Source organism: Paraburkholderia terricola, from assembly GCF_900142195.1.
Classification (GTDB): Bacteria; Pseudomonadota; Gammaproteobacteria; order Burkholderiales; family Burkholderiaceae; genus Paraburkholderia; species Paraburkholderia terricola.
This window is the reverse complement of the sequence record NZ_FRAB01000021.1, coordinates 1-57,671: the sequence shown is the minus strand read 5'-3', so window position 1 is coordinate 57,671 and position 57,671 is coordinate 1. Positions and strand designations below refer to the sequence as shown.

Annotated in this window: 51 protein-coding genes and 3 pseudogenes (1 of these 54 running past the window's edge); 23 read left to right on the top strand and 31 right to left on the bottom strand. The window is 59.6% G+C overall.

The annotated features are described in order from the left end of the window. From BUE39_RS18975 to yiaK, 3 genes are all read right to left on the bottom strand, one after another. Positions 1-100, bottom strand: the 5' portion of a protein-coding gene (locus tag BUE39_RS18975; RefSeq protein WP_073430308.1) for a BON domain-containing protein. Its footprint begins 245 nt before the window's first position; 100 of the gene's 345 nt are visible here — the first part of the coding sequence; the start codon lies at positions 98-100; its stop codon lies off the left edge, out of view. Between the two features lie 462 nt (positions 101-562). Continuing rightward, positions 563-1,852, bottom strand: coding sequence for an MFS transporter (locus BUE39_RS18970; RefSeq protein WP_084561439.1), 1,290 nt, complete (start codon positions 1,850-1,852; stop codon positions 563-565). Positions 1,853-1,999: 147 nt separating this feature from the next. Next, positions 2,000-3,040, bottom strand: a complete 1,041-nt coding sequence (gene yiaK, locus BUE39_RS18965) for a 3-dehydro-L-gulonate 2-dehydrogenase (protein ID WP_073430265.1) — start codon at positions 3,038-3,040, stop codon at positions 2,000-2,002. A 467-nt stretch (positions 3,041-3,507) separates the two neighbouring features. Between yiaK and BUE39_RS34295 the strand changes: the two are divergent. Next, positions 3,508-3,654 (top strand): annotated as a pseudogene (locus BUE39_RS34295) (NAD(P)(+) transhydrogenase (Re/Si-specific) subunit beta); the annotation flags it as partial. A 137-nt stretch (positions 3,655-3,791) separates the two neighbouring features. On the opposite strand, the gene BUE39_RS18955 reads toward BUE39_RS34295, so the two are convergent. The 8 genes from BUE39_RS18955 to BUE39_RS18920 all read right to left on the bottom strand — a co-directional run bounded on the left by BUE39_RS18955 (position 3,792) and on the right by BUE39_RS18920 (position 9,757). Further along, the gene (locus tag BUE39_RS18955; protein WP_073430264.1) at positions 3,792-4,700 is read right to left on the bottom strand and encodes a LysR family transcriptional regulator; all 909 of its coding nucleotides are present in this window, start codon (positions 4,698-4,700) and stop codon (positions 3,792-3,794) included. Positions 4,701-4,799: 99 nt separating this feature from the next. Then, the gene (gene iolG, locus BUE39_RS18950) at positions 4,800-5,792 is read right to left on the bottom strand and encodes an inositol 2-dehydrogenase (protein ID WP_073430263.1); all 993 of its coding nucleotides are present in this window, start codon (positions 5,790-5,792) and stop codon (positions 4,800-4,802) included. A gap of 65 nt (positions 5,793-5,857) precedes the next feature. Further along, positions 5,858-6,154: a hypothetical protein gene (locus BUE39_RS18945; protein ID WP_073430262.1), complete on the bottom strand. Its 297-nt coding sequence runs from the start codon at positions 6,152-6,154 to the stop codon at positions 5,858-5,860. A gap of 53 nt (positions 6,155-6,207) precedes the next feature. Then, positions 6,208-7,011, bottom strand: a complete 804-nt coding sequence (locus BUE39_RS18940) for an SDR family NAD(P)-dependent oxidoreductase (protein ID WP_073430261.1) — start codon at positions 7,009-7,011, stop codon at positions 6,208-6,210. A gap of 142 nt (positions 7,012-7,153) precedes the next feature. After that, on the bottom strand, positions 7,154-7,438 hold the full coding sequence (locus tag BUE39_RS18935) for a YciI family protein (protein WP_073430260.1): 285 nt from the start codon (positions 7,436-7,438) through the stop codon (positions 7,154-7,156). A gap of 27 nt (positions 7,439-7,465) precedes the next feature. Beyond that, on the bottom strand, positions 7,466-8,542 hold the full coding sequence (locus tag BUE39_RS18930; protein WP_073430259.1) for a maleylacetate reductase: 1,077 nt from the start codon (positions 8,540-8,542) through the stop codon (positions 7,466-7,468). Beyond that, positions 8,529-8,879, bottom strand: coding sequence for a Dabb family protein (locus tag BUE39_RS18925; protein WP_073430258.1), 351 nt, complete (start codon positions 8,877-8,879; stop codon positions 8,529-8,531). Before BUE39_RS18925 ends, BUE39_RS18930 begins: the two co-directional genes overlap by 14 nt. After that, positions 8,876-9,757, bottom strand: a complete 882-nt coding sequence (locus BUE39_RS18920; protein ID WP_073430257.1) for an intradiol ring-cleavage dioxygenase — start codon at positions 9,755-9,757, stop codon at positions 8,876-8,878. Before BUE39_RS18920 ends, BUE39_RS18925 begins: the two co-directional genes overlap by 4 nt. A 301-nt stretch (positions 9,758-10,058) precedes the next feature. Between BUE39_RS18920 and BUE39_RS18915 the strand changes: the two genes are divergently transcribed. Then, a complete protein-coding gene (locus BUE39_RS18915) occupies positions 10,059-10,982 on the top strand; it encodes a LysR family transcriptional regulator (protein ID WP_073430256.1) in 924 nt (307 codons plus the stop codon). A gap of 162 nt (positions 10,983-11,144) precedes the next feature. Here BUE39_RS18915 and BUE39_RS18910 read toward each other — a convergent pair whose 3' ends face one another. The 4 genes from BUE39_RS18910 to BUE39_RS18895 form a co-directional block, all read right to left on the bottom strand. After that, positions 11,145-12,125, bottom strand: a complete 981-nt coding sequence (locus BUE39_RS18910; RefSeq protein ID WP_073430255.1) for an ABC transporter permease — start codon at positions 12,123-12,125, stop codon at positions 11,145-11,147. Positions 12,126-12,139: 14 nt separating this feature from the next. Further along, complete coding sequence (locus tag BUE39_RS18905; RefSeq protein ID WP_073430254.1) at positions 12,140-13,150, bottom strand: ABC transporter permease; 1,011 nt, start codon at positions 13,148-13,150, stop codon at positions 12,140-12,142. Continuing rightward, positions 13,143-14,726 (bottom strand): sugar ABC transporter ATP-binding protein, encoded by a 1,584-nt coding sequence (locus BUE39_RS18900; RefSeq protein ID WP_073430253.1) that lies wholly within the window; start codon positions 14,724-14,726, stop codon positions 13,143-13,145. The genes BUE39_RS18905 and BUE39_RS18900 overlap by 8 nt, the downstream gene beginning before the upstream one ends. 563 nt (positions 14,727-15,289) lie before the next feature. Next, the gene (locus BUE39_RS18895) at positions 15,290-16,252 is read right to left on the bottom strand and encodes a sugar ABC transporter substrate-binding protein (protein WP_073430252.1); all 963 of its coding nucleotides are present in this window, start codon (positions 16,250-16,252) and stop codon (positions 15,290-15,292) included. A gap of 467 nt (positions 16,253-16,719) precedes the next feature. Here BUE39_RS18895 and BUE39_RS18890 point away from each other — a divergent pair, with 467 nt between their 5' ends. Further along, positions 16,720-17,481 carry a sugar phosphate isomerase/epimerase family protein gene (locus BUE39_RS18890; RefSeq protein WP_227470896.1) on the top strand — a complete coding sequence of 254 codons (762 nt, stop codon included), beginning with the start codon at positions 16,720-16,722 and terminating at the stop codon, positions 17,479-17,481. 653 nt (positions 17,482-18,134) lie between these two features. Then, complete coding sequence (locus BUE39_RS18885) at positions 18,135-18,869, top strand: hypothetical protein (RefSeq protein ID WP_227470895.1); 735 nt, start codon at positions 18,135-18,137, stop codon at positions 18,867-18,869. A 398-nt stretch (positions 18,870-19,267) separates the two neighbouring features. Here the strand turns inward: BUE39_RS18885 and ilvB are convergent, their stop codons facing one another. Then, positions 19,268-21,133: a biosynthetic-type acetolactate synthase large subunit gene (gene ilvB / locus BUE39_RS18880; RefSeq protein ID WP_083085659.1), complete on the bottom strand. Its 1,866-nt coding sequence runs from the start codon at positions 21,131-21,133 to the stop codon at positions 19,268-19,270. A 485-nt stretch (positions 21,134-21,618) separates the two neighbouring features. Between ilvB and BUE39_RS18875 the strand changes: the two genes are divergently transcribed. The 15 genes from BUE39_RS18875 (at position 21,619) to BUE39_RS18810 (ending at position 35,929) form a co-directional block, all read left to right on the top strand. Then, positions 21,619-22,647 carry a GlxA family transcriptional regulator gene (locus BUE39_RS18875; protein ID WP_073430249.1) on the top strand — a complete coding sequence of 343 codons (1,029 nt, stop codon included), beginning with the start codon at positions 21,619-21,621 and terminating at the stop codon, positions 22,645-22,647. A gap of 184 nt (positions 22,648-22,831) precedes the next feature. Further along, positions 22,832-23,413, top strand: coding sequence for a G/U mismatch-specific DNA glycosylase (mug, locus tag BUE39_RS18870; protein WP_073430248.1), 582 nt, complete (start codon positions 22,832-22,834; stop codon positions 23,411-23,413). A gap of 246 nt (positions 23,414-23,659) precedes the next feature. Further along, positions 23,660-24,334, top strand: coding sequence for an antibiotic biosynthesis monooxygenase family protein (locus BUE39_RS18865; protein ID WP_073430247.1), 675 nt, complete (start codon positions 23,660-23,662; stop codon positions 24,332-24,334). After that, positions 24,331-24,555: a hypothetical protein gene (locus BUE39_RS34285; RefSeq protein WP_143031951.1), complete on the top strand. Its 225-nt coding sequence runs from the start codon at positions 24,331-24,333 to the stop codon at positions 24,553-24,555. The genes BUE39_RS18865 and BUE39_RS34285 overlap by 4 nt, the downstream gene beginning before the upstream one ends. 198 nt (positions 24,556-24,753) lie before the next feature. After that, complete coding sequence (locus BUE39_RS18860; protein WP_073430246.1) at positions 24,754-26,382, top strand: MFS transporter; 1,629 nt, start codon at positions 24,754-24,756, stop codon at positions 26,380-26,382. Between the two features lie 12 nt (positions 26,383-26,394). Further along, on the top strand, positions 26,395-27,471 hold the full coding sequence (locus BUE39_RS18855) for an HlyD family secretion protein (protein WP_073430245.1): 1,077 nt from the start codon (positions 26,395-26,397) through the stop codon (positions 27,469-27,471). Next, entirely contained in the window at positions 27,468-28,997 is a 1,530-nt protein-coding gene (locus tag BUE39_RS18850) for an efflux transporter outer membrane subunit (protein ID WP_073430244.1), read from the top strand. Before BUE39_RS18855 ends, BUE39_RS18850 begins: the two co-directional genes overlap by 4 nt. 163 nt (positions 28,998-29,160) lie before the next feature. Then, positions 29,161-29,418 carry a hypothetical protein gene (locus BUE39_RS18845; RefSeq protein WP_073430243.1) on the top strand — a complete coding sequence of 86 codons (258 nt, stop codon included), beginning with the start codon at positions 29,161-29,163 and terminating at the stop codon, positions 29,416-29,418. 165 nt (positions 29,419-29,583) lie between these two features. Next, complete coding sequence (locus tag BUE39_RS18840; RefSeq protein ID WP_073430242.1) at positions 29,584-29,877, top strand: DUF1330 domain-containing protein; 294 nt, start codon at positions 29,584-29,586, stop codon at positions 29,875-29,877. A gap of 142 nt (positions 29,878-30,019) precedes the next feature. Continuing rightward, positions 30,020-30,694 carry a type 1 glutamine amidotransferase domain-containing protein gene (locus BUE39_RS18835; RefSeq protein WP_073430241.1) on the top strand — a complete coding sequence of 225 codons (675 nt, stop codon included), beginning with the start codon at positions 30,020-30,022 and terminating at the stop codon, positions 30,692-30,694. A gap of 129 nt (positions 30,695-30,823) precedes the next feature. Then, positions 30,824-32,527 carry an FAD-dependent oxidoreductase gene (locus BUE39_RS18830; RefSeq protein ID WP_073430240.1) on the top strand — a complete coding sequence of 568 codons (1,704 nt, stop codon included), beginning with the start codon at positions 30,824-30,826 and terminating at the stop codon, positions 32,525-32,527. Positions 32,528-32,922: 395 nt separating this feature from the next. Continuing rightward, on the top strand, positions 32,923-33,342 hold the full coding sequence (locus BUE39_RS18825) for a DUF3331 domain-containing protein (RefSeq protein WP_083085654.1): 420 nt from the start codon (positions 32,923-32,925) through the stop codon (positions 33,340-33,342). Between the two features lie 190 nt (positions 33,343-33,532). Beyond that, positions 33,533-34,192, top strand: coding sequence for a response regulator transcription factor (locus BUE39_RS18820; RefSeq protein WP_073430306.1), 660 nt, complete (start codon positions 33,533-33,535; stop codon positions 34,190-34,192). A gap of 154 nt (positions 34,193-34,346) precedes the next feature. Next, positions 34,347-34,748, top strand: coding sequence for a response regulator (locus tag BUE39_RS18815; protein WP_073430305.1), 402 nt, complete (start codon positions 34,347-34,349; stop codon positions 34,746-34,748). Between the two features lie 206 nt (positions 34,749-34,954). Beyond that, the gene (locus BUE39_RS18810; protein WP_073430304.1) at positions 34,955-35,929 is read left to right on the top strand and encodes a LysR family transcriptional regulator; all 975 of its coding nucleotides are present in this window, start codon (positions 34,955-34,957) and stop codon (positions 35,927-35,929) included. On the opposite strand, the gene BUE39_RS18805 is transcribed toward BUE39_RS18810, so the two are convergent. The 4 genes and pseudogenes from BUE39_RS18805 to BUE39_RS18795 form a co-directional block, all read right to left on the bottom strand. Further along, positions 35,924-39,979, bottom strand: coding sequence for a trifunctional serine/threonine-protein kinase/ATP-binding protein/sensor histidine kinase (locus tag BUE39_RS18805; RefSeq protein WP_227470904.1), 4,056 nt, complete (start codon positions 39,977-39,979; stop codon positions 35,924-35,926). The two genes, BUE39_RS18810 and BUE39_RS18805, sit on opposite strands and share 6 nt — an antisense overlap. 108 nt (positions 39,980-40,087) lie before the next feature. After that, positions 40,088-41,182: pseudogene (locus BUE39_RS35535) on the bottom strand (serine/threonine protein kinase); the annotation flags it as partial. 322 nt (positions 41,183-41,504) lie between these two features. Beyond that, the gene (locus BUE39_RS18800; RefSeq protein WP_073430238.1) at positions 41,505-42,449 is read right to left on the bottom strand and encodes an aldo/keto reductase; all 945 of its coding nucleotides are present in this window, start codon (positions 42,447-42,449) and stop codon (positions 41,505-41,507) included. A 688-nt stretch (positions 42,450-43,137) separates the two neighbouring features. Next, positions 43,138-44,097, bottom strand: a complete 960-nt coding sequence (locus tag BUE39_RS18795) for a LysR family transcriptional regulator (protein ID WP_073430237.1) — start codon at positions 44,095-44,097, stop codon at positions 43,138-43,140. A 131-nt stretch (positions 44,098-44,228) separates the two neighbouring features. Between BUE39_RS18795 and BUE39_RS18790 the strand changes: the two genes are divergently transcribed. Continuing rightward, positions 44,229-45,395, top strand: coding sequence for a mandelate racemase/muconate lactonizing enzyme family protein (locus BUE39_RS18790; RefSeq protein WP_073430236.1), 1,167 nt, complete (start codon positions 44,229-44,231; stop codon positions 45,393-45,395). A gap of 163 nt (positions 45,396-45,558) precedes the next feature. After that, entirely contained in the window at positions 45,559-46,914 is a 1,356-nt protein-coding gene (gene dctA / locus BUE39_RS18785; protein WP_073430235.1) for a C4-dicarboxylate transporter DctA, read from the top strand. A gap of 451 nt (positions 46,915-47,365) precedes the next feature. On the opposite strand, the pseudogene BUE39_RS34280 reads toward dctA, so the two are convergent. The 8 genes and pseudogenes from BUE39_RS34280 to BUE39_RS18745 all read right to left on the bottom strand — a co-directional run. Then, positions 47,366-47,503 (bottom strand): annotated as a pseudogene (locus BUE39_RS34280) (anti-sigma factor); the annotation flags it as partial. An 86-nt stretch (positions 47,504-47,589) separates the two neighbouring features. Next, positions 47,590-48,741 (bottom strand): porin, encoded by a 1,152-nt coding sequence (locus BUE39_RS18775; protein WP_073430303.1) that lies wholly within the window; start codon positions 48,739-48,741, stop codon positions 47,590-47,592. Positions 48,742-48,902: 161 nt separating this feature from the next. Then, positions 48,903-50,108, bottom strand: coding sequence for a DUF1624 domain-containing protein (locus BUE39_RS18770; protein WP_073430233.1), 1,206 nt, complete (start codon positions 50,106-50,108; stop codon positions 48,903-48,905). 70 nt (positions 50,109-50,178) lie between these two features. After that, positions 50,179-50,766 (bottom strand): hypothetical protein, encoded by a 588-nt coding sequence (locus BUE39_RS18765; RefSeq protein ID WP_073430232.1) that lies wholly within the window; start codon positions 50,764-50,766, stop codon positions 50,179-50,181. 1 nt (position 50,767) lies between these two features. Next, positions 50,768-51,499 carry a HupE/UreJ family protein gene (locus tag BUE39_RS18760; RefSeq protein WP_073430231.1) on the bottom strand — a complete coding sequence of 244 codons (732 nt, stop codon included), beginning with the start codon at positions 51,497-51,499 and terminating at the stop codon, positions 50,768-50,770. A gap of 80 nt (positions 51,500-51,579) precedes the next feature. Then, a complete protein-coding gene (locus BUE39_RS18755; protein ID WP_073430230.1) occupies positions 51,580-51,960 on the bottom strand; it encodes a hypothetical protein in 381 nt (126 codons plus the stop codon). Between the two features lie 93 nt (positions 51,961-52,053). Further along, positions 52,054-52,833, bottom strand: a complete 780-nt coding sequence (locus BUE39_RS18750) for a DUF4198 domain-containing protein (RefSeq protein ID WP_073430229.1) — start codon at positions 52,831-52,833, stop codon at positions 52,054-52,056. Positions 52,834-53,297: 464 nt separating this feature from the next. Beyond that, positions 53,298-53,735 (bottom strand): YqaA family protein, encoded by a 438-nt coding sequence (locus BUE39_RS18745; protein ID WP_073430302.1) that lies wholly within the window; start codon positions 53,733-53,735, stop codon positions 53,298-53,300. Positions 53,736-54,136: 401 nt separating this feature from the next. Between BUE39_RS18745 and BUE39_RS34275 the strand changes: the two genes are divergently transcribed. Further along, positions 54,137-54,430, top strand: coding sequence for a hypothetical protein (locus BUE39_RS34275; protein ID WP_143031950.1), 294 nt, complete (start codon positions 54,137-54,139; stop codon positions 54,428-54,430). Positions 54,431-54,535: 105 nt separating this feature from the next. Here BUE39_RS34275 and BUE39_RS18740 read toward each other — a convergent pair whose 3' ends face one another. Beyond that, positions 54,536-55,771: an EAL and HDOD domain-containing protein gene (locus BUE39_RS18740; RefSeq protein ID WP_083085648.1), complete on the bottom strand. Its 1,236-nt coding sequence runs from the start codon at positions 55,769-55,771 to the stop codon at positions 54,536-54,538. A 543-nt stretch (positions 55,772-56,314) separates the two neighbouring features. On the opposite strand from BUE39_RS18740, the gene BUE39_RS18735 reads away from it, so the two are divergent. Then, positions 56,315-56,737, top strand: coding sequence for a hypothetical protein (locus tag BUE39_RS18735; protein WP_073430227.1), 423 nt, complete (start codon positions 56,315-56,317; stop codon positions 56,735-56,737). A gap of 48 nt (positions 56,738-56,785) precedes the next feature. On the opposite strand, the gene BUE39_RS18730 is transcribed toward BUE39_RS18735, so the two are convergent. Further along, on the bottom strand, positions 56,786-57,028 hold the full coding sequence (locus tag BUE39_RS18730) for a DUF6723 family protein (RefSeq protein ID WP_073430226.1): 243 nt from the start codon (positions 57,026-57,028) through the stop codon (positions 56,786-56,788). Between the two features lie 334 nt (positions 57,029-57,362). Beyond that, a partial coding sequence (locus BUE39_RS18725; RefSeq protein WP_143169513.1) for a transposase occupies positions 57,363-57,671 on the bottom strand: 309 nt, incomplete at its 5' end.

Below are 57,671 nucleotides of genomic sequence, written 5' to 3'. Positions count from 1 at the left end.
GCGTCGCCGTCGACTTACAGCCGATGGTGAAAACGAACGCGGGCAACGCGAGCGCCGCGACGATCAGCAACCGGCTTTTGATGTATGGCGCGTTTCGCATGTCGGTCATGACATTAAATTGGTGCATCAGGCAGGGACCGCGCCATGAAGGGGATCTAAACGCACAACGCATAGCGGGCACTTTCCGTCGATATACAACGTCAACGAAGTGGTTTTCATGGCCTCTTCCCTCTGCGGATGATTCCGTTGTTTCTGCCAGAAAGGAAAGTAGATCGGTGCGAATCCGCCGTCAAACGTTATTTCTCTCTAAAGCGTCAACCGCGGTGCAATCCGCGTAGCGGAGCACATCGACGCATAAATTGGGAGCGTGGTATACGAGCGCGCCAACGACGTCACTTTTCTAGCGGCAAGTCCATTCGACGCACTTCTGCTCGGAAGAATTGGCCAGGGTGGACGATATCAGCCCACACCGGCCATCCGAGACCAAAGAGAATGAACGGCCGAACGTCGCATTGTTCAAGTAGGCGATAGAGACGGGCAGATACTCTCTATCGCCGCGTGGTCACGCTGTCTTAGCCGGACAAACCAGATAAAAGAGCATCCCACACAGCAATAGGAAGGCTGAAAGGATATACATACCCACCTGAATGCCAGAATAACCGATGATCAATGACCCCAATACGCCGGACAAACTACCACAGGAATTAATCAGCGCAAGCCCCGCTGCGGCCGCCGAACCAGACAGGACTCGACCGGGCAACGTCCAGTAGATCGGCATCAAGGAAAGAATCCCAGATGCGGCCATCGTCAGCATCGCAAGTGAGAACCAGAACTGATCATGAAAGAGGGTTGCCAGAAAAAGACCGATGGAAGCCAGTAAAACAGGAACCATTCCATGCAAGCGCATCCGACCAGACCTTTCAGCTTTCTTGGCGTTGAAAAACATGCAGAATGCAGCGGCGCCGAAAGGAATGGCGGTGTAGAGCCCAACGTGAAAGCTGTTGTCGATGCCGGAGTTCCTGAAAAGTGTCGGCATCCAGAAAGTCAAGCCGTAAAATCCGGTGTTGAATAAAACCATGACTACAATCAGCGCATAGACTTTGCCGGATTTAAACGCATCCGCAACGCGATGCGACTTGTGCGCGGCCTCGCGGGCAACGTTGGTCTCGATGATTCTCTTTTCACTGTCGGTGAGCCACTTGACGTCGCTCGGTTTATTCCTGAGCAGCAGTAGAATGACCACGCCGAGAACAACCGAAGGCAGACCTTCAAGGATAAACAGCCACTGCCATCCCTTGATTCCCACCACGCCGTTCATGGATTCAAGAATCGCCCCTGAGATCGGTGCACCAAGCACAACTGCGATCGGCAACGCCATCAGGAACAGTGAATACATCCCGCTTTGACGCTTCGAAGGCAGCCACGTATTCGTGTAATACATCACACCGGGAACAAATCCAGCCTCGCAGACGCCCAACAAGAAGCGAAGCGAATAAAAGACCGGTTCACTCCTGGAAAATATCATCAACATGGACACGATTCCCCACGTGATCATGATCCGTGCGATCCACGCTCGCGCGCCGACCTTTTGCAAAACGAGGTTGCTGGGGATTTCGAACAGCATGTACCCCCAGAAGAAAACGCTGGCGCCGACAGCAAAAGACGCATTGGTCAAACCAAAATCAGCCGCCATCTGAAGTTTGGCAAAACTTATATTTACTCTATCGAGGTACGACAGAATAAATCCGATAAAAAACAACGGTACAATCCGGAGGATGACCTTCTTATAAAGGGCATCCTCCTCTTCAATACTTATGCTCGAACTCATGTCGAGGGCGAGATCTGCTTTCATGGTTGTCATCCTCCGATGAAAACAACGGATATAGCGGCGCGGCAGTGGTCGAATTAATCAACTTGTATGGGCGTCAGGAGAAATGACCGCAGCGTACGACCAAAGAATCACCGCAGTATATTTGTGCGGGCCACGGGCCATCGGTATTCACGAGTCCGTGGACGTTCCTACCTTTGCCGCCGCCAGAGCCAACACCTCAGACCAAACGGTGTCATCCACGACGATTCCGTTTTCGCGTTGCTCGTTTCGCGTCCTGAGGGCGCTTTGTCCCGGGTAGAGCACCTCTCGGCTATCCTCAGCCAGTTCCGAGCTATTGACGTAGTCCGCAACGCTATCTGCGACCTGGTTCGTAAAAGCTTCGCCTCCAAGCTTTCGCGGATCGATCAGAATGAAAATCTGCGAGCAGCCTGTGCAGCTACCCTCTTGAATCTTGTCGATTTCATTTGTTGCCAAACCCTCGGAGAGGACCGCAGCAAGCACATCGAGGATGATCGCGAAACCGGAGCCCTTCCAATACCCCATCGGCAGGATTCGCATCGAAGCCTCGATCGGACCGGGTTTGACCGTGAGATTGCCATGGCTGTCGAAACCCGCCGGGAAAGGCATGTCTTTTCCCTTGAGTCGGGTGACTTGGAGCTTGCCGTAGGAGTACTGGGACATTGCCATGTCGAGGACAATATTTCCCTTTGCTCGCGGCACGGCCATCACGAAGGGGTTATTCCCAACCCGCGTATCCTTGCCTCCCCAGGCGGGCATGCAAGACTCGGTGTTCGTCCAGCTAATCGCGATGTAGCCGCGATCCGCCGCTCGCCAACCGTAGGCGCCACCCCGCATCCAATGTGTCGTGTTCCGCAGCGCGACGATTCCTACCCCCTGCTGCTCCGCAATCTCCATCGCACGGTCGGTGGCAAAAAGTGCGTTCAGAACCCCAGGCCCACGGTTGCCATCGTAGACCTCAATCGCGCTCAGACTTTTAACCAGCGAGGGCTTCCCTTCGAGATTGATCCACCCCTTGTTCACGTAGTCCACAAATCGAGCGACACGATTGACGCCATGAGAGTTGACTCCATCACAGGTCGACTCGGTATGGATGCGAGCACACGTCTGTGCGTCCTGCTCATTCATACCGGCGTTCAGAAACGCTGACGTGATCATCTTCTGCATCTCCGCCAAAGGAATGCGGCTCATATTGCTTGTCTCCAGTGTTGCTCGGTGCAACTTGCATTCGAACGTAGGTAGGCGCGCAACGACGCTAGACGTCCGCGAGAGCGGTCCAACGGGATGTCCGCACAAATGGCGCACCGCGTCCGCTCACCTGTTCTGATCTACCATACCAGAATGGTGAATCGCAGCAAGGGTTTTGTGTGGCCTGCGTACGGGATCGTTCGACGGCGTTCCTCTGTCAGTCACAGAAGTTGCAGCCGCCCTACCGCCCCGCACTCCGCATGGCGCTTAGGGTTGCCGACCGGCGTCAGATCGAAATACTGCGGCTGATCTCACGAAAAGTCCTCGCGCAGTTGTTCTCGAATTCGGGAAAGTCCTTACGTCGAGACAACGGCGGACAAGCTCAAAACCCCTTGCACAAACAGCTTTTACAGAGAGGAATCCCAGTTTCGATTATTGTCAGGCTTGTATGGTAAGGATGCGTATGATGGGCAGCGGGCTCATACATTGCAGCGAAAGTCGAGATGACGAAGATGCGCGAACTCGTCGCTGCTATGCACTGGCTGATCGGTCTCGCTGCGGTCGCCATTGCGTATGCGGTCGTCGCCGAGCCTTCGGCGTTCGGGCTCGCGCCTCCGCGCGTCACGCAGACGGCCCGCTTGGGCAGTGCGGCAAATGGGCGGCGAGAATGAAATAGCTGCTGCGCGCAGGAAAGACGGCAACCGGCTTCGCCAAGACGCTGCAAATCACTTGCGTATGCAGCGGGTAAGCACGCTCAGGCTAATCGGCCTTGCTCACCAAGCTCCACGAGCGTATCAACGACGTGCCGTACTTTTGGTCGCAAATGCGCCACCTTCGGCCAGACAGCATGCACGTCGATGAGTTCGTTTGAGATGTCATCGAGCACGGAGCGAAGCGCCCCTGTCTCCAGGTGCGGCCTCAACAATGACATCGGCATCTGGCAGAGCCCTAAGCCAGCAAGAGCCGCCTCGACGATGGAGTCGCCATCACTTATCTGATGAGTTCCGGGAGGTGAGAAGCGCTTCGCTTCACCGCCGATGCGTACTCGCCACGACAAAGGCTGTCCACGTCTATAGCCGACGATACACGAATGCCTATCGACGTCTTCAAGCTGGCCAGGTGTGCCTCGCTGCTCGAGATATTCGGGCGACGCCGCAATCACCATCCTTTGCCTGGTAAGGCGACGTGCGACGAGGCCGCTTGAGCTTTGAAGTTCTCCGAAGCGGACTACAAGGTCGACGCCTTCCTCAATTGGATCGATGAGATGGTCCGAAAACGTCATCGTGAGCTGCAGGTCGGGATGCTTCCGCGCGATGTCCAGCAAGATTGGAACAAGTATGCGGCGCCCAAACGCTGCTGGCATGTCGATGCGAAGCCGACCGACCGGACGATGGAGTTCCGGCCCGAGCGCGGTTTCTGCCGTGGAAATTTCGTCGAGGGCGGAGGCGCACGCGGCGAAGTAGGCTTCGCCATCGGCTGTGAGGGAAATGCTCCGGGTAGTGCGATGGAAGAGCTGAGCGCCCAGGCGCTCCTCCAGCTTCGCAATCGCCTTTCCAACAGCGGACTTTGTCAGACCGAGCTGCTCGGCGGCGTCAGTGAAACTGCGTGACCGTGCCGCCGTGACGAAGATAACGATCCCACTGAAACTGTCGACCTGTGCCACATCCAGCCCTATCGAAGAATTTCATTCTTCATATAGGGCAGTAAGCCGCCCATTGTCAACCCGGCATGACCCATGGACCGCGCAATGCGGCGGGATTGTTCAGATTCTCACCGCGCAGCCCGAATTTGCTGCCTGGATGGCAGCGTTCGCGATGCGCAGCGCGCGGATACCGTCCCTTGGCGTTGCCGGCATCGGACCGTTCTGTCCGAGAGCCATCAGGAAATGGTCGAGTTCGACCCTGTAAGAGTCCGCATGTCGCTCAAGGAAGAAGTTGAGGAGCGGCTCGCGGGCTTCCGTCCTTTCGCTCGTCCAACGGCGCAGGCTGGATGGGCGATGGTTTTCATTCAAAACCATTCCCTTTGAACCGAAGATTTCAAGACGTTGGTCGAAGCCGTACACAGCCTGACGCGAACCGTTTATATGACACTGCTTGCCCGACCCCGTACGAAGTAACACCATCACGCTGTCATAGTCCGGGAGCTCTTCGAGGCCGGGGTCGACCAGTCGATTGCCCATCGCCATCACCTCGACCGGATCCTCGCCAAGCAGCCAGCGAGCCGTGTCGAAATCGTGGATGGTCATGTCACGGAAAATGCCGCCGCTGTGCCGAAGATATTCGCGCGGTGCAAGCCCTGGATCGCGGCTGGTGATGATGACCTGGCGGACGTCACCGACTTCACCTTCATCGATAGCCTGCTTCAGGCGCATCGCGTCGGGGTCAAATCGACGATTGAATGCCAGCATCACGCGGCCATTGAGGCGCTCGATTTCCTCGACAGCCGCCAGAGCGCGGTCAATATCGAGGTCGATGGGCTTCTCGCAGAGCACGGGCTTACCCAGCCGGACCGCTTGCAATGTCAGGTCAATGTGGGTGTCGGTCGGTGTTCCGACAATAATGGCATCGACGTCTTCGCGGTCAACCACTGACTTGCAATCGAGCGACGCATCGCAGCCGAGGTCAGCGGCGAGCGCCTCGACGGCCTCTTTGTACGGGTCTGCAACGGCGACGAGCTTCACCCGGCGGTCTGCTGCGACATTAGCAGCGTGGATTTTTCCGATGCGGCCAGCGCCGAGAACGGCAATTCGTAGCATTTGAGTCTCCAGTCATTCGTCGACGCATCGAGGTGCGCCGACTGTTCAATGTTGCTTACAGAAGCCTAGGACGTCCGTCGTCGACCTGTACTCAGTCTTGTCTCCACCGGCGCCCGTGCCTCCAGCCAACCCTCGTTCGGGCCAGCCCCTGCACCGTCGGAGAGCTGTCGGCTAAGACGCAGGATGTCATCGAGGCCAAAGTCCTGGACGTCGGGAAGCCGGTCGCCGCGCGCTGCGGCCACAGCTATCGCAATGCGTAATCCATTCAAGCGCTCGCGCATCAACAATTCCAGTGCTTCGACGAGAAACGCTCGCTCCCTTGGCGACACGTTAGAAGCGAGGAAGCGGTCATAAGCCGACATGCGCTGGTCCTCTGGACAATGTCTCTGTGAAATCCGTTCGCGACCCGGCTCGCTCAAATGAGGCTGCGGATACTGCCACCATCGACACCCCACACCGCCGACGTGACGAACGACGCGAGGTCTGAAGCCATGAATACGATCACATTGGCTACTTCATCAGGCTGCCCCAGTCGGTTGAGCGGCAGGTGGCGCAATGACAGTTCGTGCTCGACAGCGTCCTTGGGCGCCATACCATGGAACTTTCCCATCGTGTCAGCGAAGCCGCCTTTTTTCGTCCAGAACGGCGTCCAGACCGGTCCCGGTGCAACGGCGTTCACGCGGATCTTTGGCGCCTCAGCCCGGGCAAGGCCTTTCGTTAAGGCAAGTACCGCGGCCTTCGATGCGGAATAGTCAATCGGGACAGGCTCAGGCTGCCGCGCCAGGTCCGACGCGTTGTTGATGATGACCGCCTTCTCACGGTTTCGGAGCACGGGCAGCAGGTAGCGACATGTCCGCACGTAACTCATGAAGTTGAGATTCATCGTGAAATCCCAGTCCTCGTCCGAGAGCTCGTCGAACGTGCGGACCTTACCGGCGCCGACGTTGTTCACCAGAACGTCGACCTGGCCGTTGTATGACTTCAGGGCTGCATCGACACCGCTTTTCACCCCTTCGGCCGTGGACAGGTCCGCCTGTGCAATCGCTACTTTCACGCCGAGCGCCCTGAGTTCCAACTCGGCTTCGTTCAACGCGTTAATGTCGATGTCGATGAGGCAAAGCCGCGCGCCTTCGCGTGCAAAACCCAGTGCGGTAGCCCGTCCGATGCCTTGCGCACCACCCGTGATGAGCACGATCTTCCCGTCCAGTCCTGTCCGCATGATGTCTCCACTCAGATGTTATGTTCGGCGCGAACTCCAGAAATTGAGAGCTTCGCCATCCGGTTTGCCCTCTTCGAGGACGAACGCTTCCCACTCCTGGCATACCGCGAGGAGCACCTTGACCCGAAATAAAGCAATCGTGTTAGCGGTTGTCTACCCGCTTGATGAATGGCCTGATATCGACCGACGCCCAGATTCCTGCCTTGTTGAACGGGTCCGTATCGACAAACTTCTGGATCTCTTCGATGCCATCGGCTTCGTAGAGAAAGAAACTTCCAATCATCGTTTGCCCGTCCGATTTCGTCAGCGGACCGGAAATCAGTGTCTTCACCGGCGCGGTCTGCAGGTACGCTTTGTGGGCGTCGTAGTTTTCAAGGCGACGCTCGACCATGTTCGAATGGTCGAGGCAATAGACGGTGAAATGCATTGTTGTCCCCCTGCTTCGGTGCTTGGGTCAGGCCGAGGCCGCACGGGGTGCGACGCCGTCAAAAGCATTCTGCAAAAGCTTGAGAAGCGCGTCGTGCTGAATCGGACGCGGATTCCAATAGGGGTTTGAACTGGCAATGTCCGCGGCCTTCGATACATCCTCAGGCGACATGCCGATGTCTTTGAGCGCCAGCGGTGCACCGCAGCGCTTCGCGAGTTCATAGACACCGATGGCGGCGTCCTCCGAACCCAGCGCACGTGCAATCCGTTCCATCGCTTCCGGTGCAGCATGTCGGTTGTAGGCGAGCGCGTGTGGAAGGACGATAGTGTGCGTCTGCGCGTGAGGAAGATTGAAGCTTCCGCCGAGCGTGTGACACAACTTGTGATGAAGGGCCATGCCAACGCTGCCTAACACCGTTCCGCAGAGCCAGGCGCCATATTGAGCGTCGGCACGAGCCTCAACGTCTTGCGGGTCGGCGACGATCGCGGGCAAGGCACGCGCGAAAGCGGCGATGCCTTCTTCCGCCATCAGACTGGTCACGGGGTTTGCATCGCGCGAATACAACGCTTCCGCCGCATGGGCGATCGCGTTGATTCCACTGGTGACCGATAGCGCGATCGGGAGTGACATGGTCAGGTCGGCATCGTAAATCACGATCTTCGGTAGAACCCGCGGGTCTGTACCGGTCTTCTTCAAGCCGGCGTCGGTGATGCCGTAGATGGGTGTCATCTCACTGCCGGCGTACGTTGTCGGCACGGCAATAATCGGAAGGCCCGACGCCAGCGCGATAGCCTTGCCCAGGCCAATCGTCGAGCCGCCACCAACAGCAATCGCACAGTCTGCGTTCAGTTCGCGAGCCAGCGCACGACCTTCCTTCGCCAACTCGAGCGGCACATGCATGACCGCCCGGTCGAATACTCCTGCGGCACGTGCACCGAGGCGGGTCGCCACGGCTTCGCCCATTTCCTTCTGTTCGGGGCTGCACAGAATGAGAGCGCGCTCCGACTTCAGCTCGAGCATTTCCCGCTCAAGGTGCTGCAGGCTACCGGGGCCAAACACGACTCGCCCAGCCCGCGCCTGATATACAAACTCACGCTTTTGCATGAAGAAACTCCGCTTTAGGCTCGGCGCTCACACCAGCGTCTGCCAGGTAATCAACCTGGAATCGCGCGGTGCGCAGATCCCCGAGCTCGTTGCGCACGCGCAGGTGTTCCGGATGCGACGCGTACGCCTCCAAGGCTTCCTGCGAGTCGAATTCGGTGACAAGAACCGCGTCGCATGCGTAGTCGACCCGGCTATGGTCGAGTCCGACTTCAAGGTGACTCATTCCCGGAATCCGGCCCCGCAATCCTTCGAAGCCCGTTTTCACGCGGTTGGAAGCGGCCAGACGCTCGGCCGGCGTGTCGCCCCGAACGCGCCACATGACGATATGCCGAATCATGCATGTACCTCCGACGGGTTGAGCACGAAGTCATATTCAAGCGAGTACCACGGGACAGAGATGTCTCGGCCATCGGGTGCGACGCCCGGTTCGTGTCGCTTCCACTCCGAGATGAGCGACGAGCGCACACCGAATACAACGTCCGAATCGAGGTACTGGTCGCCGTCCCGGAACACGTGAGTGATGAGTGTCTGGTAACCGGGCGCTTCAATCATGAAATGCAGATGCGCGGGACGCCATGGATGGCGGCCGACCGCCGAGAGCATGCGGCCCACAGGCCCATCATGGGGAATGGGATACGCCTCAGCCAGAATAGAGCGGAAGTTGAAGAATCCTTCGGCGTCCGTTCTCAATCGGCCTCGCGCGCTATGGACCACGTTGCCAGCTTCATCCTGGTTCTGCACGTCATAGAAGCCGTCCTCGTCCGATTGCCAAACATCGAGCTGCGCGTTTCCGACGGCTTCGCCGCCTGCACCACGCACCTGGCCGCTTACATAGCAAGGCGCGCCTTTGGCTCCGTTCGAGATGTCGTCGCCGTTACTGTAGAACGGAGCGCCCTCGACGTAGAAAGGCCCGAAAACCGTCGCTTCCGTGCAGTTCGCAGGTTTGCGATTGTTCTGGGACGTGACCAGCATCGAGAGCCCCAGCGTATCGGACAGAAGGATGAACTCCTGTCGCTTGTCGTCAGTGATATGACCGACTTCCGTCAGAAACTTGATTGCCTTGAACCACTCGTCCTCGGTAAGGTGGACATCGCGGGCAAAGGCGTGGAGATGCTGAACCAGGCTCGTCATCACCGTCCTCAGTCTCGGGTTCCCGCAGTTCGCGAATGAGGCAATGACGGCTTGTGTAATGGTGTCTTCGTTGATGTTGCGCATCGTGCGTGTCTCCGTTGTGCGCTCAGGCGTCTCAGAACGAAAGGTAAAGGGTCGCTTGGGTAAATAAAATGCCCAGAAGTGAAATGACATTTCCTCCTGAAGGAAAAATAGTTCGCATGCGTGGGAGAGCGCGAACTACCGAACACCAGGCCCTCCCGTTTTGCGTCGAATTGTAGAATTTTCCTCTACAAATCGAGGACTTCCGGTCGGTTTATCAATCGCCTCGCCTCCGGCATATTTGGCCTCGACGAATTGGAAGAATCACACCTGATTCTTCCAGTAGAACTCGAAGAGGGTGACGATGGACCGCTGGACGCAACTGCAGCTATTTGTGCTGACCGCTGACTTGGGTAGCCTGTCGAAGGCCGCCGAACAACTGGACATGTCAAATGCCGCAGCAAGTCGAACGCTCAGCTCTCTCGAAGAGCGTCTCGGTGCGAGGCTCATAGAACGAACTACGCGGCGCATGTGGCTTACTGACGCCGGCCGCGAGTACCACCGCCGATGCACGGCTGTGATTTCCGAGTTGGCCGAAGCTGACTCGATTGCTTCTGAGGAGGCGCTCAGTCCAAGAGGCGTGCTCCGGGTGACCAGTTCTGTTTCTTTCGCGATGATGCACATTGCGCCGGCGCTTCCTGAGTTTGTCACGTGCTACCCCAATCTGTCGGTTCAGATTGTCGCGGCGAATCAATACCAGAACTTCATCGAGGCCGGGATAGATATCGCCATACGTACGAAAGAGCATGAAGGAGATTCGGGCATCACGATTCGACGTCTGGCCGAGACCAGACGAGTGATGGCAGCATCGCCAGCCTATCTCGCGGCCCACGGACGTCCTGAGAATCCAGAGGACCTCCAGCAGCACAACATGCTTGTCTACAATCTCGCCGTCGACCCCTATCTGCTTCACCTGCGTCGAGGAAAGGAAGAACGCAATATCCCGATTGAGAGCGCTCTGGACTCAAACGAAGGTCAGGTCATCGTCGCCGCAGGGCGAGCAGGTTTGGGCATCGTCGTTCAGCCTCTCTACATCATTCATGATGACATCGTGTCCGGGCGTCTTATCCCAGTGCTTGGGGACTGGCAGTTGCCACGGCTGACCATCAACCTGGCTTACCAAAGCCGGCGATATCAGCCCGCGAAAATTCGAGTGTTCACCGAGTTCCTGATTGAGCGCGTGAAGAGCCTCAAACTTGAGGAGCGCTGGATGACCTTTGCAACCTAGGTTCATCCGTGCTGTCGATCACGGGATGCCGTCGGGACTCGCAGGCGGGACGTTCTTCCTTCAGGCAACAGTCGGTGCGGCCACGGTCTATCCGGGCTCAAGATGACGAAATACTGACGCGCTCTTCAGGAGCACGTCGGATCGCGTCGATGCGAGCAAAAGTCAGACGGGCGCGGATGCCTTTCTGCGAGCGAACCGGTCCAGCGGCGAGGCCAATACCGCACCCAGACGCCCGTCAAGCAAAACCACGATGAGCAGCAACAGCCCATTCACGAGAAGAATCTGTGTGGACGTGGCACTCAACAAACCCAGGCCGTTATTCAGGATGGTGAGAATGAGAACGCCCATCGCGACACCGAGTGGTGAACCGATACCGCCGCCCAGCGCAATACCGCCGACGATGGCCGCTGAGGCCGCCTGGAGCAGGATGTTGCTGCCCATCGTCGCGGAGGCGGTCGCGAGGCTCAGCGAGAGCAGCCCCCCACCCAGTGCCGACAACCCACCCGAGATGACAAAACCAACCGTCAGTGCTTTGCCGACCCGTGCACCACTCTGAATCGCCGCCTTTCGATGGCCACCTGAAGCGTAGATGTCGCGACCGAGCGTAGTGAAGCGCAGGAACAACGAGATCACGACGAAACAGGCGATTGTAATGAAGCTTCGAGGCGAGAAAATGCCTGCCACGTTATGGTCGAGAAAGTCGCTGACGTCCAGATTGCCGTAGCTCAAGACGCGCCCCCCTGCGAGCCAGTACCCTACGCCGGTCAGAAACATCATCGACCCAACGGTGGTCACCAGCGAGGAAACGCCGAGCCGTGGCAACAAGGCTGCGTTTGCAACGCCCACCACCACCCCGAAGACAACCGCGTACAGAATGCCGAGCAAAGCACTATCGCCGCCGAACTTCACAGTGATGAGCCCGGCCACCGTCGAGATTGCCGCTACGCTCAGGTCGAATTCACCAGCAACCATCGTGACCGAAAGCCCGAGTGCGATGATTCCAAGGAACGCAAACGCCTGGAAAATCGCGTAGAGGTTGGCCTGCGAAAAGTAGTGATTGACGCTGAGGCCGAAGATAACCGGCATGCCAACAAGCAGGACGATCCGAATCGCCAGATTGAGAAGTCGTTGAGATTGATGCATTTCCGAGTCTCCTGTTATTTCCGTCCCGGACCGAGCCGGGCGAGCAACGCGCCGAATACCACCGCTGCGAGAACCACGATGCCTTTCGCGACCAGCTGGTACTCGTAGCTCACGCCGCTGACCAGGAGGATGTTGCCGATGACCGCGAGGAAGATGGCACCGGTGACCGCATCCGAAATATGGCCACGCCCGCCGCGAATCGAAATGCCACCGACCAGCACGGCTGCGATCGCGTTGAAATCGAGGTCGATGCCGTACGTCAGATTGCCTTGAGCCGACGATGAGGCGATCAGAGAGCCGGCCAGTGCCGCTGCTGCGCCAGCGAACGCGTAGCAGACGAGTGTCGCGGCCATCGTCCGGAGTCCGGCAATACGCGCAACCTCAGCCCGCATTCCGAGCAATCGGATTTCGCGTCCAATGCGCGACTTCTGGAGGATGAAACTCGCAATTGCAGCAAAAATGGCCAGCACGAGGATTTGAGTCGGCAGCCAGCCGAACAGCTTGCCCTGACCGAGCCACGTGGCATCGCCTTTGCCGATAACCGTCAGGCCGCCGGTGTAGATGACGCCTGCACCGATGATGATTGACGAGGTGGCAATCGTCGTGATGATGGGGTTCGCCTTCCCCAGAGCGATGATTCCGCCCTGCACAATGCCCATCAGCAGGCCGCTCAATACGACGAGCAGCAGCGTCGTACCCAAACCCAAATGAATGAGCGCTGCAAACATAACGGTGGAGACCGCGGCCGTCGCACCCATCGAAAGCATGAACAGATTCCCGCTGAGGGTGACGAGCGCCATACCGATAGCGCCAATGCCGACTGCTGCGACCGAGTACATTAGCGACTGAACGTTCCCGAACTCCGTGAAGTGCGGCACGATGGCTGCTGCGACGACGATGAGGACAAGCGTAGCGATTCGGATCGACGCCGCATGAATGCTCGTCGTTCCAAAAAGTGCAGATGCCCACCGTCGCAACGCCGTTGGCGACACCTGTGCAATGGGTTCCAGAGCGGTCTTATGCATTATCCACCTGCGCAGGTTGATTTCGGAAAGAGACGTGGCCGTGAGATGCGTCGCTGTCGCCCGCGACGATGTCGTGGAGCAGCGTGTCACCATCGATTTCGAATCGAGGTTTATGGCGGACCATCCGGCCACGGAAAACAGTGAGAACGGTGTCCGCGAGTTCGAGAATTTCTTCGAGGTCTGTCGAGTAGAAGACAATCGCCAACCCGTCATCCGCCATCTTGCGAAGGGTCGAATAGATCTCCGCGCGAGCGCCAATGTCAACGCCTCGGGTAGGCTCGTTCAACAGCAACAGCCGAGGTGCGAGCGCGACGGCTTTAGCGAGCGACACCTTTTGCTGATTGCCACCGCTGAGCGTCGACACTTCATGAGGAAGGCGCTTCGGGTCGATAGCGAACATCGATGCGAGGCGTCGGGCCTCTTCCTGCTCGCCGGCGCGCCGCATAATGCCAGCCTTGCTGAACTTCGCCATTACAGAGGCCGTGATATTGATTGCTATCGGCGCATCCAGAAACACGCCCTTATCCGCACGGTCCTCGGCGACGTATGCGATCCCGGCCTTCAGGGAACTGCGGATGCTGTCAAGCTTGATTGCCTGTCCGTCGACCTTGACTGAGTTGGAGATGTCGCCGCGAAGTCCGGCGAGCGCCTCGACAAGGACTTCGGCTCCCGAACCAAGCTGACCGACAACCGCGAGAATCTCGCCTGCCGCCACATCGGCCGACAGGTCTTCGACCTTATCTGCAACCGTCAGGTTGGAGACCGACAGTCGAGGCGCGAGGTCAGCGCGCCTCTCGGGCGGCTTGGCCCTGCTATGCACAAGTTCACGCCCGATCATTGCCTTGATCACTTCAGCAGTCGTCATGTTGGAGGTACGTTGCGTCAGAACGTGCTGGCCGTTGCGGAAAACCGTTACCCGGTCCGTCAGCGCAAAGACCTCGTCGAGCCGGTGACTCACGAAAATCATTGCGGTGCCCTGGTCACGCAGCCTGCGCGCGACGTCGAAGACTCGCACGATCTCCGCATCCGACAAGGTCGCAGTCGGCTCGTCGAGGAGCAGCACCTTCGCCTGCCGCGACATGCCCCGCGCGATTTCCACGAGTTGGCATTCGGCAAGGCTGAGCCGGGACGCCGGCGCATCCAGCTTGACGTGTGACAACCCCACCGAATCGAGATGCTCGCGGACAGAGTCGCGATACTGACTGCGTCGGTAGATTTCGCTCTGGTCGGCGCCACCGAGAAGAATGTTGTCGAGTACCGACAGCGTCGGAACGATTGCAAGCTCCTGGTGAACGATGGAGATCAATCGGGGATCCGTGCGATTCCCAAGCTTCAGATGGTGGCCGTCGACGGTGATTTCTCCGTCGTCAGGCTGAACGAGGCCACCGAGAATTTTGATGAACGTGCTCTTGCCCGCGCCGTTCTCTCCGCACAGCGCATGAATCTCGCCCGGCGCCAGTTCGAGGCTGACGCCTGTAAGCGCTTTGACGCCACCATAATGCTTTGTGAGATTGCGAGCGCAGAGCAGACTCTGGGCAGCTACCGGCTCGGTGCCGGGATTCGCGTCTTGCAGCATTGTCTTCCTCCAAACGCGGAGACTGTTCGGTCATCCGCTGTCAAGGGCTGATGCCTGTCACAGTGGCCCACCTCCTGCGCGTAGCTGGTCGTGTGTGGGTGACGGCATACATCTCGATTACCGATGTCCTGCGTCGATGCTGGGCATTTCGCTGTCCAGGGCTTCGAACGAGCCAGGAGGCGCTGCGGCATCAGCGACGCTGCTGTTGGTGGTCTTTGAGGAGAGAAATTCGCAGGGAATCGCTGCGTGCGCAGGAACGCATGTCGTCTCCAGCAGAAACTCGCGTCAGCGGCTTCGGTATTGTTGAGTAACAGGTTATTAGTTCGCCTGGAAAAGAAAAATGCGCTGCCGCGAAATGATATTTCCGGTGGAGGGAAATATCCGTATTGGCCATAGACGGCACGATACGCCAGTGCGTGCGCCTTTCCCATGAAGCCAGTGCCAATCACAGCTACGCGAATCTCTCGTCTCATGGTTGTCTCCGTTCGTAAAACGAAAGCGACCCCGAAGGGTCGCGAAAAACGTTCCGCCGCCTGCGCGACGGTCAACTGTGCAGAACGGCGTTACTTCTTCGAGTAGCAGACGTTCAGCGTCGTCTTCGTTGCAGCAGGATTCGGTAGATACTGAATGGCTTGCGGCGCCTTGCCCGACGCGAGATCTTTGGCGGCCCGTGCAGCGTACGCACCGTCGTCAAACGGGGACTGCTCGACCGTGGCGTATGCCTTTCCGGCGGAAATGGCTTCGACCGCGCCAGAGTCGCAGCCGTGGCCAATGATGACGAGCTTCGACGGGTCGAGTCCGAGGCGCTGTGCAGCAGTCACGACACCGCGAAGTTGCGAGTCGTTCTCCGTGTAGACGCCTTTCACGTCCTTGAACTGAGTGAAGAGCGCCGACGCGGCCGCTTCTGCCTTCACAGCGTCCCAGTCTGCCGGTTGGGAACCGACGACTTCGATTCCAGGTGCGTTCTTCTTGAGGCCCTCCACAAAGCCTTGATAGCGCTGAACCTGCGGCGGCGTGCCCATCGGCCCGTTAATGACGATGACCTTGCCTTTATCGCCATAGCCCTTTTCCTTGAAGCCCTGAATCATCGTCTTCGCGGCTACTTCGCCATTGCTGATGTCGTTCGGGCCCGTGAAGACCTTCCAGTAACGGGAGTACTTCTGGTCGGGCATCGAATTCGAGATGACTAGCGGAATTTTGGCCTGGTCAATCTTGCGAATCGACGGGACCATCGCGCTCGAGTCCACCGGGACAAGGACGATGACATCGGGCTTCTGGGCAAGTGTCTGGTCGACCAGAGTGGCTTGTTCGTTCGGGTCGTAGTTGCTTACCTTCACATCGAGCTTGAGGCCCTGGGCGGCGGCTTCCTTCACGAAGCCCTTCACATAGAGCGCCCAGTATTCAACGCTCTGCGTCGGCATGAGCAGCGCAACGCGAGGCTGGTCGGCCGCGCGGACGCTCGTATCAAATGCGCTTGCGACGGCCGCGAGAACAAAACAAGAAACGATGGATTTGCGGAAGTTCATGCTGTGTCTCCAATAGGCCCATGTCGTGGAAAAGCCGGGTTTTGATGTTCTGGTGGAGGCACAGTAAGGCCTGGTATCGGAAAGAAAAATGCGACAGAAAGAAAAGTTATTTCCTCTCACTGGAAAAATGACGACAGCTTCGGAGAGATTGTCACCGAACAGTTCAAGAATCGGGCGATAAACCAGATGCGGCGGTCCCCGCAGCGGCAAGCAACGCTCGGCTTCGCCCGATTGTGTACTTTTATTCTACGGAAAGACGATCCGGGGGCTCTTTATCTGCTGTGACTTCTCCGTGATAGTCCAGGGCATCGATTCCCCCGCGACGCGCCGCATCGCTCGTCGTCACTTTCAAGAGGTCTCACATGTCCAGCTCCAAAGTCGAACTCGTCGCCGCTTATTTCACGCTCTCGGGCGATGTCTATCCCTTCGGTCCGACCGAAATCAGCCCCTTCAGCTTCAAGGACCGAGTGGAAGCGGCAGCGAAGGCTGGTTGGGACGGCATCGGCCTGATTCACTCGGACATCTACGCCACCGCCGACAAGATTGGCTTCGCGGAAATGCGCCGCATCCTCGAAGCCAACGGCATCAAGCACGTCGAGTTCGAATTTTTGGTCGATTGGTATCAAACCGGCGAGCGTCGCCGCACCTCCGACAGCATGCGGTACTACTACCTCAAGGCTGCCGAAGAGCTGCGCGCGCGCATCGTGAAAATCGGCCCAGGTATCGGCGAGGACACCGCAGACGTCCCGCTCATGGTCGAAGAGTTTGGCAAACTGGCGGAGGACGCTGAGAAGCGCGGAACGCAAGTCATGCTCGAAATCATGCCTTTCAGCAACGTCCGTACGATTGAAACCGGCAAGGCCATTGTCGAAGGCGCGAACAAGGCGAACGCCGGTCTGCTGCTCGACATATGGCATCTGAGCCGCGGCAATGTCGATTTCAAGGAAATCGCCACGATCAAGCCCGAGTTCATCAAGGGCATCGAACTGGACGACGCAGACCGTTACGCAATCGAGCCGCTGTGGATGGACACCTGTCATAAGCGTCGCCTGCCGGGCGAAGGTGTCCTCGACGTAAACGGGTTTATCAAAGCAGTGCAAGCAACGGGCTTCGATGGTCCGTGGGGCGTCGAGATTCTCTCGGAAGTCGAGCGCAAGCTCCCGTTGGAAGAAATGGCTATGCGCGCATACGACGCGACGATTCGCCACTTCGAAGACCAGGCAGGATAGCGAAGAGTCTCCCGACGGCTGCAACCACAGGTTAGCGGCCGTCTTGCTACTTTCAATTCCACCGCCGACTGCTCGACGAAATGCTCTTCATAGGCCTCGCAACGCGCCTGGTCGCGATCTTCAAAGCGAACACTGACAACCACGCAAAATGCTGGCTCTCTACGTCCGATTCAAACTCGTTGCCTCGGCCAAGTGCCAGTTCTTGCCGCATCTCGACGAGCTGATTCAAGCGATGGCGGAATCCAGGCTCGGCTAGGCAGTTTGTCCGTCAGCTTCTGAGCTATTGCCGACGTTCGAATGGCAGCAGTATCCGATGGCCAGATGACTGCTTGTGGCCGCGTGCTCCGATGCAGTCGGCATACGTCGACCGCAATATTCTTTGTTCACCTCGGCGGCCGGCGCAGCGCAACGAACGGGCGCCTGGCGCCCCGCTGCTGCGTCCGGCGGCGGTACAGTGCCGCCTGCACTGCACGGGGCCAGACATGGATGACCATGGTCTTTTATCGAGAGTGATGCATCTCAGTTAGAAATTTAAAGTTCATGCAAACAGCGCCGATAAATAGCTTGCCTGTGTCTGAATTTGCCGTGAGGGTGACCTCCATTCGAAGACACTGGCCAATGGCGTCGCACTCTCAATCCACAAATAAAAGGTCATGGATAACAAAACGCTTTCAACTTCTGCAGTCGCGGGTTTTATCGTTGCAACAACACTACTCACGGGCTGTGCTTCACTTCCGAAAACCGATCTCGCCGCCAGCAATCGTGAAAAGCTCCATTCGATCGCTCTGCTGGATGTCACCGAACCGCGCGGAGAGAGCGTTGTCAACTTCGGTGGTGCTGCCGGAGCATTTGGATTGATTGGTGGACTGGTGCAAGGCGGGATCAACGCCAATCATACGAGTACATACACGCAGCGCGTGGCAAGCGAAAAGATTGCCTTCGCTCCCGTCGTTAACGATGGCCTGACAACGCGACTGTCCAGTAATGGCTATGAAATTGTTCCGTTGCACGACCAGCACGCCAAGCTCTCAAGCGACGGCAAGTCCGACGACTTTTCCGATGTCAAGACCAACGCCGACGCCATCCTGAGCGTATGGATCACCTCGTTTGGTTACGTATCCCCGCCGGAATCGAGCGATTTCATTCCGTGGGTCGTCGTCCGCGCTCGTCTGCTCGATTCGAAGTCCAAGCAAGACATGTACTTCAAGACATTCGCCTGTGGCTGGGATATCAAGGCCAACTCTGTCCACGTCGAAGCGGACGCAAAATATCACTATGGCAGTTTCGGCACCTTGATCGACCAGTTCGATCAGTCGGTCGCAGGTCTCAAGGATTGCGAGCAGGCGGTTGTCGTCGCAATTGGGCAGGATCTGACGAAGCCGCAGTAAGGGTCCCGGTCATGTTTGGGCGGACATTTGAAATGTTTGCTTCTGGCCGCCCACTATCGAACGCAATCGGCATGCGCAATGTGAACCGCGCGATTAGTGGCATCGGCAGCAGCCGACCGGAACCCGACGGTTATACCGCCGAGTGTACAGCGGCAGATGTCCGATGCGGAGCAGCCTTCCGGTTGCGCTTACTTGCCTAGACCGCCCGCCCAGGGAAAGGCAGATGTGGAAATTCATCTGGATCGCTACACCGGCAAGCTCAATGAGCCGGACAAGTAATAACGCGCTTCTAAGCGGGACGGCCGATCAGCCGCCGCCGCATGGCCTCTCCTACTACGAAAAGCAAGCTTACGAGCCGTTGAGCAGAATCGTCGCAACGCACATCGTTACTGCCGTGACTAAAACATATCCGCAGCCGCTTGGCGCCCGGCGCCCTTCCCTTGGGTTTCTCGCTCAGAGCGCGACGGAATGAACGGACCGGTAATCATATTCGAGTAGCTTTGCCCAGGCCCCACCATCGGAAACACATCCGCGTTCTCGTCGACCATGATCTCGAGGAAAGCCGGTCCGTCGAATGCCACGAAGGCCTTGAGTTGCTTATCGAGTTCGCTCATTGCATCAACGCGACGGGCAAACTCGAAGCCATCGGCCCGAGCTGCCATGACAAAATTCTTGCGATGGAGCGACTTGTCGCTCACGCACAACCGGCCGTCATAAAAGAGACGCTGCCACTGCCGGATCATTCCGTCACCGCGATTGTTGAGCAGCAGTACTTTGACGGGCACTCCATAAGTGCTCGCCGTCTCGAGTTCGCCGACATTCATGCGGATGCTGCCGTCACCGTCGATGTCGATCACAAGGGCATCCGGTCGCGCCAGTTGCGCGCCAATAGCGGCGGGCAGCCCGAAACCCATCGTCCCCATGCTGCCCGAAGTCAGAAAGCTTCGAGGCTCGACAAAGTCGAAAAACTGCGCGGCCCACATCTGATGCTGGCCGACGCCCGTGCAGATGATCGCTCGCCCGCCTGTAATTTCACTGAGTTTTTCAACGACGAACTGCGGCTGAATCGCCGGATTGTTCCGGTCGTAGTTCATCCCGTAGGTTCTCTTCAGTGCCTTGATATGGTCGAGCCAAACCGAGGGCGGTTGCGCTGGTGGCTCCTGTTTCATCAACGACAGCAATGTGTTCCTTGCGTCGCCTACGTGTGCCCAGTGCGCCCGTTTGACCTTGTTGATTTCCGCCTCATCGATGTCGATATGCGCGACATACCGCGCTCGTGGCGCAAATGCATCGGGGCGGCCACCGGCGACACGATCATCGAATCGGGCACCCACGGCGATCAGGAAGTCGCAGTCTTCCACCGCGTAGTTCGCGTGGGCCATGCCGTGCATGCCGAGCATGCCGAGATACAGTTCGTCTTTCGCGGACATTGCGCCGAGGCCCATCAGCGTGGTCACCACGGGAATCCCATAGCGCTCCGAAAACTGCCGCAACTCAGCCGTCGCGCCAGCCGCGATGACGCCGCCGCCGGCATACAGCAACGGTCGTTCGCTTTGCGCCAGCAAGTCGAAGAACTCAGTGCGCTTGTGTTCTTCCAGACGAGCGCCTTTCGCCACCATTCGAAGACGGTCCGAGTAGCCTCGAAACTCCAACGTACCTTGCCCGTGATAGGTTCCGGTCCAGTTCTGGATGTCCTTCGGCACGTCCACGACAACCGGGCCGGGACGGCCGCTGCGAGCGACTTCGAATGCGGTCCGCAGTGTCCGTTCCAGCTTTGCCGGGTCGGTCACCAGAAACACCTGCTTTGCGCATGCCGACATGATGTTGAAGACGGGCGCCTCCTGAAAAGCATCCGTGCCGATCATCGCACGCGGTACCTGTCCGCATATGAGAACCACGGGGACCGAATCGCCGTTGCAGTCGGCGATCGGGGTCACCGCGTTGGTCGCCCCCGGACCTGAGGTCACCATGAACACGCCGACTCTTCCGCTCGCGCGCGCATACCCGGCGGCCATGAAGCCGGCCGCCTGTTCATTGGCGGGCACAACGAGATTGATCTGGCGCTCAGGGCTCTCGTGGTGCATCTCGTTGAATCGAAAGACAGCGTCGTAAGTCGGCAAAATCGCACCGCCGCTATAGCCGAATACGGTATCGACGCCCTGTTCGCTGAGTACCCGCAGGATGATATCGGCTCCCGACATCAATTCGCCGGCAACGGGTGGTGGCGGCAAGACTTCCAAGGCAGGGTTCGGATTTCGGGTCATGGCTGGCTCGCATGGAAACGGGCGCCGACGAATGTCAGCGGCCAAAATCAAAAGGCGGTTTCCCTTCCAACTCGAGAACAGCGTATGTTCTTTACCAGCTTACGGACGATTGCTCAGACGGGTTCTCCGTACAAGGCAGCGTCCATCCAGCACTTTTTTGATGTGCTTCTGGACGAATCGTGAGGAATGGCTCTGGCCATTCTGACAACGATTGAAACAGCATGCGCGTCCACGAAGGCTGTATATGGGCCAAGATGCACTACATTCGAGCCATGACGATCTCCGGGTCGCGGGCCGCCTAAGCGCCGGTCTGCGGGGCAACAATCCGGCGGACATTTGCCCGATACGGCATGGCCGGCATACGGCCATCGCGGTAAGCTGATATTCTGCCCTTCAAATTGCTGTCATCGCGCTTACTCCGCTCGTCTTGGCGAAGGGTCGCCTGGCGGCACCCGCAAGCGCTCACAATCAAAGAAGGTCACAGCATGAAAGTCGCCATTGTCGTATTCGATGGTGTACAGGCGTTGGATGTTGCAGGTCCCCTGGACGTATTTGCAGAAGCAAACACGTATCTGTCTGAACATCAGAGGTATCAGGTCTCTGTCGTGGCCTGCGACGCCGGCACGGTGTCCTGCTCGAACGGCATGCAGCTTTCGGTTCCCTTTGGCTTCGCGGACTTCGACACGCCGTTCGATCTGCTGCTGATCGCGGGAGGACCGCAGTTGCCCAATACGCAACCGCGAAGCGAATTCCTGCAGTGGTTGCGAGACCAGTCGCGCGGCGCCGCACGGTTCGGCTCCGTTTGCAACGGAGCATTCCTGCTCGCGCACGCTGGGCTGCTCGATGGCAAGGATGTGACGACTCACTGGGCAGATGCCGGGCGCCTGGCCGACGAATTTCCGCAGGCGTGCGTGCAGCCCGACAGCATTTTCATCCGTGACGGGCGCCTGTTTACTTCCGCCGGCGTGACGGCGGGTATCGACCTGTGTCTATCGCTCGTGGCAGAAGACTGGGGACACGAGCTCGCCGTGCGGGTTGCGAAGCGTCTGGTGGTCTACATTCAGCGGGAAGGCGGTCAATCTCAGTACAGTCCTTACCTTGGAATACGCAAGGACCAGGATCCGATCGTCGGCAAGGTGCTCCAGTATGTGACCGAGCACATCACCGATACGCTGTCGATCGAGCAGCTTGCCAGCGCAGTTTCGGTCAGCCGGCGCACCTTCTCCCGGCTGTTCGCGAAGTATGCGAAGGCGACACCGTCCGCGTTTGTCGAACAGGTTCGCGTCGACACGGCAAGGAGGCTGCTCGAAGAAACCGATGCGCCTCTCAAGACGGTGGCGTACAAGTGCGGCTTTCACAGCGCCACGCATATGCGAACGACTTTCTCGCGGCGGCTCAATGTCACGCCCAAACAATATCGCCAACGGTTTCGCGGCGTGGCAGGCACACAGCCGGTGTCGTATAGCGGTGGCAGCGGGCAAGTCGCGTCAGCAGGGATCGAAAGCGTAAGGTAGTCGTGCCTCGTCAGAACCGGCACGGTTCGCCATCCCTCGCCGCCCTCGCATCGAAAACGGATGGCGTCTCTTAGTGGTGGCCGGAATCACGCTACATCTGACCTGAAATCGGCGCTCTTTCCGCTTGTCCCTGTTCATGGGGCAGCCCAAAGTGGTGGCTCGTCAATCGCACGCAGCGGCTCGAATGAACCTCATAAAAAGACCTGCCCCATCCACGATCCGCTCGGATTCGCTCGAATCTCTTCCGGACATCGCCGAAACGGGTCTATCAGTCATATTTTGCGGAATAAATCCGGGCGCCCTGGCAGCATCGAGCGGCCGCCACTTTTCGGGCAGAGGCAACCGGTTCTGGCGGGCCATTCATCTCGCCGGCTTTACCCCTGAACAGATCCGTCCTGAAGACGACCGCACTCTGCTGCGGTATGGCTGCGGGCTGACAACTGTCGTTTCGCGTCCGACCGCACGAGCGGACGAACTAACGTCATGGGAGTTCAGTGCCGCCGCATCCGGTTTTGAGCGGAAGATTGAACGGTACGCACCGCAATGCGTTGCGTTCCTTGGGAAAATGGCCATCTCCGCAATGTCCGGCGTGCGCGGCATCGAGTGGGGTCCGCAACCCCTCGCATTCGGCGGCGCCCGCGCATGGGTCTTGCCCAATCCCAGCGGACTGAACCGGACATTCAGCCTCGATGCATTAGTGATTGCATACCGCGAACTTCGTCTTGCAGTGGCGTCGACTGATGTGGTTTCGACAACCGAAGACTAGCCCGCTCCGATCCCGCTTGCCTGCAACATACCAATCGCGATGAGCCTGGCAAAATTCCGGTACGGAATGGCCCAATAGGCTGCCTACCCGTACTTCAAGAACCTCGGTCCTTCTTCCACAATAAGCTGACGCATCGCGCGACGGCCACATCGCAACGATCCGGTTGATCCAGATCGGACGATCACGCTTGCCGCGATCCTCTGCCGTTGCCGCGTTACCGGCAACCTCAACCAGACGAAGGAATCCATGTTCTCTGCAATGCTCGAAGTCAACCCGATCCACGACCAGTTCGATGCCTACCTCGGCATGGCGAAGATGCTGCGCCCGGAGCTCGAACAGATCGAAGGCTTCGTCGACAACACACGCTACGCGAGCCTCACGCGCCAGGGGTGGCTCCTCTCGCTATCGAGCTGGCGCGATGAGAAGTCGCTGGTGCGCTGGCGTGTCACGACGAATCACCACAAGGTGCAGCAGGCGGCGCGTGATCGTGTGTTTGCCGATTACCGCTTGCGCATTGGGCAGACCGTCGCCGATACGCACGTACCCGCCGGGCAAGAACTGATGGAGCAACGCCTCGATGCGACGGAGACAGGCGTCGGCAAGGCCGTCACTCTGCTCGACACAAGGTGCGCGCCGGACTGGGTCAAGCAGGCGAGTGCGCACGCAGTCGCGAAGTCGCTTGGACTCGACATGGAGGCGTCCGGCCTCGTCGCATGGGACGCGTTCGACGCACTGATGACGCCCGGCGACGTTATAGCGGTCGCGACGTGGAGCGATCTCGCCGCTGCCCAAACGTTCGAGCGCACCGCGACATTGCCGGAGGGCGTTCGCCTGCGGCACATCCGCGTGGTCCGGGAATACGGAATGTTCGATCGCCGCGAAGCGCCGCAGTACTTTGCAGAAGTGCAGCGCAAGGCTTGAAACACACGCGGCAGGAAAATCACCGCCGCCCCGTCTTCCCGTCGATGAATGATGACGACGTTGACCATCGCGTCGACGTCGACGCTCTTCATTGCATTCTCTCGGGCCAGGCGTTGACCGAATGGAAAAACACCCTTTCCAGCCTGCCGCGTTATCGCCATAGCCGCGACGGCATTGGCCCGATTTGCGAACGGAATGGCCTGATAGGCAAGCTCTGTTGACTTCAAGAAAGCCAAGCCGTCTCCTAGAATGATTCGACCCATTGCGCGGCTGCGACGCACCCGCCGAACTGATTGAAGTTACCGCGAGAAAAGACCTAATGTCTTGTTCGCCGAGCATCCGGGTTCCTTCGAACATCGGGCGTGAGAGCGCAATCTCCCGATGTAATGCCCCCAACAGCACCAGCCTAGCGGACCCATATGAACACCGCCAACCCAAGGACATCTGGAACGGCAGAACCCGAGCTCGCACAATCGTCGGCGCCGGTTCATGCGTCGGAAGCCGCGGCGCCTCCCGTACAGCAGGCGCCCAAGGAAGCCGAGCTGCCGCTTCGCCTCGCCATCGGTTTGATTGGAATGCTGCTGGCGTCGTTACTGGCGATATTGAACGAACAGGTCACCGCGGTGGCGCTGGCCGATATCCGCGGCGCGTTCTCGATTGGACGCGACGATGGAACATGGGTGACCGCTCTCTTCGAAGCGACGAATGTCGCCACGATGATATTCGCTCCCTGGTTCGGGGTGACGCTCACGCTGAAGCGATTCACGATCGGCGCCGTGCTGGCCGTGATGTTCGTCGGATTCCTTTGTCCCTTCGCGCCGAACCTGCCTACGCTCTATGTATTGCGTGCGCTGCAAGGCGTGGCGAGCGGATGTCTGCCCCCGATGCTGATTATCGTGGCGCTGCGCTATCTCCCGCCGAAAATCAAGTTATACGGACTCGCGGGATACGCACTCACCGCGACCTTCGGACCGGCGCTCGGCACGCCTCTCGCCGCGTTATGGACGGAGTATGTCAGCTGGCGAATGGCCTTCTGGCAGATCGTGCCGCTCGGCATCGTGAGCTGCGTGGCCATCCACCAGGGGCTGCCGTCGGATCCCCTCAGGCTCGAACGTTTCCGTTCATTTAACTGGAGCGGATTCGTACTGGGATTCCCCGCGATAGCCATGCTCGTCATTGGTCTGCTGCAAGGCGATCGTCTCGACTGGCTGAATTCAACGTTCACCAGCACGATGTTCTATGGCGGCGCGCTGTTGTTCGCGGCGTTCCTCGTCAACGAGTGGTTTCATCCGCTGCCATTCTTCAAACTCCAGCTGCTTGCCCGCAGGAACCTCGCGCACGGACTTCTGACACTGGTTGGCGCCGTTGTGCTGCTGGTTGGCGTTGCGGTCATACCCGGCCAATATCTCGCGCAAGTCCACGGTTACCGGCCGCTGCAAACCGCGCCGCTGTCGTTGCTGCTTGCAATTCCCCTGCTGATTGCGCTTCCCGTCACCGCCGCCGTGCTGAATCTCCGCCAGGTCGACCATCGCTGGGTCATGGCCATCGGACTGTGCCTGATAGCCACCACGTGCTTCCTGGGGAGTTTCATGACCTCCGCGTGGGTTCGCGAGAACTTCTATTGGCTTCAGTCGTTGGAAATTGCCGCACAGCCCATGGTGATCATGGGAATCCTGATGGGCGTCACGACCGGCCTGCCCCCAACGGAAGGCCCGTTTGCTTCGGCCATGTTCAACACGCTCAAAGCGTTTACCGGCGCCGCGGCAACCGGTCTCATCGAGGGTGTGGGAACCGCGCGCGAGCATTTTCATTCGAGCATGCTCGTCGATCGGCTGGGCAACAACACCCTGGTCACGGGACAAGGCATCGACGCGGCTCACGGGCTCGGCGAACTTGCGCATCGGATCCACGAGCAAGCCGTCGTGCTGACGTCAGCGGATCTCTATCGCCTGATGGCAGGTGTCGCCCTCGCATTTCTTTTCGTTATTCCGGTGTTACCCGTGCGTGTTTATCCGCCATGGAGCACGACGCCGCCCTCTTCCCGCTAAGCGACGATACCTATGTCATCCATCACCCGATTTCCGCCTAAGGCAATTTATCTCCCCGCGTATGTGGTCATACTCGGTGTTGCAATCTGGGCTTGCATAAGGCTGTTCGCCGACTCGAATAGCGAGACCACCAACGATGCCTACGTGACCGCCGACTTCACACTCGTCGCGCCGCGCGTCGCCGGCCAACTTTCAGAGGTGCTCGTAGAGGACAACCAGCAGGTGAAAGCCGGGCAGCTACTGGCGCGTATCGACGACCGCGATTTCCGCGCGGCTCTGATGAGTGCGCAAGCTGACGTGGCCGCGGCAAAGGCAGCGGTTGCGAACTATGACGCCGAGATCGCGCGGCATCCCGCGCTTGTCGACCAGGCACGCGCCACGCTCCGCGCAGACGATGCGACACTCGAGTTCGCGCGGGCAAACGCCGCGCGTTACCGGAATCTCTCGGACGCCGGCGCGGGAACGACGCAGGAGCAGCAGCATGCCTCGAGCACACTGGCCGAGGAACTCGCGCAGCAGGCGCGCAACCGCGCCGCGCTCGTCGCCACCGAGCAGAACCTCGACGTTCTGCGCAGCCAGCGCGATAAGGCGGCCGGCGCATTGGCTCACGCCGAAGCGGCTCTCGAACAGGCGAAACTCAACTTTTCCTATACGCAGATTCACGCGCCCGTCGACGGCAAGGTTGGACGACGGTCGGCGCGAGTCGGCGCATTCGTCACAACGGGCGCGCCATTGCTCGCGATCGTTCCGCTGTCGGACGCCTATATCGTCGCCAACTTTCAGGAAAACCAGCTGACCCATATGCGACCCGGCAATGCCGTGCGTATCAAGGTGGATACGTTCCCGGACGTCGTGATTCGAGGGCATGTCGATAGCCTCGCTCCCGCCACGGGCGTGAGCTTCGCGCCGATCGCGCCCGACAACGCGACGGGCAATTTCACCAAGGTCGTCCAGCGCGTGCCGGTCAAGATCACGATCGACCGCGGACAGCAGGCCGCGTCGGCATTGAGCGTGGGGCTGTCGGTCGAAGCGGATGTCGCCGTCAGCAGGCGCGCGGATGCGCCGGGTGCGGAGGCAGACAAGCAATGACCGCCAGTGAATTTTCGATCCGCACGCCGGCGCTGGCGGCGTTGCTGTGCTTCGCGCTCGTGGGCTGTGCCGTTGGCCCTGACTTCGAACGTCCGCAAACAACCACGCCTGCCGTGTTTGACCGCACCCAGTCCGCGCAGGCATCCAGTAAAGCAATCGAGTCCGAATTCAGCGCGCAGTGGTGGATGCTGTTCAACGATCCCATCCTGGACTCGCTGGAAAAACAGCTCTCCGATGCCAACCTCGACGTGGCGGCGGCCTCGGCGCGCCTGCGGCAAAGCCGGGCCGGGCAACGCATTGCCGGCGCCGAAGAATACCCGCGGTTGAGCAGTGCCGCCTCGTATAACCGCGAGCGCGGAAGTCCGAACGGCATCCTGTCATTGCTTGGCGTTAGCCCAGCGGGAAGTCAGCCGCAATCGGCATCGGGCAGCGCGCCGGCCGGCGTCGCGGCATTGCCGGGACCCTCGGGCTCGCCGGCCTACGACCTTTACCAGGCCGGCGTCGATGCATCGTGGGAGCTCGACATCTGGGGCCGGGCGCGACGCGGTGTCGAGGCCGCGACAGCGCTGACGGATGCCTCATACGAGGATCGCAACGCGATTCTATTGTCTGCGCGCGCGGAACTCGCGCGAGACTACGTTCAGTTGCGCGACGCGCAGGCGCTGCTTCAGATCGCGAGACAGAACCTCGTCATCGCCCGCGACGCCACCAGGCTCACGCAAACGCGGGTACGCGAAGGCGTCACTACCGACCTGGACGTGGCCAACGCTTCCGCGCAGGCAGAGTTGATCGAAAGCCTCATTCCGACGCTCGAATCGCGTTCCGAGACCACGATCAACGCAATCGGCGTGTTGCTGGCCGAGGAGCCGGGCGCGCTACGCGAGACGCTCGGCGAACCGCATGATGTTCCCGCACTCCCTGAACAGGTGCCCATCGGTATCCGCTCGGAACTGGTGCAGCGCAGACCCGACATCAGGAGAGCAGAGGCGCAATTACACGCGGCCACGGCGGCGATCGGAATGGCGAAGGCCGACTTCTATCCACGCATATCGCTGAATGGCAGCGCGGGATTCCAAAGCCTTCAGCTCTCGAATCTCGCCAGTTGGGCGTCCGGTCAGTTCGTCGTGGGACCGTCGATCACGCTGCCGATCTTCGAAGGGGGACGCCTCAAGGGAACACTCCATTTGCGCGAGGCGCAACAGCAGGAAGCTGCGATCGTCTACAGGCGGACCGTACTTCAGGCATGGCGAGAGGTGGACGATGCGCTCGTCGTCTATGACGCTGAACAGCGGCGGCGCGATCGGCTGAAAGCGGTCGTTGGCTTGAACCAGCGCGCGCTCTCGATTGCGCGGCAGCGATACAAGGCGGGCGCGGTCGATTTTCTCGACGTGCTCAACGTGCAGAAACAGTTGCTCGACGCACAGAGCAATCTTGAGCAAAGCAAGGCTCACGCCGCGGCTAACCTCATCGCGCTATGCAAGGCACTCGGCGGCGGATGGGAGTCGACGTATGCCAGATCGCCGTAAACGAGTACTCAACTATCGGCACGCTCTGTTGCCTCCTGGACGTTCACATATCTCTGGTATTCCGCTCGAGGCAAGCCTATAAATAATTTCCTGTTAGACAACGCGTAACCCGCGTTCTCTGCCAAGCCCGTTCAGAACCTGTTCACGAAATAAAGGTATTTCCATGAAAGCCAAACATCTTGTAGCGAGCGGCGCCGTGCTGCTCTGTAGCATGACCGGCATTGCGCATTCCCAGCCGACTCAGGCCGTCGCCCCGCCAACCCCGTCTTCTGCACAGCAGCCCATCTTGAACACTGCGCCGCAAACGGTTGACCAGTCGGTAGGCGGCGCATCCATGTACGGGACGCACGACAGCGGGCGCGGCAGGAATGGCAGCCTGTGCATCGTCGGGTTGTCCTGCGATATCTACAAAGGAAATTGACGGCACGTTGTATGCATGGCGACGATGCGCCCCCGCGTACCCGCCGCGGGGGGCAGCGTCCACTATTTCTTGCCGTGCTGCATTCGGGCAATGAGCGTCGCCTGTTCGACGAGTTGCGATATGGGTGCGATATGGGCGCTTCGATTTCTTCCCACGAGAACACTGATGGCCAAAGCTTATTGGATGGTGTCGTATCGCAAGGTGACGGACCCGCAGCGCGTTGCCGAGTACTCGAAATTGGCCGCGCCGGCAATCGCCAATGGCGGTGGACGCATTCTGGCTCGCGGCGCGGCGGCGTTCGCGCATGAAGCGGGCCTGATTGAACGCACCGTGCTAACGGAATTCGACAGTCTCCAACAAGCCGTTTCCGCCTTCGAGAGCGTTGACTATCAGGCCGCCTTGAAGATTCTCGGCACCGCTGCGGAGCGAGATTTCAGAATCGTCGAAGGCGTGGAATAACACAAGGAAGATCCGCAGCGGCTCACCCAAAAACCTCGTCCCTCGCCTCCAGATCGACCTATGCTGAAAATCCTGGCAGAGGTTGGCCGATTACCCAAACTTTGCCTTTGCCGAAAATTCGGCGACTTTCGAGGAGCAGACAATGAAAATCCTGATGGTGATGACCTCGCATGATCAGTTGGGAAACACTGGCAAGAAAACAGGCTTCTGGCTGGAGGAGTTCGCCGCTCCCTATTACACGTTTCTCGATGCGGGAGCCGCTGTTACGGTCGCCTCTCCCAAGGGCGGACAACCCCCGCTCGACCCCAAGAGCGACACCCCCGAAGGCGAGACGAACATGACGAGGCGATTCAAGGCGGATCCCCTCGCTCAAAAAGTCCTCGCCAACACAGTCAAACTCTCGGACATGGCGGCTAGCGACTATGACGCGGTCTTTTACCCAGGCGGTCACGGCCCCCTGTGGGATCTGGCCGAGGACAAAGACTCGATTGCCTTGATCGAAGCCTTCTATCGTTCCGACAAACCCGTGGCCGCCGTCTGCCACGCTCCATGCGTTTTCCGCCACGTCGTGATCGACGGTGAACCGATCGTGAAAGGCCGGCGCGTCACGGGCTTTACGAACACAGAAGAAGAAGCTGTCCAACTGACCGAAGTGGTTCCATTTCTCGTAGAAGACGAACTGAAGCGATTGGGCGGCAAGTTCGAGAAAGCGGCCGATTGGCAAAGCTTCGCGATCACCGACGGCCTTCTCGTTACAGGTCAGAACCCTGCTTCTTCAACGGCCGGCGCCAAACATCTGTTGGGACTTCTCGCCTGAATGCCGGCAATTATTTACCGGGCTATCGCGGCCGCGCGAGCCGACTTCGCAGCCACGAAAGAAGAGCGGCGCGGTTCGCTCACGCTATGAATCGCTGGCTGCGCCGGGTAGCCGCGCAGGAGAACCGCGATGAGCAACGAGTCAACGCCGCGAGACGGATCGCCCGCCGATCACCACGACGTAACCGAAGACGTGAGCGTACGTGATCATCCCCGATACCAGCAGATGTTTCCGGTTCTCACGGCGGCGGAAGTCGACAGGGTGCGTCGCTTCGGCAGCCTGTGTCACTACGCCAAAGGTGAATCGCTCTATCGCGCGGGAAGTCTCTGCCCCGGCGTCTTCGTCCTTCTCTCGGGCAAAGTGCGGATAGTCGGTCGCGACGGCCTCGGCCATGAACGGGTCATTCATACGTATGCGCAGCGCGGCGAATTCACCTCCGACGTCACTCAACTGTCGAGCAAGCCCGCGGTAGTGGATGCGCATGTCATCGAAGATGTCGAAGTACTGTTGGTGCGGCCCGATGAACTCAGCGCCGTGATGATCAGCGAAGCAGATCTTGGCGAAAAGATCATGCGTGCGCTGATTCTCAGGCGAGTCCTCGTGATCGAGCGCGGACAGGGCGTCGTTCTGGTGGGCTCCTCCAGTGACGGGCAACTCGTCGCGTTGCAGGATTTCCTGCGCCGCAACGCTTTTCCCAATATGACGCTCGATGCCGAACAGGATGCCGAAGCCATCGCGCTACTCGAACGCCTGACGCCGCAGCCCAACGACTTCCCGCTCGTCGTTTGTCCAAACGGCACCGTGCTGCGAAATCCCGATCAGGGGCAACTGGCGTCCTGTCTCGGGCTGATTCCCGAATTCGACCCGACGCACGTCTACGATGTAGTGATAATCGGCGCGGGGCCCGCGGGACTTGCGGCGGCCGTCTACGCGGCGTCGGAAGGAATGTCGGTTGCAGTTCTCGACTGCCGCGCACCCGGCGGCCAGGCGGGTACGAGCGCGCGCATCGAAAACTATCTGGGTTTCCCTACCGGCATCACAGGCCAGGCTCTCGCGGGCCGCGCGTTTGTTCAGGCGCAGAAGTTCGGCGCGCATATCGCCATTCCGTGCGAGGTCAAGGCGTTGTATTGCGACAGACAACCACCTGTCGTGGAACTCGCCAACGGCCGCCGCATTACCGCGCGCGCCGTCGTTATCGCGAGCGGCGCGGAGTATCGGCGTCCAGAGGTCCAGAACCTCGCGCGCTTCGAGCGCTGCGGGGTCTATTACTGGGCAACGCCAATCGAGGCCCGGCTGTGCCGCAAGGAGCCGGTTCTGCTGGTGGGCGGCGGCAATTCGGCGGGGCAAGCGGTGGTGTTTCTGGCAGCACATGCCGAACATGTGCATATGTTCATTCGAGGCGCGAATCTCGAGCGCGGTATGTCACGTTACCTGATCGAACGCGTTGCATCGCTACCGAACGTAACCCTCCACACGCGTATCGAACTGACCGCGCTCGAGGGAGGTGCGCGACTTGAACGCGTGCACTACCGCGGCGCGGGCGGCATTGAAGGAAGCATGACCGCACATCATCTGTTCGTATTCGTCGGCGCCGAGCCGAATACCGGCTGGCTCAAGACATGCGAGGTGTCGCTCGACAACAAGGGGTTTGTGTTGACGGGCACCGACATTCCCGGCGCGAGTGCGCGCTCGCTGCCGTTGCAGACAAGCGTCCGGGGGATTTTCGCAATCGGTGACGTGCGTTCGGGATCGACCAAGCGTGTCGCGTCGGCGGTCGGCGAAGGCGCGGCTGTGGTGGCGCAGATTCATCGATTGCTGGCCGGAGTGTCGTAATGACAAGATCTGGAAATGGTTTCTCTGTCCAACTCGGCGGCGACGCATGCATTTCATTGCCGGTCACGGAAACCTGAACGAATTAGCCGGAATCAGCCAACCGCCCTTCCCGATCAGCCATGAATCACGTTGCATCACTATCCCGTCGATCAGCGCTTCTTTCCCGCAGCGCCTATCCCAAGGTATGACCAAAGCGAACGATGAAATGAATCGGCCATCCACTCGAACGACTAGTGAGGAACCGCGGGTTTGTATATGTTATGCATAGCACCGCGAGAGCCAGCCGCGATCGCACAAGCAACGGTGCATCCACCGATGCGGGCCCCAGGATGTTTGCGCCCGCCATGAGTTGGCGCAGCGAAAGCGCGGCGTCACTTTTCGTGAGGAGCAGGACAATGCTTGCCAGCGAAACCGATCCGTGGGTTCAGACCATACGACTTCTGTCATCCGGGTCACAAGCATCGGGGCTCAGCGATCGAATGCCTTTCGTGGCAAGCCCCTTCCCACTTTTTAACCAGGACGCGGCGCTGCGTAACGGCCCCTCATTGCATCTGGCGATCAGCCTGATCGAGCGGACAAGCACCACCAGCGTCACGATTGCCTGGCGAGATGCGACGAGCTGCTTTTACGGCGCCCAGGTGTGGAGCGCGGCAAAGGCAAGGCTTTCCGGCGTCTGCGCGATAAGCGGGGCACGGATAAAAAGAGGCGATCGAATCTTTCATCCGCGAAGGTCGAAACCTGCACCGGTCAACGCGAAGGCCATGATTCTTGCATCGACGATAGACGCTGTCGAGCCGGCCGGGACGCATCAGTGATCTCGCGATTCATGGAGACGGCGCTCCCGTTCCTGCACGTAGTGTCCCGTTGCCATGTAAGGGTGTACCTTAAAGCGCATCGGGCAACGCGGAAAACGCTGCGCATTGGTAGCCATGAATTCGCGCATTGCCTAGTATGGAGAAGTACCGGCGGCGGATTCCCGCAACGGAACTTCTCGAAGGCAAAGCAATGAAAAGCGAGATCCCTGGAACGGGAAGTGAAACGTTGCCCGACGCGCTCGTTTATGTGGTTGACGACGATGAATCTATCCGCGGGGCGCTGACATCCTTACTCACGTCGGTGGGAATTCCTGTGCGGGCGTTCGCATCGGCTGATGATTTTCTAGCCGCGCAGATGCCGGACGTGCCGAGTTGCCTGGTTCTCGACGTTCGCCTGCGAGGGGCGAGCGGCTTGATCCTGCAACAGGAGCCATTCAAGGAAACCGTTCGATTGCCGGTCATATTTCTGACCGCATACGGCGACATTGAAATGTCCGTCAAGGCCATGAAAGCGGGCGCATTCGATTTCATGACCAAGCCGTTCAGGGATCAGGATCTGATCGACACCATTGCAGCGGCCCTGAAAATGAATCGCGAGTCCAGGCGCCAGGACAAGATCGTTGCGGGCATCCTCCAGACATACGACTCGCTGACCGCTCGCGAGCGGGAAGTCATCGGGCTGGTGGCAGAGGGGCTGTTGAACAAGCAGATCGCCGACCGCCTGTGTCTTAGCGAGGTAACGGTCAAGATTCATCGGGCTCAAGCAATGCACAAGCTCGACGCACGTTCGGTGCCCGATGTCGTTAGAAAATTGCAGCAGGTTCGCCCCGCTCGTGAAGACGCCAGATAGCGCATTCACGCCAATCCGTCATTCGGCTGTACCGGCTCATACGAACTGTCGCTAAAACCATTCGAAGGTCTTATTGCCGCTTTGGCCTTGGGCTTGTAATTTGTCTAAAGGATTAAGCCTTTTTTGCATCCATTGGATCGCCTTGGGGCTCGACATGAGATCAAAGCACTCTTCCGCGCTCATCGGGGTGGTGGAAGACGACGAATCGGTCCGGTTAGCGACGGCCAGTCTACTGCGTTCGGCAAACTGGCGGGTTATCGCGTATCCGTCGGCCAATCATCTTCTGAGCGATACGCGTCGGTCCGAACTCGGCCTCGTCGTCACGGATATTCACATGCCAGGCATGGACGGATTTGGATTGCTTGAAGCGATCGGTTCGTGGATGCAGCCAGTTCCCGTCATCTTCATTACCGCATACGTCACGCAAGAGCTTCGCGACAGGTCCAACACCGCGGGAGCGACAGGCTTCTTTTCAAAGCCACTGGACGACACGCGACTGCTCGCGTTGATAGACAGGATAATCGGGAAGCAGCCGAAGACTCGCTCCTCAGTTTGATCGTTACCGCGGACGAAGGACACGAAGGCATCCGAACGTATTACCCGAGCATGCGACTGCACAACGCCTAGCAGCACATCGAACGATGGAATCGCACGGCGTTCGCGCTTAGCCTTTAGTCGGTGCACGCGCAGACGATCGCCAGCGTTTCCGGCATCTTCGACAATTCTTCGCGGCTCGATGTGAACCTACCAGTGAGGTGCGAAATGGATCAGCTTTACATGTTGCGGGCATTCGTGGCAGCCGCGCGGTATCAAAGTTTCAGCAGGGCTGCCGATTCGTTGGATGTCACCACCGGATCGATATCGAAAGCGATCGCCAAGCTCGAAGCATGTATTCAGACGAGGGTCTTGCTTAGAACAACGAGGTCCGTTTCCCTGACCGAAGCGGCGCAGCCGTACTATCTGATTTGCTGCCGTTTGCTCGAAGAACTCGACGAAGCAAACCGCCGCATTTCGCGGGAGCGCGAGGTCGAAGGCGGAAGGCTGCGGCTCGTCGTGCATCCGATGCTCGTGAGTGAGACATTCTCCCGACTGGTGCGGGACTATCGCGTCATTGCTCCCAATGTAAGTCTCGTCGTTGCTGTCCAGGACGACGCCGTGAATCTGTATGACGGACGTTTCGATATCGCCATTCTGCCGCCTCATCTCGTGGAGCAGTCCGCCGTGATTCGCCGAACGCTGTCCAGAACGCCGCGCATTCTCGTTGCTTCACCCGGTTATCTGGAGCATCACGGCACGCCCGGAACGGCCGCGCATCTCGCCGGTCATTTTTTGCTGGTGGACCGCGAGTCGAGGAAGACGAGCGTGAATTCCATCGATCTGCTCGAGGGAGATCGACGGGTGAGCGTGTCTCCCATGTCGTCGATGAACGGCAACGAAGTGTTGTTGCGGGCAGCGGCGCTAACGGGAATCGGCATTGCCACATTACCTGAAACCATGGTTCGCGAAGATATCGACATGGGACATCTCGTGCACATCTTGCCGGAGTGCACGGCATCCGATGGCAACATCGAACTATGCCTCTTCTACTCGCACCGCGAGTTGCTTCCGGCGCGGCTCAGGACGTTCGTCGATTTCTGTGCCGACTTCTTCAGAGCGCCGGCCCCACCCACTGTCCGCGACGCGAAGACGGTTTCACAGGCAACGAATCGTCGCGAAGACTATGCGGTGACGTCATGACGGTTTCGCTGGCGCACGTCGCGATCGCCTACCTTTACCCGGATGCACTGCGTCAGCTTGCATGGGCACCGTGAACTGAAAGGTGGTGCCGCTCGGCGAGTTCGACGCCACCCACAATTTTCCTCCATGACTTTCGACGATCGAGCGGCAGATCGGCAAACCCAGCCCCAGGCCGTTCGGTTTGGTCGTGAAAAACGCGTCGAAGACGCATTCAAGACGTTCGGTGGCAAGGCCCGGCCCCGAGTCTTGCACGCTCACGCAGAGTTCGTTGACCTCGAGCCTGCTGGTTCGGATCAAAAGCGTTCGCGTGGCCGTGTTCGCGGCGCTCATCGCTTCGATCGCGTTGATCATCAGATTGAGCATCACCTGCTGAAGTTGCACCCGATCGCCGTGTATTTGCGGCAGTCCGTCAACCAGTTGCACAGCCAGTTTGACACCGCACTTGTCAGCCTCGCCTCCCATGAACGCGATCAGCTCGAGAATCGTTTCATTGATGTCGAGACCATCTTTTCGCTGCGGCTCTTTTTTAAAGAAGGCGCGGGTTCGGTCGACTATGTCATTGGCGCGGCTGCTATCCGTGACAATCCGATTGAGCGCCTGACGAACTTCGACGAGGTTGGGCGGTCGCGCCGCGAGCCAGCGCAGGGCCGCGCTCGCATAGGCGGCTGTCGCGGTGATTGGCTGCTTTACTTCGTGTGCGATGGAAGCCGATAGCTGGCCCATCGTTGCCACGCGGTTTGAATGCGCCAGCACCATCTGGAGTTCGAGGTATCTTCGCTCGCTGTCGCGTATTTCCTGTTGCGCCCGCCTTTGTTCGGTCAAGTCCACGATGAAAGCCACGCCGCCTTGGTCCTCGCGCTCGCCAAACGCCGCCGCGCCGACCAGAACCGGCACTCGTCGCCCGTCTTTCCGGAAGTATTCTTTCTCGAAGGGTCTTGCGCTTCCGGTGGTTTTCAATTCGGCTATCGCCAGCTCATCGCGGCCATGCCACTCAGGCGGAGTCAGATCGGGCCACCTGATAAGACCGGAGAGGAGATCGTGCTGGGTGTAGTCCACCATGCGCAGAAAAGCATCGTTGGCGTCGATGACCTGGCCTTTGAAGTCCCAGATGAAAATGCCGATGATATTGGACTCGACCAGCCGCCGGACCTTCGACTCGCGCTCCTGAAGATCGGCATAAAGACGCGTGTTTTCGAGCGAAATGGCCGCCTGTGACGCCAGCAAATCGAGTAGCGCGGAGCGGCGCGGCGTGAATACATGCGATGTGGCCGTATTCTCGAGATAGAGCAAGCCGCCTAGCTTGCCCTGCCTGACAAGAGGCAAACAAAACATCGACCGTGTCGCTCCGTGCGACACGTAGTCGTCTTCGGAGAACGGATTGGGTGTCAGCGCATCGTCGATGATGACGCTCTTTTGTGTATGGATAACATAGCGCACGAGCGCTGCGGGAACGGCGGAATCGGCAACCGCCTCGCGGTTCAACTCGATCCGCTCGCCGTTGATGCGCGCTTCCGCTTCAATGCGGTAGCCGCCCTGCCGCTGCGGCACGATCAACACGCCCCGATCGGCGCCGGCGGTCTGTAATGCTATCGTCATCAAGCGCTCGATCAGGCCGGTCAATTCGATCTCGCTGGAAAGGGCTTGAGACGCCTTGAGCAGCGTTGCTGCATCGAGAAGCCGCCAATCATCGCCAAGGGTCGGCGCTAACTTGTGCCCTCTCTGATCGGCGAGGTGGGAATATTGCCTGTCGAGTTGCGCGACTTTGCCGTCGGCGCCCCAAAGAGCGAAGCAGTGACGCGCGTTGCGCAAATACGCATCGGCGCTCGTTCTGAGACCACAGCCCAGATAAAAGCGGCCGGCAAGCTCGCTGGCGATGCCTTCATGGTGAGGAAAGCCGTTTTCGCGAGCCGAATCGGTCGCCTGTTCGTAGAGACGCATGGCGTCGAGATCGCGGTGCTCGAGGCGCGCCAGCTCCGCGCAGACAAGCGCGTGGCGATTCTGATAGTTCTCTGGACAGTGCTCGGCCCACAGCGCGAATTTCTGGAGTTTCGCGGCGAGAATGCGCCGGTAGGCCAATTGCTGTTGGGCCGATGCTTCCGGAAAGAGCGCCGTCAACGCTAGCGCATGGAAGAAGTGAAACGTCGCTTCGATCGGCAGCGCCATCGCGGCGCGGAGCATCGCCTCCGCCTCGTGCGCGGCGTTCAGTGCGTCGGTGTACCGGCCATCGAGAAAAGCGAGCATCGTCTTGATGATGTGATAAAAGGCGATACCGCAGCCGAAGTTCGCCTGGGTGATCGCCCCGAAACATGCGGCTTCGTCGAATGCACCGCCGTTCAGCTTTAGCGTTTCGGCCGACTTGCCCCGCAGGCTGGCGACGAATTGCTGCTCGATCCGGATCGTCTCGTGAACGGGCCCGTTATGGCTCTGAATAGCGAATGCGGCGAATCTTTCCGATTGCGACTGCACCTCTTCGAGGATCGCGCCTTTCTCGATCGCCTGCCAGAGCGTCGTGAATGCGAGGTTGCCCGCAAAGACGAAATCGCCCACTTCCATGCAGGCAACGATCGCCTGTTCCAGAATCGGCAAATTGCTCGCAATATGGCGCCGCCAGAAATTGATGTGGCTGCCATGCAGATGAAGCAGCTTTCCATGGAGGCGCCGGTTGCCGAACTTTTCATTCAACCGCAGCGACATCTCCGAAAATTGCACCGCGCCGGGTATGTCGCCGACGATGGAGAGCAGCATTAATGCGTAATTGCCGTAAGCGAAGCTCGAGTTGTCGGTATTGCCGTGCCGCAAGGAGAGGTTGACCGCCTTCAGGGTAATGAGCGGATAGTACTCGGGCCGCGCCGCGAAGGCACAGGGCATTGCTCCGACCAGAAGATCGATGATCGCCCGTGTGGCAGGGTCGGCCGCCACCGGCGCCTCGACCAGTTCGCCGATCGGGCGCCCCGCCAGATTGAGCGGAATTTCCCGAAACGCCGCATCGACCGCCGCCTGGATGTCTTCGGCGGACTCCGGGAGAACGATGTCGAAATCGCGCAGCGCATTCCGCGCGACGGCGAAGCTCTCGTCATATTTGCCAGCGACCTGGTACAACTCCATGCGCAGGCTGAAAACTTTTGCGCGGTCAAGATTGGAGCGCGCGCTGCCCAGCATCATGTCGAACAGCGCGTCGGCCTCGGCAAAATCGCCAGCCAGATATTGGCATTCCGAAAACGCAAGGTAGAGATCGAAGGTGTTCTCATAGCATCGTGCCCAGGCGTCGATCGGCAGCAGCGCGACAGCTTGCGCCAGATACGTGCGGGCCGAAATATACGCGGTCGAATTCATCGCGCGCTTGCCCGCGATGAGATTCAGCGCGACGGTCCGCTCACGCTCCGCATGGTCGGTGATCAGCGCCGCGCCGCGATTGAGGTGGTTGACGATGTCGAAGATCGTCTCTTCGAGCGCTTCCGGCGCGCTCCGTAACGCGAGTGCCCGGCCGATCCGCAGATGCGCCGCGGCAAGATCTTCCGCGGGGATGAGCGCATAGGCGGCCTCCTGCACGCGATCATGCGCGAACGCATAGGCGCCCTCCGCACGAAAGACAAGACCGGCGCGCACGGCTTCCCACAACTTCGCGTGTAGCGTCTGCGCCGGCTCGTTCTGAACGAGGGTCAGCGAGGCGATCTCGGCGACGTTGCCGAGGCACGCGAGTTGACCCAGCGCGTCGCGCGTCGTGACAGGCAGGCGGTTCAGCTTCGCGGCCATCAGATCCGCTACGTTCTCGGTGAAGCCCTTGGCACGAATGCGCGGCAGATCCCAGGTCCATGTCGCCGTGCGGTGCTCGAAGGTAAGCAGTCTCTCGTCGTTCAGCGCCGTCAGAAACTGAATCGCGAAGAACGGATTACCGCCGGTCTTCTCATGTACGAGTTGCGCCAGCGGCCTGGCTATCGCGCTGTTGCAGTGAATCGAATCGGCGACGAGCTGCGCGACGCTGTCGGGTTTGAGAGGCGCGAGCACTATCTGCCGCACCTTCCCTCCGGCGGTGCCGATAGCGCCGAGCATATGCGTAAGCGGGTGCGAGCTATCCACCTCGTTGTCCCGATACGCGCCGACCAGCAGAACGTGCCTGACCTCCGGATGCGTGACGAGATGTTCGAGCAGATCGAGTGTCGCCCTGTCGAGCCATTGCAGATCGTCGATGAACAGTGCGAGCGGATGCTCCGGCCGCGCGAACACGCCGAGGAAACGGCGGAATACGATCTGGAAGCGGTTCTGCGCGTCCTGCGGCGGCAGGCTCGGCACGGGCGGCTGCTCGCCGACGATGAGCGCAAGCTCCGGAATCAGATTCACGATCACCTGGCCGTTCGGGCCGAGCGCTTCCACAAGCGCGCGCCGCCACGGCTCGACGTCGGCGTCGCTTTTGCTCAGCAGGTTGCGCACCAGAGACTGGAACGCCTGCGCAAACGGAACATAGGGAATGTCGCGTTTGTACTGATCGAACTTGCCGGCGGCGAACAGGCCGCGCGGCGGCACTAGCACCGTGTGCAGTTCGTTGACGACCGACGACTTGCCGATGCCCGCGTAGCCGGCGATCAGCACCAGTTCAGGCGCGGCGCCGGCCACGATCCGATCGAACGCCGCGACAAGTGCTTCGATCTGAACCTCACGCCCGTATAGTTTCTCCGGGATCAGTAGCCGGCTCGACACGTCGTGCGCGCCGAGCGGAAACGGAGTGATCTCGCGGTGCGCCTGCCATGCAGCAAGGCACGCCTGAAGGTCGGCTTCGACACCCATGGCGGTCTGATAACGGTTCTCAGCGGCCTTGGCGAGCAGTTTCAGAACGATGCCTCCGACTGCTTGCGGAATACCGTCGACGCGCTCGCCGGGCGGTGTTGGTCTGCGTGCGATGTGACAATGAATCCATTCCATCGCATCCGATGCCGCGAACGGCAGCGACCCGGTGAGCATTTCGTACAGCGTGACGCCAAGCGAGTAGAGATCGCTGCGTGCGTCGATCGAACGGTTCATACGGCCTGTCTGCTCGGGCGCCATGTATGCGAAGGTGCCCGCCACGATCTCCGGTGGCGCGGGCGGCTGACGTTCCTGCGGCAACTGCGACGCGATACCGAAGCCGGTGAGCCGCACGTTGCCCTCTGCGTCGACGAGAACGTTCGCCGGCTTGATGTCCTTGTGAACGAGGCCGCAACGATGAACCTGGCCGATCGCTCTCGCGAGATTGACCGCGATACTCAAAAAACGCCCCATTTCCAACGGCCCGCCGAGCATGCAATCCAGCGGCTCGCCGCCGTTGTCGGCAAGCACGAGCATCGGCGGTACGTGGCGCTGATCGAGCGCGAGAGGCTGCGCCGCCCAACTGGCGTCGAGCAGCGGGGCTAATCCGTATTCGTGTTCGAGACGTGTGATGCTTTGGGATGCGGCGCGCGTGGCGAACAGCGCAAGCACCGAGACGGGATGGCTGGCTCCGCGGGCGCGATATAGCGCGAAGTCGCCGTCGGCGCGCAGCGGCTCCAACTCATACCCCGTCAGATCCACGATGAACTCCCTTGTCGCGCCGTCGACCCCCGTTTCACTGCCGTTTGCTTTGCGGAATGAAGCCCGGGCTGCCGGTCTTCACGACTTCGTTGAATCTTTGTCTGGTCTGAATGCGGTTGACTTCGTCGAATGCGTCGGCCGGAAGCGCGGAGATGTCGAAGTTCTCTCTCGCGCGGGCCCCGGTCTTTGGCGTGGTAAGCAAAGCCCCGCCACGTTGCAGCGCCCACGCAAGCAGTACCTGCGCCGGCGTTTTTCCGGTTCGCGCGGCAATCGCGGCGATGACCAGGTCGTCGAGCGGCCCAGGCTTTATTCCGTGACCCAATGGCGCAAAAGCCAGGAACACCATGCCCTTCTCCTGGCAGAATTCCAGAAGTTCTGTTTCCGGAAGATACGGATGTGCCTCGACCTGTACCACCGCCGGCTTGATCCGTGCCGATTCGTAGAGCGGCCGCAATTCGTCCAGGCCGATGTCGGACAGTCCAATGGCGCGGCATCTACCACGGTCGACGAGATTTTCCATTGCCCGCCACGTATCGAGCAAGGTCACGCCTCGATCGTAGATGACAGCGCCGTTTTTATCGCGGGGGTCCTGCTCATCCCCCGGCTGAAACGCGAACGGAGTGTGAATCAGATAGAGATCCAGATAGTCGAGTCCAAGCCTGGCAAGACTCGCATCGAAAGCCGCTTCAACGCGCTCGGGCCGATGATTGGTGTTCCACAATTTCGTGGTCACGAAAATCTCCTCGCGCGCAATGGCCCCCGCAGCGAGCCCTGCCCGCAGAGCCTCGCCCACCTCACGTTCGTTCCGATAGCGCTCGGCACAGTCGAAGTGCCGATATCCGACTTTCAGCGCGTCTCTGGTCGCACTGATCGTGATCGCGGGATCGGCAATCAGCGTGCCGAACCCGAGTGCGGGCATACGGCCGCCCCCGTGACCAAGCGCTATCGTGCTGCTTCGAAAATCGGATGACTCAATCATGGCAACACCTCCGCACTATTTCGTGTGCCCGGCGACGAAGGAACAACGCTCGGCAAAGCGATTGCGGCGCCAGGTTCATTAACAGAAGAAACATCAAACACGTGAGCTGCGTACGTTGAGTCGCGTTGCTTGACGGAATGTGACGCACCCGCTTCTTCGGAAAGGCGCGACTTCGGATCGTTGGGCAAAGAGGGAAAGTTGCATTCGATAGCCCAATGCGAGCATCACAGTGGTCGCGAAACCCCTCTTTGTTAAGCTGAATGCGGTGATGAATGCGCGAGACTTGACGGCATGAGTTGGAGCGGCGTTGACTCGCGAGTCAGCCGCCTTCGGGTCGACCGGGTACTGAATAGATCGCCTCCCGATTCAGTGTAGCAGACGAATTACAGGGCAACAGAGGAAGCTTTCAGCGCGAGTGCCGCCAGCGTTCGCTCTTGCCAATACGTCACCAAGCCGTTGCAGATCTTCTCGAAAGCAAACTGTCAGAAAGCGTTTTGACGTGCTCCTGATCGAACGCAAAAGTCGCTTCGCGAGCGAGGCGCTAAATGGCTAGACCGCGCCACGCGGTAAGTCACTTCAGTTCTCGCGCCAAAAAGGCTGACACTTTTTTAGCAGCGCGTTCTGCAAAAACTCCCCATTTCGCGTCACACAGGACATGCGCTACGTGGCTCGTGCGCCCTGCAACCCCTCACCCCTTCCGCCCTGCCCGCTGTTTCTTGGCGTAAATCAGCGCTCCCGTCTCAACCGGCACGAAGGGTGCCTGAAAATGATCGATCAGAAAATCAATGAACGCTCTGGCGCGTGCGGTCTGATTTCGCTGACTCGGGTAGTACACGAACAAATCGGCTGAAGGCAGTGGGGTATCCGGCAACACCAGTCTCAATCGGCCGCTTTGGACGTACTTCGCCAGGTCCCATTCGGATCGAATCAGGATTCCGTGACCGTCGAGTGCCCAACGCAATACGATGTCGCCGTCATTGCTCGAGAGCGCCCCTTTGACTTTGAGCGCTTCGAGGTGATCATCCTGTATGTATCTCCAAACGCCGTAAGCATCGTCATTCTGGCGATGAATGATGCACCGGTGGTCAACCAGATCTTCGACGCGCTCCGGCGTCCCAAAACGCTCGAGGTACCTGGAAGAGGCGCAAAGAAAACGCCGGTTGCTCATGATGCGCCGCGCGCTTAGGCGGCTATCGGGGAGTTCGCCAAAACGGATCGCCATATCGAACCCATCGGCAACCAGATCGATGGCGCGGTCGGTCACTTCAAACTGGATCTCGACCTTGGGAAATCGCTTCGCGAAGTCAGATACCAGAGGCGCGATGGTTGTGCGTCCGAATCCCAGCGTCGCATTGATACGCAGCAGACCGTGAGGATCAGTACGAGTCCCTGATATCTCCTCCTCCATCTGCCGCACCTGTTCGACGATGTGCGTTGCGTAGCGCAGGTAAGTCTCGCCTTCGGGCGTCAGGCTGACATTCCGGGTCGTTCTGTTGACCAGCCTGACCCCTAGTCTCTGCTCGATCAACCCCAGGCGCTTAGTGGCTGCCGGCGGCGTGAGATCGAGCGCGCGGGCCGCACCGGACAGGCTCTTGAGCCTCGCGAGGAGGATAAAAAAATCGAAGTCGGAAGCGATGTCGGTTGCCATTGCCGTTATTCACCCACGGTAAAAAATGAAATGAATTGAGGCGAAGTATAGCCCCTGCTTTCGCGGATAAGCTACGTTCCATTGCAGCCCCATGCAATGCAATACATGCTCAGAACTCAGGAGACACCGTCATGAGAATCGTTGAAATCCGCGAAAAGACCGTTCCGATCAGTTCTCCGATCCGCAATGCCTACATTGACTTCAGCAAGATGACGCTGAGTCTCGTCGCCGTGGTGACGGATGTCATCCGGGACGGAAAGCCGGTGGTGGGTTACGGTTTCAATTCCAACGGCCGCTATGGCCAGGGCAAGCTCATGCGCGAGCGCTTCATGCCGCGCATTCTGGAAGCCGATTCCGCCAGCCTCGTCAATGACGCAGGTGACAACCTCGATCCCCACAAGATCTGGGCAACCATGTTCACCAACGAAAAGCCCGGCGGCCACGGCGAGCGCTCGGTGGCGATCGGCACGATCGACATGGCGATCTGGGACGCGGTAGCAAAGATCGAAGGTAAACCGCTGTTCCAACTGCTGGCCGACCGTTATGGCAATGGTCAGCCCAATCGCAAGATCTTCGTGTATGCGGCCGGCGGTTACTACTATCCGGGCCAGGACCACGAAAAGCTCAAGGACGAAATGCGCAGCTACATCGACCGGGGCTATACGGTCGTGAAGAAAAAGATTGGTGGCGCTTCGCTCGACGAAGATCTGCGCCGCATCGATTCGATTCTGAGCGTGCTGCAGGACGGCCAGAAACTCGCTGTCGACGCCAACGGGCGCTTCGACCTCGACACCGCGATTCAGTACGCGAAGGCGCTGTCGCAGTACGACCTGTTCTGGTACGAAGAACCGGGCGATCCGCTCGACTTCGAACTGCAGGCGACGCTGCGTAACTACTACGACAAGCCGATGGCAACGGGCGAGGATCTGTTCTCGATGCAGGATGCGCGCAATCTGATCCGTTATGGCGGCATGCGTCCCGACCGTGACTGGCTGCAGTTCGATTGCGCGCTGAGCTATGGCCTCGTCGAGTACCTGCGCACGCTCGACATGCTGCATCAGCACGGCTGGTCGCCGAGCCGATGCATTCCACACGGTGGTCACCAGATGTCGCTGAACATCGCGGCGGGCCTTGGTCTGGGCGGCAATGAATCATATCCCGACCTGTTCCAGCCGTATGGCGGCTTCCCCGATGGCGTGAAGGTGGACGGCGGCTACATCACGATGCCCGATCTGCCCGGCATCGGTTTTGAAGGCAAGACGGATCTTTACGCCGAGATGCAAAAGCTCTCTGCATAAGCCGTCAAGCGGCGAACGCCGACAAAAGCGTCGGCGGAGCGTTCAGAAAAATACATCAACGGAACGCAGGCGAAATAAGGTCGTGGTTGCCGCAGCGGTAGATCCCGCTGCGCTGCTCGACCTGACTTCATCAAAAGATGCCACGCATAGATAGGAGACAGTCATGCGGGTTTCAAAGATCGGAAAGTCTCTTTCCAGGCTCTATGTACAGGTTCTGATTGGCATTGTCGCTGGTGTGCTGGTCGGCCACTTCTACCCTGACATCGGTTCTCAACTCAAACCACTCGGCGATCTGTTCATCAAACTGATCCGGATGCTGCTCGCTCCGATCATTTTCGCCTCCGTCGTGGTCGGTATTGCCCGCATGAACGATCTTCACGAGGCTGGGCGGGTCGGCGTCAAGGCAGTCGTGTACTTCGAAATTGCCTCGACCATTGCGCTTGTTGTCGGCCTTATCGTCGTGAATGTCATCAAGCCAGGCAGCGGTATGAACATCGACCCCGCTCATATCGACAGTTCCGCCATCGCCACCTATAGTCACGCGGCACAGCAGCACGGCATGCTTGAATTCTTCATGAACATCGTTCCCAACAGTATCGTTGGGGCGTTCGCGAATGGAGAGATCCTGCCGATTATCTTCTTCTCGCTGCTGCTCGCAGTATCCCTCGCGAAGCTCGGTCCCCGCACCGCGCCGTTCGTCGACATGCTCGACATGTTTCTTCAGGGCATGTTTGGGATAGTGCGCATCGTGATGTACGTCGCGCCTATCGGTGCGTTTGGCGGCATGGCATTCACCATTGCGAAGTACGGGATCGGCACGCTGGCATCGTTTGGTCAGTTGATGCTGTGTCTTTACCTGACCTCGATCTTCTTCGTGGTCATCGTGCTCGGCCTCGTCATGCGCCTGAGTGGGCTGTCGTTGTGGAAGTATCTCCGCTACATCAAGGACGAGATTTTCATTACGCTCGGTACGGCTTCGACCGAAGCGGTTCTCCCGCAGATGCTCATCAAGATGGAGAAGCTTGGCTGCTCACGCCCCGTCGTCGGCATGGTGTTGCCGACGGGCTACACGTTTAACGCCGATGGCACGGCAATCTATCTGACGATGGCCTCGATGTTCATCGCACAAGCGATGAATATCCATCTAACGATCTGGGATCAGTTGCTATTGCTTGGCGTGTTGCTGCTGACTTCGAAAGGGTCGGCTGGCGTGGCCGGAGCGGGATTCGTGGCACTGGCAGCCACGCTCGCGACGATGCACAAGATTCCGGTGTCCGGGCTGGTGCTGCTGCTGGGCGTGGACCGTTTTCTCAATGAGGCGCGTGCGGTCACCAATCTGATCGGCAACGGAGTAGCGACCATTGTGGTTGCTCGTTGGGAGGGTGCGCTCGACATGATTCAAGCCCGTGCGATGCTCGACCGCTCTGACACGAGCCTCGAGGCCTTGGAGTCCATCGACGACGCATCGGCGGGCCTCACGCACCCGAACGAGACCATTATCCGGCCTAACACTCACTGAGTTGCCCCGAAGCTCGCAGGTGTCGTGTACAAAGGCTGGCTTGATTGATGGCTCCGACGAAACGCGAGAAAGGTCGTGTACTTTCTCACTGGCTTATCCCAAATTGTCATACTATATGAGGCGCCTGCATCGGTTCGACTGCGGAGTTGCGAACGAGCGCTGGTGCGACAGGATTCCAGTCTTTCCACTCGGGTGAATATCCAGGTCGGGCATCCATCGACCCGGAATTTCGCCCTTTGTTACGGGAGCCAAGAAAATGCACACCCTTATGAAAGCATTCGTTCGTGACGAACGTGGCGTGAGCGCCATGGAATACGCCGTTCTGGCCGGCATTGTGGTGCTCGCGCTGGGCGCCATGGCGGTCGCCTTCAATGACAACGCCAGTGCAATGTTCGCCAACCTTTTCACGCAAGCCACGACCGCCCAGGGCAAGGCGTAATGCATTGGACGGCGCCGCGTCGGCTTTCGCTTCCTTCAGCACGCACAGCGCGACCGGATTGCCCTTCTCCGGCAGATAGACGATCTGTACGAGCGGCTTGTCATGGAAGCGCGGTCGCTGCACCCGTTTGAACGTCAGCCCCTGGCTGCGCGGCATCCGCGGGGCCAACCGCCTCCGCGCACGCACCCGCGAGGTGCTGACGGATCAGTGCCTCGACATTCCGGCGCACCAGTAAATCAGAATCGATGTCTGAGGCCCACGTTGACACGCGTTTGCGACGCCTTGCCGGCATCGATGTCGGTTGCGCCGATCACCGCCTGAGCGTCCCCTGCGCCGTTTTGTCCCGACGCGTGCGCGTAGCTGACGATCGTATAGATATCGGTCCGTTTGCTGAGCAGATAATCAGCACCGACGCTCACCTGGTGATAGCGCGCCCCCGAATCGCCAGATGACTTCAGGAAGTTATACGCCGCCTCTGCCAGCCACGAGGGGGTCACCTTCCACACGGCAAACGCCGAAGTATTCCGGTAAATTTCGGTGCGCGAGAAACTCGACGCCCCGTCAGCCGAATAACGCGAGTCGCTGTAGTACGCGCCCACCGTGAACGCAGAGAACGCGTATTGCGTCGCGACACGCCACACGTCGATTGCTTTCGCGGAGGCGTAGGCCGCGTTGACCGAACTGTTGAACAGCGTATCCGATGACGCGGTCCCGCGCGTCGACAACGTCGCATTGCCCCGATCCATGTGCAGATAGCCGCCCGCAAGCGTAAAGCCGCCCTGCCCGTAATTGAGCGCCGCGCTGTATGTCTGGCCCGACACGACGCTGCCCGCGACGCCGCCGAATCCGTACATCATTTCGCCGCTCAAACCGAACCACCTGGGACTCGCCCACTTCAACGCGTTGTTAAAGCGCGCGCTACTGTCGGCGTTGTCGACGTCGCCCGGCGACGTGAAGGTCTGTCCGAGATAGTTGTCGCCCTGCGCCGGCTGAACGAGGTCCGTCAGCGGATCGTAGATGCGGCCCATCGTGAGCGTGCCGGCCGTCGCGCTCTTCAGGCCGACATAACTCTGGCGGCCGAACAGCCGGCCACCCTGGTTCATCTTGCCGGTATTGAGGTTGATTCCGTTCTCAAGCTGGAAGATCGCGGACAGTCCACCACCGAGCGGCTCGGCGCCCTTGAGCCCCCAGCGCGACCCCGACAGACTGCCGCTGATGAGACCGACCTGTGTCGACTTGCCGCCGCTGTTGTGCGTATAAACGAAGCCGTTATCGACGATGCCATACAACGTCACCGAACTTTGTGCCGATGCCGGAATGGCAAACCCGAGGGTCGCGACGATCAACGCCCCGTTGATAGCGGTGCTTGCAGCGCGCGTTCTGTTCATCATGAACGTCCAGTGAAGAAAAGTGATGATGCGGTCCGCGCACGAGACGCGCAGACCGGCCTGCCACGCAGTGTGGCGAGTCGAGCGGAAGATGTCTGTGAGATTTGGGGCAACGCTAGCCGCGTTGAACACGCAGCCGGCACTTCATCCCCAACGGATGCTCAAAGGTATTTCAGCCACCAGATATCCTTGCGACGCTGCTTGAGTTTCGCAAACCAGCGCACGGGCGGATACAGCGCGACCGCGAGGATCGCCCACCACAGCCAGATGCCCGCGAGGCCGTCGAAGCCGTAGTACTGCCCCTGGTTCGCCCCCCACACATGCACCGCAATCAGGTAGAGCGCCTTCAATACGTACAGGTGAAGCAGATAGAAAAACATCGGTGCGCCACCGAGTACAGCCAGCATGCTCGCGATACGCTGGTCCTGAATCTTCTCGAAGCAGGCCAGCAAGATCAGGCCGAGCCCCAGCGTCGGCAGCAGAAACATCAACGACGGCGGGTACTTCTTCGCGCTCATGAAGCTCATGAACGTGTGCAGCCCGTCGCCCGCCTGCACCCACGGCTTTTCGCCGTAGAAGTTCAGATAGCGGATCACGACAAAAGCGACCAGCACGCCAGCGCCCACCTTCAGCAGTCGCGACATGCGTTCGGCCGGGTCAACCTGTTTGGCGAACCACGGTCCGATCGCATAGCCGAGAAGGATCACGCCAATCCACGGCAAAATCGGATACGTGGTGCGTGCCCGCGTAATGCCGCCCAGGTCGATGAACACGCGCTGATGCAGGATCGACCACGGCACGAACAGCGGCGAATCGGGCCCGAGCGTGATTCCATCGAGCAGGTTGTGTCCCGCGATGATCACCACGCCGAGCGCGATCTGCCACTTGCGCGGCATGTGCAGCAAAACCGACAGCGCGATCATGCACAGACCGATGCACCAGATCACCTGTAGCCACAGCGTCTTGGGCGGAAATTCCGCGGTCCACGCGAAGCACACGAAGGTCAGTTCGAGAAACACGAGGAATATGCCGCGCTTGAACAGGAACGTGGAGGTTTCCTTCGGCGTATGCGACTGCCCATACAGGTACGCCGACAGGCCGGTCAGAAAGATAAACACCGGCGCGCAAATCTCACTCACCATCCGCGTGAAAAACAACTCCGGCGCTAGCGTGAAGGCATCCATCGGATCCGTTACCTGACGATGCAGAAAAAATGTCTCGCGTACATGATCGACGAGCATGCACAACATCACGAAACCGCGCAGTGCGTCGATGGCGATCATCCGCGTGCGTGACTGCACTGCCGGCGTCGCGACGGACCGTGCGGCGGTAGCCGCGGGGCTGGATAAACCCGAAGAGATAGTCATTTGATCACCCTTGTCACAGAGAGGGCATAGCGTTCAGGAAAGTGGCGGGCGCTTGCGGCCCGCCACCCGTTCAATGCCCGTCGGGGCGAAAGAGCTTTTCGTAGAAACCGCTGGTCTTCACCTTGATCGTCACGGTCTGATCTCCGCGATTGCGCCAGTACCAGCCATGCGTGCCGTCGAACGGCGCGGTGAACGAGCCTTGCGCCGAAGTCTGATCGACATCTTTCCAGTAGCTGGTGAAGGCCTTGCCGGCATGCGGCCGTTCACCGTGCATATCGACGTTGACCGGCCCGCCCGTCGCGGCCCACTGAAAGATGTAGTGGTCACCTTTCTTCATCTGCGCCTTGATCTCGGCGCCCGCGTTCGGCGGCAGGACCAGTTCCATTTCATCGCTTCGATACGCCGTCGCCTGCGAAATCGACTGGCGGTTCGGCACCGGCAGATCGCCCGCTGTTTGCGCCGGTGCAAGCGCCGGCATCGAATCGAGCGGCGGATTTTTCGCGCCCATCTTCGTCAAGCCGAGCGCACCGCCGATGCCGGTAATGTCGATACCGCGTTCAGCGGGCAGGACAAACAGCGCGAGGATCACGAGCGCCGCGGCCGCGGCGCCGGATGTCGCCTTCATCAAGCTTTGATTCGATACTTCGTATGTGCTCATGTCATGCCACCGTGGGAAAGAAATAGCCGGAGAGCTGAAAGCCGACGAGTACGAAGCCCGCGCTCATCAACACCGCGTTGGCGAGCAATGCGTGGCGCTGAAATCCCGGCGAACGGCGCCAGTACGTCATCGCGATCAGGATCATGCTGAGAGCGATCAACTGACCGACCTCGACATCGACGTTGAACGCGATGATGTTCGGCACCATGCCGTCGCGCGAGAGGGTCATTTCCTGGAGTTTCGTCGCGAGCCCGAAGCCGTGAAAGAAGCCAAAGATCAGCACGGCGAGGCGCGGATTCGGTTCAAAGCCGAGCACCTTTCTGAACGCGCCGAGGTTATCGAGCGCCTTGTAGACCACCGACAACCCGATCACCGCGTCGATCAGATACGGGTTCGCATGCACGTTGGCGATGACGCCGAACAGCAGGGTCGTGCTGTGTCCGACAGCGAACAGCGTCACATAGCGTCCAACGTCCTTGAGCCGGTACAGAAAGAAAATCACGCCGAACAGAAACAGCAGATGGTCGTAGCCCGTGACCATATGTTTCGCGCCGAGGTAGATATACGGAATCAGATTGATGCCCGCACTTCCCTCGATGAACGACTTGTCGTCGTCCGAGACGCCGTGTGCGTAGGCGAGCGCCGTGGTGCCGGCAAGCAGCACCAGCATCAGCGGGCTGCCGTATGCGAGCCGCGCCAACCACGCGCGGCAGAGCTTGCAGATGCGATTCATCCGCTGTTCCTTTGTGAACGGAGTTGAAGAAAGACGAGCATCGCCGAGCGCCGATCGATCGCCGCGGAACGTTCCCGGCTTCACTGCACCTTGAATCGCGCGCTCACCTTCGTCGTACCGTCGGCCATCGTCAGCAACGCGGTGACGCGCGACCCAGGCGGCACCTCGACATCCTGCGAGCGAAGCTGATTGCCGGAGACAGCGGCGATCGGTGTTTCCTTCTTCGCGCCGCTGGCGGATGTGACGGTCAGCACGCCCTTGATGTTGCGGGCGTCGACCGGGGCGTCATCGTCGGTGACGAATAGTTCGACGGTGCGGTTCTTCGCGACCATTTCGACGGCGACGAGGCCGGCGTCGTCCATGATTCCGCCGTGCTGCGGCAAAGGAACGCCGTGCGCGACGGCCTGATTGATCGTGAACGCAGCGGTGGTGACGGCCAGGATGCGCGCGAGGTAGTTCATCGATGCTCCTTGTCGGATATCGGTTGGATTGGGCGTTGCGGTGTTTGCGCGGCTGAAAGCGCCGCGAGCGATGCGGAGGCTGCGCGCGGAACGCTATTTCTTCGCGTTCAGTCGGGCGATCTCCGACGCGGGAAGCGTCGACGGCGCGCGCTTCATCGGCTCGGCGCCGGTCGGCTGATAGAAAGAGAGCGTCGAGCTGAAGCCGCGGACCGCGTATTTTTCGGTGACGCCTTCGGTGTTGACTCGCTCGCCAGGTGTACGGTCGCGGTACTCGATGCCGAGTACGTACGTGCCTTTCCACGGCAACGCGAAAGACACCTTGCCTTCCCCGTCCGTGGTGCCGAGATAGTCCCAGCCACCCCATGACGACAGCGTGACCGGCTTGTTCGTCAGCGGCTCCTTCTGATAGAAGACCTGGAACTGCGCGACATTGCCCTTGACCACGCCCGTCGGCACGATATCGAGTTCGAGTTCCGGCTGGCGCGCGCTGAAATCGCCCACCCAGCGCGTAGCCGGAGTCCAGTAGCTATCGACCGTCGCGCCGTCGTCGTGAACCTTGAAGATCGGATACTTATGGTCCACCGCGACGAAGGAGTCTCCTTTAGCCGGCTTCTGCGCTACCGAAAAGCTCGCGCGTTGCAGTTTCATATCCAGCGGCTTCGCGCCGGAGTCCGAAATCGACTGGCCGGCGAGCGCCTTGAAGCGGTCCATGCCTCCGGGCGTGACTTCCAGCATGTTCCTGTCGAACTCGCCGTAGTAGAACGTCATTGTCCTGTTAGGCGACTGCTCGAACCAGATCTGATGGGCGCTTGCACTCGTGGTGCACAGCATCGACGCAGTAACGAAAGCAAGAGTAGAGACGGCCAGCTTCATTGAAGATTCTCCGTTGTTGGATGGCGTGAAGAACGCTCGAACCATCCGGGCGACCTTCGTTACGCCAGTCTGCAATTACGCCATGCAACCGATGGCGCGATCCGTTTGATGAGGTGTGTCGTTCCTTTCAACTAACCGCCATTAAAACGACAGATGAATTACAGCACCTGCATTTTTCGGATGATTTCGAAACGCCCCGCGTCGATGCGTGGATATGTTGTTTTGGACGTGCTGATCAGCGCAATATGCTGTTGCACACGTTTTGCGCGTGTCTTTCCCTGATATGGAACAGCAGTGCTCGGCACGTGTGCACAGAGCGCACATGAAGATGAACAAAACACCTTGGCGGGTGCTGCGTCGTGGTTGCCGGCGTTGCCGCACAGCGGATGGAGAAAACGAAAGGATCGTCCTAGCGGGAGCTAATACGTGATGCGAGAGTAACGGGAAGTACGTCCGCTCGCGCGCTAGATGAACTGGATCGTGACGGCGGCGAGCAGCATATATCGGCCCGCTTTCGCGATCAGCACCAGCAGAAGGAAACGTAGAAACGGCTCACGCATCACGCCGGCGAGCACCGTCAGAGGATCACCAATAACCGGTGCCCAACTGAGTAGCAACGACCAATGCCCAAAGCGCTGGTACGCACGCTGCGCGCGCCTGAGTTTGTCGTCGGAGAGAGGGAACCAACGTTTGTGACGCCACCGCTCGATGTATCGACCGAGCAGCCAGTTGACCACCGAGCCGAGCACGTTTCCAGTGGTGGCCACCAGCAGCAGCGCCCAGACCGGATACTTCGCGCTCAGGAGCAGGGCAACCAGCACCGCCTCCGATTGCAGAGGCAATAACGTTGCCGCGCCGAAGGCGGCCAGAAAGAGGCCGCTGTATGCGGATATCGCCCACATGCCGATGCCGAGCATCGGCTTAACCGGGCGCGGCGAGCGCGCCGGGCACTACCATCCTCGAGTGCCCAGCTTCGAAGCCATGCGGCGCCGCAGGAAGAATCGCGCCACGAATAAACAGCCACGTTCTCGACGCGCCTTGTCGTACAAAGGAAGAAAAATCAGTCATTGATTGTTTTACAGGTACCTGGTAATGGCTTTGAGTTCGTTGATCGCATTGGCCGGTGACTGTTTTCCCTTACCGGTCGCCTGCTCAGCTTCTCCAACTTACCAATCCAACCTATCAATTGTGGTAGGTGACACCGCTGGTCGAACGAGTAAAGATCCACGATAGACCGCGCTCCTATCCGATGCCGCAGTCGTGCCGCCTCAGTCCAACAATGATGCAATGGTGGAGATTCCTCGTGACCAAAATCGTCAACCCAAAGATGACCGCGGCAAATGGGCCCCAGCCGCAAAAGCCAGGCGACGCCCCTCCTCCTGACTCGGTGGACCGGATACCGCCCTGGTCTACCGATACCGAACTTCCCGCCGTCGAGAACGCGGCCGACTCCGCGAATCCCGTTCAGCCAGGCGACGCCGCGGTCGACGATCCTCCCGAATACTCCGCTTCCGATCCCGATGCGCTCGGGCAGGCCAACGCGTCCACGTCGCCTCAAACTCAAACGCAGAATGATCGAGGCCAGCTTAAATGGTAATGAGCGGGTAATGAGCGCCGTAGTGGAGAATCAACGCTACGCCGCACGTTCTGAAGCGTGATACGCGCGTGCGAATGATGGGTCTCACCGCACGCGCACCTCACCTCACCACAATCTGCCCTGATAGATTTGAAGAATGTCCCGTATGTCGTTTCCGGTCAAAGATCTGAACGACTTCATCCGCTCCGGCGATTGCGTGGAATCGCCCGAGCCGCCGAGCCGTTCGAGCCTGACGATTGCCGCCTGAGCATCGCCCTCTTCGAGCAACACGGCAATCGACAGCAACTCGCCCAGCACGCCGCCTCCGTTCAGAAGCGCATTGCGGATGACATCGGAAACGGGCAATTCATTCACGAAAACCGGCAATTCCATCCGACACGCAACGTGCAGTAACGACAGCACGCCGGTGAGATAGGCGGTGGCCGCCAGCGAACCCGGAACCTCCACCAGCGTGTCGATCGCCTTTTCCATGAAACGCGCGCGCCGCTGTGCGAGCAGCGCAAGCGGGTCTTCCTCGACCGGAAGCCCGGCCGCGTTGGCATAGAGCAGCAATCCGCACCAGTGCATGAGCCTGCGGCTGCCGGCTATCGACAATGCCTGCTTCAACGATGAAATACGCTCGGTCTTGCCGTTCGGCTGTTTGCTGCTGTTGGCAAGCCGCAATAGCTGCGTGATGAGCATCGGCGCGCCCTTCAGGGCGCGCGCGATACTCCCCAGAGGCGCATCGTTGCCGACCAGTTCGAACACATGAAGGATGGCCTTCACCGGCGGCATCGAGCGCTTGCCGCTGACTAGCTGCGGCTTCGCAAAATAATAGCCTTGCAGCAGATCACAACCGAGTTGAAGGGCCAGCTCCGCGTCCTCCGCGCGCTCCACCTTCTCCGCCAGCACGACCTTGCCCGCACGTTTGAACTGGCCGATCAGTTCCGGCAACGCGTCGCGCTGCACGAACGGCCAGTCGATCTTGACGATGTCGACGGAGGGAAGAAAGCGGCGGATATCGTCGGTCATGCTCGTGACGTCGTCGAGAGCGAGTTGGAAGCCCGCGCCTCGCAATTCGTTGCAGCGTCGCGAGAGCGCCGGCGTCAGTTCGACCGACTCGAGGATTTCCAGGACGAAACGCGACGCCGGCAGCACATCGGGGTAGTCGGAGAACAGAAAGTCGTGCGGACAGTTCAGAAAGGCGGCCTTGTTGCCGACCAGCCGTTCGAGACCGATCGCGCCCACCGCGTGCTCGACCACCGCGGTCGTGCTGCGCAGTTCGTCCTCGATCCGCACGGACGCGGTGGGTCCGTCCCTGAACAGAAGCTCGTAGGCGACCACGCGCCCGGAGCGGTCCATGACCGGCTGTCGCGCCACGAACACAGCCGTATCGCCAGGTGTTACGGCATCTAGTGGCACTGTTGTCACGATTGGCTCCCCGTTGAACCCTGTAGTGGATATGTCGACGCTGCTGCCCCGCCCTCGCCCGCTGCGCGCGAGATGGCGCGCCGGCCCGGCGCACAGTCTGCCTTAATTCGTCGTAGGAGTGATTATGCCGAAGTATCGTCCGCGTCTACGCGTCTACGTGTTCCGGGAAGGTGAGCGATCGGCTTTCGATCTGCGCAAACGTCCGCGTCAGCGTCAGCGTCAGCCTCGCCGCGAGACGCCCGCGCCTCGCCGCCTCGCCACCTCCGCCAGGTATCCGCCTTGCTGCGTCCACGCAATGACGCCGCAACTTTGTGTTCGATCCAGGACATCCGCCGGGCGCGTCATGGACGGCGTGCCGTCGCCGCCAGTCGACGCCGGCAACGGCGCCGGACGAGTCCGACGGCGCGCACCGCATGCGTGCATCCGGGCACATGCCGGGGCTGTGGGTCATCACGCAATTCGGAGGCAACCACGATGATGCTCACCGACGAGGAAATCGCCCGGCTTCAAGCCGTCGCGCCGTTTCTGCGCAGCGAGGCCGCCGAGGCACTCAAATCCAGCGGACGACACGAAGTGACGCTCGAACTGGAAGCGCATCTGCAACCCGGCTTGCGCATCCGCGCGCCGCAAACCGCCCAAACGCCACGGTCCGCCCGCGACCGCGACGCCCCGCCCTATCCGCTGGACCTGTTTGTGGGTTTGCCGCTGAACGAACTGCGCGCGCTCGCCAATGGCGGCGACGCGGCACGCGAGCGCGGCGTCGCCCATTTCGGCGCGACGTTTTTACCTCGGCTTGTAAGCGCGATCCAGACGATGACGCCGGATGAGATCGATCTGACGGCCGGTGTGCAAAGCAAACCCGGCACGCTCTCCGTGATGCTGGACGACGAACAGTAACCCGGAGAGCGGCCGAACTCGCCGCGCGCGGGCTTCAGGTTTCGGGATTCAAGCTTCGGGATTCGCGAGATCCGCCGCGACGATCTCCGCGCCTTTTGCCCTGGCGCTGTCGCGCGCTTCGCTGGCGGTGTCGAACGGGCCGATCGGCGGCGCCCCGTCGAACGGGAAGATGAGGCGGTCGTCGATCATCCGCACGACTTTCAGGTCGCCCATGAACGCACCACTCGGCGTGCGTCGGTAGGTCGCGTAGATCTGGTAATCGCTGGCTTGCACGGGCACGTCGATTCCCACCGACGACTCCCCGGCATTCTTGCGGAAGCTGAATTTTCTTCTTACCACCACTCCCCCTGTTTCGCTATGAATGACGCGATGTGTCGCGCATGCCAAAGCCGGTTCCACGCGACTAGCCGCAAACGCGGCAGGCGCATGCACGCTGCTGTCTCGCCAGCAACACAGCAAGGGGTATTCCAGAGAAATGGGCGGTGAATGGACGATGATTTCTTGCAAGCCCACGCGCGAGTCGCGAAAGCGAATTGCAAGGATCGCAAGACGACAAAGCGCGGGGCGGCCCCCTCGATAGGGAAGCCGCCCCCGCGCGAAAGCGATGAATATCGCCTAGAGGGTGTTAGGCACTTTTGTTAAGGGCTGCAAAGTGGATAAGCATAAGCACGGAGAAGACGACGAAGTGCAAACCAGCCAGGGTTTCGGGCAATCGCTCGTAGTCTCTGGCCAGTCGACGGAAGCGGTTGAGCCAGCCGAAGCTGCGCTCGACCACCCAGCGACGCGGCAACAGCACGAAGCCCTTTTTCGCCTCCGACAGCTTGATTACCTGAAGCTCGATTCCTTCATCGAGTGCCGCCTGCGCAGGCTCTTCGCCGGTATATCCCTGATCGGCGAACGCCACCTTGACCGTCTGGCCCGTGGCCTGCTGAAC

Excerpts from the sequence above, each read along its gene's own strand:
- BUE39_RS18970 (WP_084561439.1), bottom strand. The coding sequence starts at position 1,852 with ATGAAAGCAGATCTCGCCCTCGACATGAGTTCGAGCATAAGTATTGAA.
- yiaK (WP_073430265.1), bottom strand. The coding sequence starts at position 3,040 with ATGAGCCGCATTCCTTTGGCGGAGATGCAGAAGATGATCACGTCAGCG.
- iolG (WP_073430263.1), bottom strand. The coding sequence starts at position 5,792 with ATGCTACGAATTGCCGTTCTCGGCGCTGGCCGCATCGGAAAAATCCAC.
- BUE39_RS18945 (WP_073430262.1), bottom strand. The coding sequence starts at position 6,154 with ATGTCGGCTTATGACCGCTTCCTCGCTTCTAACGTGTCGCCAAGGGAG.
- BUE39_RS18940 (WP_073430261.1), bottom strand. The coding sequence starts at position 7,011 with ATGCGGACAGGACTGGACGGGAAGATCGTGCTCATCACGGGTGGTGCG.
- BUE39_RS18935 (WP_073430260.1), bottom strand. The coding sequence starts at position 7,438 with ATGCATTTCACCGTCTATTGCCTCGACCATTCGAACATGGTCGAGCGT.
- BUE39_RS18930 (WP_073430259.1), bottom strand. The coding sequence starts at position 8,542 with ATGCAAAAGCGTGAGTTTGTATATCAGGCGCGGGCTGGGCGAGTCGTG.
- BUE39_RS18925 (WP_073430258.1), bottom strand. The coding sequence starts at position 8,879 with ATGATTCGGCATATCGTCATGTGGCGCGTTCGGGGCGACACGCCGGCC.
- BUE39_RS18920 (WP_073430257.1), bottom strand. The coding sequence starts at position 9,757 with ATGCGCAACATCAACGAAGACACCATTACACAAGCCGTCATTGCCTCA.
- BUE39_RS18915 (WP_073430256.1), top strand. The coding sequence starts at position 10,059 with ATGGACCGCTGGACGCAACTGCAGCTATTTGTGCTGACCGCTGACTTG.
- BUE39_RS18910 (WP_073430255.1), bottom strand. The coding sequence starts at position 12,125 with ATGCATCAATCTCAACGACTTCTCAATCTGGCGATTCGGATCGTCCTG.
- BUE39_RS18905 (WP_073430254.1), bottom strand. The coding sequence starts at position 13,150 with ATGCATAAGACCGCTCTGGAACCCATTGCACAGGTGTCGCCAACGGCG.
- BUE39_RS18900 (WP_073430253.1), bottom strand. The coding sequence starts at position 14,726 with ATGCTGCAAGACGCGAATCCCGGCACCGAGCCGGTAGCTGCCCAGAGT.
- BUE39_RS18895 (WP_073430252.1), bottom strand. The coding sequence starts at position 16,252 with ATGAACTTCCGCAAATCCATCGTTTCTTGTTTTGTTCTCGCGGCCGTC.
- BUE39_RS18885 (WP_227470895.1), top strand. The coding sequence starts at position 18,135 with ATGGATAACAAAACGCTTTCAACTTCTGCAGTCGCGGGTTTTATCGTT.
- ilvB (WP_083085659.1), bottom strand. The coding sequence starts at position 21,133 with ATGACCCGAAATCCGAACCCTGCCTTGGAAGTCTTGCCGCCACCACCC.
- BUE39_RS18875 (WP_073430249.1), top strand. The coding sequence starts at position 21,619 with ATGAAAGTCGCCATTGTCGTATTCGATGGTGTACAGGCGTTGGATGTT.
- mug (WP_073430248.1), top strand. The coding sequence starts at position 22,832 with ATGAACCTCATAAAAAGACCTGCCCCATCCACGATCCGCTCGGATTCG.
- BUE39_RS18865 (WP_073430247.1), top strand. The coding sequence starts at position 23,660 with ATGTTCTCTGCAATGCTCGAAGTCAACCCGATCCACGACCAGTTCGAT.
- BUE39_RS18860 (WP_073430246.1), top strand. The coding sequence starts at position 24,754 with ATGAACACCGCCAACCCAAGGACATCTGGAACGGCAGAACCCGAGCTC.
- BUE39_RS18855 (WP_073430245.1), top strand. The coding sequence starts at position 26,395 with ATGTCATCCATCACCCGATTTCCGCCTAAGGCAATTTATCTCCCCGCG.
- BUE39_RS18850 (WP_073430244.1), top strand. The coding sequence starts at position 27,468 with ATGACCGCCAGTGAATTTTCGATCCGCACGCCGGCGCTGGCGGCGTTG.
- BUE39_RS18845 (WP_073430243.1), top strand. The coding sequence starts at position 29,161 with ATGAAAGCCAAACATCTTGTAGCGAGCGGCGCCGTGCTGCTCTGTAGC.
- BUE39_RS18840 (WP_073430242.1), top strand. The coding sequence starts at position 29,584 with ATGGCCAAAGCTTATTGGATGGTGTCGTATCGCAAGGTGACGGACCCG.
- BUE39_RS18835 (WP_073430241.1), top strand. The coding sequence starts at position 30,020 with ATGAAAATCCTGATGGTGATGACCTCGCATGATCAGTTGGGAAACACT.
- BUE39_RS18830 (WP_073430240.1), top strand. The coding sequence starts at position 30,824 with ATGAGCAACGAGTCAACGCCGCGAGACGGATCGCCCGCCGATCACCAC.
- BUE39_RS18825 (WP_083085654.1), top strand. The coding sequence starts at position 32,923 with ATGCTTGCCAGCGAAACCGATCCGTGGGTTCAGACCATACGACTTCTG.
- BUE39_RS18820 (WP_073430306.1), top strand. The coding sequence starts at position 33,533 with ATGAAAAGCGAGATCCCTGGAACGGGAAGTGAAACGTTGCCCGACGCG.
- BUE39_RS18815 (WP_073430305.1), top strand. The coding sequence starts at position 34,347 with ATGAGATCAAAGCACTCTTCCGCGCTCATCGGGGTGGTGGAAGACGAC.
- BUE39_RS18810 (WP_073430304.1), top strand. The coding sequence starts at position 34,955 with ATGGATCAGCTTTACATGTTGCGGGCATTCGTGGCAGCCGCGCGGTAT.
- BUE39_RS18805 (WP_227470904.1), bottom strand. The coding sequence starts at position 39,979 with ATGCTCGGCGCTATCGGCACCGCCGGAGGGAAGGTGCGGCAGATAGTG.
- BUE39_RS18800 (WP_073430238.1), bottom strand. The coding sequence starts at position 42,449 with ATGATTGAGTCATCCGATTTTCGAAGCAGCACGATAGCGCTTGGTCAC.
- BUE39_RS18795 (WP_073430237.1), bottom strand. The coding sequence starts at position 44,097 with ATGGCAACCGACATCGCTTCCGACTTCGATTTTTTTATCCTCCTCGCG.
- BUE39_RS18790 (WP_073430236.1), top strand. The coding sequence starts at position 44,229 with ATGAGAATCGTTGAAATCCGCGAAAAGACCGTTCCGATCAGTTCTCCG.
- dctA (WP_073430235.1), top strand. The coding sequence starts at position 45,559 with ATGCGGGTTTCAAAGATCGGAAAGTCTCTTTCCAGGCTCTATGTACAG.
- BUE39_RS18775 (WP_073430303.1), bottom strand. The coding sequence starts at position 48,741 with ATGAACAGAACGCGCGCTGCAAGCACCGCTATCAACGGGGCGTTGATC.
- BUE39_RS18770 (WP_073430233.1), bottom strand. The coding sequence starts at position 50,108 with ATGACTATCTCTTCGGGTTTATCCAGCCCCGCGGCTACCGCCGCACGG.
- BUE39_RS18765 (WP_073430232.1), bottom strand. The coding sequence starts at position 50,766 with ATGAGCACATACGAAGTATCGAATCAAAGCTTGATGAAGGCGACATCC.
- BUE39_RS18760 (WP_073430231.1), bottom strand. The coding sequence starts at position 51,499 with ATGAATCGCATCTGCAAGCTCTGCCGCGCGTGGTTGGCGCGGCTCGCA.
- BUE39_RS18755 (WP_073430230.1), bottom strand. The coding sequence starts at position 51,960 with ATGAACTACCTCGCGCGCATCCTGGCCGTCACCACCGCTGCGTTCACG.
- BUE39_RS18750 (WP_073430229.1), bottom strand. The coding sequence starts at position 52,833 with ATGAAGCTGGCCGTCTCTACTCTTGCTTTCGTTACTGCGTCGATGCTG.
- BUE39_RS18745 (WP_073430302.1), bottom strand. The coding sequence starts at position 53,735 with ATGTGGGCGATATCCGCATACAGCGGCCTCTTTCTGGCCGCCTTCGGC.
- BUE39_RS18740 (WP_083085648.1), bottom strand. The coding sequence starts at position 55,771 with ATGGACCGCTCCGGGCGCGTGGTCGCCTACGAGCTTCTGTTCAGGGAC.
- BUE39_RS18735 (WP_073430227.1), top strand. The coding sequence starts at position 56,315 with ATGATGCTCACCGACGAGGAAATCGCCCGGCTTCAAGCCGTCGCGCCG.